At 73.3% G+C, this 56,988-nt stretch carries 50 protein-coding genes and 1 pseudogene (1 of these 51 only partly in view); 18 read left to right on the top strand and 33 right to left on the bottom strand.

Translation table 11 applies throughout. The annotated features are described in order from the left end of the window. The 5 genes from ABLM29_RS12455 to ABLM29_RS12435 all read right to left on the bottom strand — a co-directional run. Positions 1-1,799, bottom strand: the 5' portion of a protein-coding gene (locus tag ABLM29_RS12455) for an aerobic carbon-monoxide dehydrogenase large subunit (protein WP_349714433.1). It extends 613 nt beyond the left edge of the window; 1,799 of the gene's 2,412 nt are visible here — the first part of the coding sequence; its start codon is at positions 1,797-1,799; its stop codon lies off the left edge, out of view. Beyond that, positions 1,796-2,380, bottom strand: a complete 585-nt coding sequence (locus tag ABLM29_RS12450; RefSeq protein ID WP_349714432.1) for a (2Fe-2S)-binding protein — start codon at positions 2,378-2,380, stop codon at positions 1,796-1,798. Before ABLM29_RS12450 ends, ABLM29_RS12455 begins: the two co-directional genes overlap by 4 nt. Further along, the gene (locus ABLM29_RS12445) at positions 2,380-3,255 is read right to left on the bottom strand and encodes an FAD binding domain-containing protein (RefSeq protein WP_349714431.1); all 876 of its coding nucleotides are present in this window, start codon (positions 3,253-3,255) and stop codon (positions 2,380-2,382) included. Before ABLM29_RS12445 ends, ABLM29_RS12450 begins: the two co-directional genes overlap by 1 nt. 73 nt (positions 3,256-3,328) lie before the next feature. Continuing rightward, positions 3,329-3,646 (bottom strand): hypothetical protein, encoded by a 318-nt coding sequence (locus tag ABLM29_RS12440; RefSeq protein ID WP_349714430.1) that lies wholly within the window; start codon positions 3,644-3,646, stop codon positions 3,329-3,331. Between the two features lie 510 nt (positions 3,647-4,156). Further along, complete coding sequence (locus tag ABLM29_RS12435) at positions 4,157-5,113, bottom strand: LysR family transcriptional regulator (RefSeq protein ID WP_349714429.1); 957 nt, start codon at positions 5,111-5,113, stop codon at positions 4,157-4,159. Between the two features lie 44 nt (positions 5,114-5,157). Here ABLM29_RS12435 and ABLM29_RS12430 point away from each other — a divergent pair, with 44 nt between their 5' ends. Then, the gene (locus ABLM29_RS12430; protein ID WP_349714428.1) at positions 5,158-6,111 is read left to right on the top strand and encodes a LysR family transcriptional regulator; all 954 of its coding nucleotides are present in this window, start codon (positions 5,158-5,160) and stop codon (positions 6,109-6,111) included. 65 nt (positions 6,112-6,176) lie between these two features. On the opposite strand, the gene ABLM29_RS12425 is transcribed toward ABLM29_RS12430, so the two are convergent. From ABLM29_RS12425 to ABLM29_RS12410, 4 genes are read right to left on the bottom strand one after another with little or no spacing between them, the layout of a single operon-like run. Continuing rightward, positions 6,177-7,163: an XdhC family protein gene (locus ABLM29_RS12425; protein WP_349714427.1), complete on the bottom strand. Its 987-nt coding sequence runs from the start codon at positions 7,161-7,163 to the stop codon at positions 6,177-6,179. Continuing rightward, positions 7,160-9,544: an aerobic carbon-monoxide dehydrogenase large subunit gene (locus ABLM29_RS12420; RefSeq protein WP_349714447.1), complete on the bottom strand. Its 2,385-nt coding sequence runs from the start codon at positions 9,542-9,544 to the stop codon at positions 7,160-7,162. Before ABLM29_RS12420 ends, ABLM29_RS12425 begins: the two co-directional genes overlap by 4 nt. Positions 9,545-9,579: 35 nt before the next feature. Beyond that, positions 9,580-10,095: a (2Fe-2S)-binding protein gene (locus ABLM29_RS12415; RefSeq protein WP_349714426.1), complete on the bottom strand. Its 516-nt coding sequence runs from the start codon at positions 10,093-10,095 to the stop codon at positions 9,580-9,582. Next, positions 10,092-10,988 (bottom strand): FAD binding domain-containing protein, encoded by an 897-nt coding sequence (locus ABLM29_RS12410; protein ID WP_349714425.1) that lies wholly within the window; start codon positions 10,986-10,988, stop codon positions 10,092-10,094. The genes ABLM29_RS12415 and ABLM29_RS12410 overlap by 4 nt, the downstream gene beginning before the upstream one ends. 138 nt (positions 10,989-11,126) lie before the next feature. Here ABLM29_RS12410 and ABLM29_RS12405 point away from each other — a divergent pair, with 138 nt between their 5' ends. Beyond that, positions 11,127-12,368 carry a molybdopterin molybdotransferase MoeA gene (locus ABLM29_RS12405; RefSeq protein ID WP_349714424.1) on the top strand — a complete coding sequence of 414 codons (1,242 nt, stop codon included), beginning with the start codon at positions 11,127-11,129 and terminating at the stop codon, positions 12,366-12,368. Here ABLM29_RS12405 and ABLM29_RS12400 read toward each other — a convergent pair. Beyond that, positions 12,357-12,893, bottom strand: coding sequence for a DUF5134 domain-containing protein (locus ABLM29_RS12400; RefSeq protein WP_349714423.1), 537 nt, complete (start codon positions 12,891-12,893; stop codon positions 12,357-12,359). The genes ABLM29_RS12405 and ABLM29_RS12400 overlap by 12 nt on opposite strands. A 114-nt stretch (positions 12,894-13,007) precedes the next feature. Here ABLM29_RS12400 and ABLM29_RS12395 point away from each other — a divergent pair, with 114 nt between their 5' ends. The 6 genes from ABLM29_RS12395 (at position 13,008) to ABLM29_RS12370 (ending at position 24,347) form a co-directional block, all read left to right on the top strand. Beyond that, entirely contained in the window at positions 13,008-13,649 is a 642-nt protein-coding gene (locus tag ABLM29_RS12395; protein ID WP_349714422.1) for a DUF2238 domain-containing protein, read from the top strand. Positions 13,650-13,744: 95 nt separating this feature from the next. Further along, a complete protein-coding gene (locus tag ABLM29_RS12390; RefSeq protein WP_349714421.1) occupies positions 13,745-15,772 on the top strand; it encodes an alpha-1,4-glucan--maltose-1-phosphate maltosyltransferase in 2,028 nt (675 codons plus the stop codon). 5 nt (positions 15,773-15,777) lie between these two features. Further along, entirely contained in the window at positions 15,778-17,493 is a 1,716-nt protein-coding gene (gene treS, locus ABLM29_RS12385) for a maltose alpha-D-glucosyltransferase (protein WP_349714420.1), read from the top strand. After that, a complete protein-coding gene (locus ABLM29_RS12380) occupies positions 17,493-18,911 on the top strand; it encodes a maltokinase N-terminal cap-like domain-containing protein (RefSeq protein ID WP_349714419.1) in 1,419 nt (472 codons plus the stop codon). Before treS ends, ABLM29_RS12380 begins: the two co-directional genes overlap by 1 nt. Positions 18,912-19,091: 180 nt before the next feature. Beyond that, positions 19,092-23,810: a hypothetical protein gene (locus ABLM29_RS12375; RefSeq protein ID WP_349714418.1), complete on the top strand. Its 4,719-nt coding sequence runs from the start codon at positions 19,092-19,094 to the stop codon at positions 23,808-23,810. 21 nt (positions 23,811-23,831) lie between these two features. Next, positions 23,832-24,347, top strand: a complete 516-nt coding sequence (locus ABLM29_RS12370; protein ID WP_349714417.1) for a hypothetical protein — start codon at positions 23,832-23,834, stop codon at positions 24,345-24,347. Between the two features lie 35 nt (positions 24,348-24,382). Here the strand turns inward: ABLM29_RS12370 and ABLM29_RS12365 are convergent, their stop codons facing one another. From ABLM29_RS12365 to ABLM29_RS12355, 3 genes are all read right to left on the bottom strand, one after another. Beyond that, positions 24,383-24,970, bottom strand: a complete 588-nt coding sequence (locus tag ABLM29_RS12365) for an HdeD family acid-resistance protein (RefSeq protein ID WP_349714416.1) — start codon at positions 24,968-24,970, stop codon at positions 24,383-24,385. 505 nt (positions 24,971-25,475) lie between these two features. Then, on the bottom strand, positions 25,476-25,883 hold the full coding sequence (locus ABLM29_RS12360) for a type II toxin-antitoxin system VapC family toxin (protein WP_349714415.1): 408 nt from the start codon (positions 25,881-25,883) through the stop codon (positions 25,476-25,478). Further along, positions 25,880-26,146, bottom strand: a complete 267-nt coding sequence (locus tag ABLM29_RS12355; RefSeq protein ID WP_349714414.1) for a hypothetical protein — start codon at positions 26,144-26,146, stop codon at positions 25,880-25,882. The genes ABLM29_RS12360 and ABLM29_RS12355 overlap by 4 nt, the downstream gene beginning before the upstream one ends. 203 nt (positions 26,147-26,349) lie before the next feature. Between ABLM29_RS12355 and ABLM29_RS12350 the strand changes: the two genes are divergently transcribed. Beyond that, positions 26,350-26,637 (top strand): hypothetical protein, encoded by a 288-nt coding sequence (locus ABLM29_RS12350; protein WP_349714413.1) that lies wholly within the window; start codon positions 26,350-26,352, stop codon positions 26,635-26,637. A 179-nt stretch (positions 26,638-26,816) separates the two neighbouring features. Here ABLM29_RS12350 and ABLM29_RS12345 read toward each other — a convergent pair whose 3' ends face one another. Continuing rightward, on the bottom strand, positions 26,817-28,295 hold the full coding sequence (locus ABLM29_RS12345; protein ID WP_349714412.1) for a hypothetical protein: 1,479 nt from the start codon (positions 28,293-28,295) through the stop codon (positions 26,817-26,819). A gap of 139 nt (positions 28,296-28,434) precedes the next feature. On the opposite strand from ABLM29_RS12345, the gene ABLM29_RS12340 reads away from it, so the two are divergent. Then, positions 28,435-31,545 (top strand): M14 family metallopeptidase, encoded by a 3,111-nt coding sequence (locus ABLM29_RS12340; protein WP_349714411.1) that lies wholly within the window; start codon positions 28,435-28,437, stop codon positions 31,543-31,545. 18 nt (positions 31,546-31,563) lie between these two features. On the opposite strand, the gene ABLM29_RS12335 is transcribed toward ABLM29_RS12340, so the two are convergent. After that, positions 31,564-32,226, bottom strand: coding sequence for an NAD(P)-dependent oxidoreductase (locus tag ABLM29_RS12335; RefSeq protein WP_349714410.1), 663 nt, complete (start codon positions 32,224-32,226; stop codon positions 31,564-31,566). Between the two features lie 130 nt (positions 32,227-32,356). On the opposite strand from ABLM29_RS12335, the gene ABLM29_RS12330 reads away from it, so the two are divergent. Both ABLM29_RS12330 and ABLM29_RS12325 read left to right on the top strand, forming a co-directional pair. Next, positions 32,357-33,322 carry an AraC family transcriptional regulator gene (locus ABLM29_RS12330; RefSeq protein WP_349714409.1) on the top strand — a complete coding sequence of 322 codons (966 nt, stop codon included), beginning with the start codon at positions 32,357-32,359 and terminating at the stop codon, positions 33,320-33,322. A gap of 121 nt (positions 33,323-33,443) precedes the next feature. Then, positions 33,444-34,046 (top strand): hypothetical protein, encoded by a 603-nt coding sequence (locus ABLM29_RS12325; RefSeq protein WP_349714408.1) that lies wholly within the window; start codon positions 33,444-33,446, stop codon positions 34,044-34,046. A gap of 126 nt (positions 34,047-34,172) precedes the next feature. Here the strand turns inward: ABLM29_RS12325 and ABLM29_RS12320 are convergent, their stop codons facing one another. After that, positions 34,173-35,516 (bottom strand): cytochrome P450, encoded by a 1,344-nt coding sequence (locus tag ABLM29_RS12320; protein ID WP_349714407.1) that lies wholly within the window; start codon positions 35,514-35,516, stop codon positions 34,173-34,175. Between the two features lie 41 nt (positions 35,517-35,557). Here ABLM29_RS12320 and ABLM29_RS12315 point away from each other — a divergent pair, with 41 nt between their 5' ends. From ABLM29_RS12315 to ABLM29_RS12305, 3 genes are read left to right on the top strand one after another with little or no spacing between them, the layout of a single operon-like run. Then, complete coding sequence (locus tag ABLM29_RS12315; RefSeq protein WP_349714406.1) at positions 35,558-36,445, top strand: alpha/beta fold hydrolase; 888 nt, start codon at positions 35,558-35,560, stop codon at positions 36,443-36,445. Positions 36,446-36,495: 50 nt separating this feature from the next. Beyond that, complete coding sequence (gene glgB / locus ABLM29_RS12310; protein ID WP_349714405.1) at positions 36,496-38,436, top strand: 1,4-alpha-glucan branching protein GlgB; 1,941 nt, start codon at positions 36,496-36,498, stop codon at positions 38,434-38,436. A 23-nt stretch (positions 38,437-38,459) separates the two neighbouring features. Next, a complete protein-coding gene (locus ABLM29_RS12305) occupies positions 38,460-39,245 on the top strand; it encodes an NUDIX domain-containing protein (RefSeq protein ID WP_349714404.1) in 786 nt (261 codons plus the stop codon). A gap of 84 nt (positions 39,246-39,329) precedes the next feature. Here the strand turns inward: ABLM29_RS12305 and ABLM29_RS12300 are convergent. Then, positions 39,330-40,184, bottom strand: a pseudogene (locus tag ABLM29_RS12300) (EamA family transporter); the annotation flags it as partial. Between the two features lie 46 nt (positions 40,185-40,230). Between ABLM29_RS12300 and ABLM29_RS12295 the strand changes: the two are divergent. Beyond that, positions 40,231-41,130: a LysR family transcriptional regulator gene (locus ABLM29_RS12295; protein ID WP_349714403.1), complete on the top strand. Its 900-nt coding sequence runs from the start codon at positions 40,231-40,233 to the stop codon at positions 41,128-41,130. Between the two features lie 75 nt (positions 41,131-41,205). Here the strand turns inward: ABLM29_RS12295 and ABLM29_RS12290 are convergent, their stop codons facing one another. Genes ABLM29_RS12290 through ABLM29_RS12275 form a run of 4 tightly spaced genes read right to left on the bottom strand, consistent with a single transcriptional unit; the run spans position 41,206 to position 43,664 of the window. Next, the gene (locus ABLM29_RS12290) at positions 41,206-41,967 is read right to left on the bottom strand and encodes an EI24 domain-containing protein (RefSeq protein ID WP_349714402.1); all 762 of its coding nucleotides are present in this window, start codon (positions 41,965-41,967) and stop codon (positions 41,206-41,208) included. A gap of 7 nt (positions 41,968-41,974) precedes the next feature. After that, positions 41,975-42,916 carry a co-chaperone YbbN gene (locus ABLM29_RS12285; RefSeq protein WP_349714401.1) on the bottom strand — a complete coding sequence of 314 codons (942 nt, stop codon included), beginning with the start codon at positions 42,914-42,916 and terminating at the stop codon, positions 41,975-41,977. A 30-nt stretch (positions 42,917-42,946) separates the two neighbouring features. After that, positions 42,947-43,474, bottom strand: coding sequence for a PH domain-containing protein (locus tag ABLM29_RS12280; RefSeq protein WP_349714400.1), 528 nt, complete (start codon positions 43,472-43,474; stop codon positions 42,947-42,949). A gap of 19 nt (positions 43,475-43,493) precedes the next feature. Beyond that, on the bottom strand, positions 43,494-43,664 hold the full coding sequence (locus ABLM29_RS12275; RefSeq protein ID WP_349714399.1) for a hypothetical protein: 171 nt from the start codon (positions 43,662-43,664) through the stop codon (positions 43,494-43,496). A 247-nt stretch (positions 43,665-43,911) separates the two neighbouring features. Here ABLM29_RS12275 and ABLM29_RS12270 point away from each other — a divergent pair, with 247 nt between their 5' ends. Next, positions 43,912-44,841, top strand: a complete 930-nt coding sequence (locus ABLM29_RS12270; protein WP_349714398.1) for a serine protein kinase RIO — start codon at positions 43,912-43,914, stop codon at positions 44,839-44,841. Positions 44,842-44,925: 84 nt separating this feature from the next. Here ABLM29_RS12270 and ABLM29_RS12265 read toward each other — a convergent pair whose 3' ends face one another. From ABLM29_RS12265 to ABLM29_RS12210, 12 genes are all read right to left on the bottom strand, one after another. Beyond that, complete coding sequence (locus ABLM29_RS12265; protein WP_349714397.1) at positions 44,926-46,338, bottom strand: M1 family metallopeptidase; 1,413 nt, start codon at positions 46,336-46,338, stop codon at positions 44,926-44,928. Between the two features lie 127 nt (positions 46,339-46,465). After that, positions 46,466-47,677, bottom strand: a complete 1,212-nt coding sequence (locus tag ABLM29_RS12260) for a glycosyltransferase family 4 protein (protein ID WP_349714396.1) — start codon at positions 47,675-47,677, stop codon at positions 46,466-46,468. Between the two features lie 96 nt (positions 47,678-47,773). Continuing rightward, entirely contained in the window at positions 47,774-48,940 is a 1,167-nt protein-coding gene (gene rlmN, locus ABLM29_RS12255; RefSeq protein WP_349714395.1) for a dual-specificity RNA methyltransferase RlmN, read from the bottom strand. A gap of 51 nt (positions 48,941-48,991) precedes the next feature. Further along, on the bottom strand, positions 48,992-49,414 hold the full coding sequence (locus ABLM29_RS12250) for a hypothetical protein (RefSeq protein WP_349714394.1): 423 nt from the start codon (positions 49,412-49,414) through the stop codon (positions 48,992-48,994). Next, positions 49,411-50,292, bottom strand: coding sequence for a phosphatidate cytidylyltransferase (locus ABLM29_RS12245; RefSeq protein WP_349714393.1), 882 nt, complete (start codon positions 50,290-50,292; stop codon positions 49,411-49,413). The genes ABLM29_RS12250 and ABLM29_RS12245 overlap by 4 nt, the downstream gene beginning before the upstream one ends. A 20-nt stretch (positions 50,293-50,312) precedes the next feature. After that, a complete protein-coding gene (gene frr, locus ABLM29_RS12240; RefSeq protein ID WP_349714446.1) occupies positions 50,313-50,867 on the bottom strand; it encodes a ribosome recycling factor in 555 nt (184 codons plus the stop codon). A gap of 72 nt (positions 50,868-50,939) precedes the next feature. Continuing rightward, a complete protein-coding gene (gene pyrH, locus ABLM29_RS12235; RefSeq protein ID WP_349714392.1) occupies positions 50,940-51,653 on the bottom strand; it encodes a UMP kinase in 714 nt (237 codons plus the stop codon). 100 nt (positions 51,654-51,753) lie between these two features. Then, complete coding sequence (locus ABLM29_RS12230; RefSeq protein WP_349714391.1) at positions 51,754-52,989, bottom strand: TFIIB-type zinc ribbon-containing protein; 1,236 nt, start codon at positions 52,987-52,989, stop codon at positions 51,754-51,756. A gap of 10 nt (positions 52,990-52,999) precedes the next feature. After that, positions 53,000-54,127 carry an SPFH domain-containing protein gene (locus ABLM29_RS12225; protein ID WP_349714390.1) on the bottom strand — a complete coding sequence of 376 codons (1,128 nt, stop codon included), beginning with the start codon at positions 54,125-54,127 and terminating at the stop codon, positions 53,000-53,002. Between the two features lie 171 nt (positions 54,128-54,298). After that, positions 54,299-55,108, bottom strand: coding sequence for a translation elongation factor Ts (gene tsf / locus ABLM29_RS12220; protein WP_349714389.1), 810 nt, complete (start codon positions 55,106-55,108; stop codon positions 54,299-54,301). Positions 55,109-55,147: 39 nt separating this feature from the next. Continuing rightward, positions 55,148-56,023 (bottom strand): 30S ribosomal protein S2, encoded by an 876-nt coding sequence (rpsB, locus tag ABLM29_RS12215; protein ID WP_349714388.1) that lies wholly within the window; start codon positions 56,021-56,023, stop codon positions 55,148-55,150. A 415-nt stretch (positions 56,024-56,438) separates the two neighbouring features. Then, positions 56,439-56,597: a hypothetical protein gene (locus ABLM29_RS12210; protein WP_349714387.1), complete on the bottom strand. Its 159-nt coding sequence runs from the start codon at positions 56,595-56,597 to the stop codon at positions 56,439-56,441. Positions 56,598-56,792: 195 nt separating this feature from the next. On the opposite strand from ABLM29_RS12210, the gene ABLM29_RS12205 reads away from it, so the two are divergent. Further along, the gene (locus ABLM29_RS12205; protein WP_349714386.1) at positions 56,793-56,957 is read left to right on the top strand and encodes a hypothetical protein; all 165 of its coding nucleotides are present in this window, start codon (positions 56,793-56,795) and stop codon (positions 56,955-56,957) included. Positions 56,958-56,988: the final 31 nt, after the last annotated feature.

Below are 56,988 nucleotides of genomic sequence, written 5' to 3'. Positions count from 1 at the left end.
TAGAACCGCCCGAGCTCCCACTCGACGTCCTCCTCGGAGACCTCCAGCAGGTGCGCCGCGATCCGGCGGGCCTTGGCCTTGACCTTGCGGGCGGCCATCGAGATCGCGGCCCCGGCGACGGGCGTGCTCCGCGAGGCGTAGGTGCCCATGCCGAAGGGCGCGGTGTCGGTGTCCCCCTCCTCGACGACGATGTCGTCGGCGGGCAGCCCGAGCTCGTGGGCGACGATCTGGGCCCAGGTCGTCTCGTGCCCCTGCCCCTGGGTCTTGGCGCCGGTGCGCAGCAGCGCCTTGCCGGTCATGTGCACCCGCAGCTCGGCGGAGTCGAACATCTTGATCCCGAGGATGTCGTACTCGCGGCTGTTGCCGGCGCCGAGCGGCTCGGTCATCGTCGAGATGCCGATGCCGAGCAGGCGACCGCGCTCGCGGGCGGCCTTCTGCTCCTCCAGGAAGCCCTCGTAGTCGATCTCGGCGAGCGCGAGGTCCAGGCACTTGCGGTACTGGCCGGAGTCGGTGAGGAAGCCGTAGGGCGTGCGGTGCGGGAAGTCGTCGTCGCGGACGAAGTTGATCCGGCGGAACTCCGCCTGGTCCAGGCCGAGGTCGTCGGCGGCGGCCTGCATCATCCGCTCCTGGAAGAACATCGCCTCGGTGACCCGGAACGAGCACCGGTAGGCGACGCCTCCCGGCGCCTTGTTCGTGTAGACGCCGCGCGCGGCCAGGTAGGCGTAGGGGATGTCGTAGGCGGCGAACGCCGAGTGCATCAGCCCGATCTTGAACTTGCTCGGCTGGGCGTCGGCGAAGAACGCGCCGTGGTCGGAGACGGTGTCCATCCGGACCGCGAGCACCTTGCCGTCCTTGCGCAGCGCCACCTGGCCGTCGAGGTAGATGTCGCGGCCGAACCCGGTGGAGATGAGGTTGCCGCTGCGGTCCTCGATCCACTTGACCGGGCGCTCGCAGAGGATCGAGGCCAGGATCGCGACGACGTAGGACGGGTAGACCGGCACCTTGTTGCCGAAGCCGCCGCCGAGGTCCGGGGAGACGATCCGGATCTGGTGCTCGGGCAGCTCGGCGATCAGCGCCACCGCGGCGCGGACGATGTGCGGGGCCTGCGTGGTCAGGTAGACGGTCAGCTTGCCGGTGGCGCGGTCGAAGTCCGCGATCGCGCCGCAGGTCTCCAGCGGCGAGGGGTGCGAGCGCGGGTAGTGCAACGACAGCCGGGAGACGTGGTCGGCCTCCGCGAACGCCCGCTCGGTGCCCTCGCGGTCGCCGACCTCCCAGTCGAAGACGACGTTGTCGTCCTGCCCGAGCTTGTCGTCGCGGATGATCGGCGCGTCGGGGGCCAGCGCCTGCTCGGGGTTGACGATCGGCGGCAGGGGCTCGTACTCGACCTGGATCGCGGTCACCGCGTCCTTGGCGATGTAGGGGTCGTCGGCGACGACCGCCGCGACCTCCTGCCCCTGGAACCGGACCTTGTCGGTGGCCAGCACCGCCTGGGTGTCATAGCTCAGCGTCGGCATCCAGCCGAGGTTGCGGGTGGCGAGCGCCTCGCCCGTGAGGACCATCCGGACGCCGGGGATCGCCCACGCCTTCGAGGCGTCGATGGACTTGATCCGGGCGTGGGCCAGCGGGCTGCGCAGCACCTCCATGTGCAGCATCCCGGGCAGCGCGATGTCGTCGAGGTAGTTGCCGCGGCCGCGGATGAAGCGGTTGTCCTCGACCCGGCGGCGGCTGGCGCCGAGCCCGCCGATCTTGATCTCGTCGAGCGGCGGCGGGGTCGCCGGCGCGTCCGCGGTGTGGGTCATCGCTCCTCCCCCTCCGCGTCTGAGGCTCGGGCCGCGAATCCGGCGACGGCCTCGCGGGGGTCCTCGCCCCGCTCCTTCGCGGCCGCCCAGATCACCGCCTTCACGATGTTCTGGTAGCCGGTGCAGCGGCACAGGTTGCCCGACAGCGCGAACCGGATCTCGTCCTCCGTCGGGTCCGGGTTCTCGTCGAGGAGTGCCCGCGCGGCGAGCATCATCCCGGGGGTGCAGAAGCCGCACTGGAGCCCGTGCTCGTCCTTGAACCCCTCCTGGACCGGGTCGAGCTCGCTGCCGCCGGCCAGCCCCTCGACGGTGGTCACCGCGCGGCCGTCGGCCTGGACGGCGAGGACCGTGCAGCTCTTCACGGGCCGGCCGTCCAGCAGCACCGTGCAGGCGCCGCAGTTGGTCGTGTCGCAGCCGGTGTGGGTGCCGGTCAGTCGCAGCCCCTGGCGCAGGAAGTGCGCGAGCAGCAGCCGCGGCTCGATGTCGGCGGTGCGGCGCCGGCCGTTGACCGTCACCGACACCCGGTTGACCGGTACGTCGTCGGGCGCGGGCTCCGCGACCTCGTCGAACAGGCTCGTCATCAGGCCGCCCTCTCGTTCTGCTCGGCGATGCCGGCGAGGATCCGCCGGACGAAGGTGTGCACGACGTGGCGCTTGTAGTCGGCGCTGCCCCGGTGGTCCGACCGCGGGGTGGCGGCCTCGGCGGCGAGGTCCGCGGCGCGCCCGATCGTGTCGGCCCCGAGCGGCCGGTCGAGGAGGGCGCCCGCGGCGGCCGCCGCGTCGACGGTGGCCGGGCCGACCCCGGTGAGCGCGATGCCGGCGCGGACCACGCGGCCGCCGGCGTGCTGGACGCTGATCGCGGCGCCCGCGGTCGCGAAGTCCCCCACCCTGCGCTCCAGCTTGAGGAAGCCGCCGGTGATCGTGCCGGTCGGCGCCGGGATCTCGGCCTCGACCGCGATCTCGTCGTACGCGAGGACGTTCTGGAACGGGCCGGTGACGAAGTCGGCGACCGGGATCGAGCGGCGGCCGCCGGGGCCGTGGGCGACCACCGAGCCGCCGACGGCGATCATCACCGCGGCCCAGTCACCCTGCGGGTCGGCGTGGCAGACGGAGCCGACGAGGGTGCCTCGGTTGCGGACGATCGGGTCGGCGACGAGCGGGGCGGCGGCCGCGGCCGTCGGCTGGTACGCCGCGATGTCGGCGGAGCGCTCGAGCATCGCGTGCCGCGCCAGGGCGCCGATCCGGAACGAGCCGTCGGGCCGGCGCTCGACGTGGTCGAGGCCGGGCAGGTTGTTGATGTCGACCAGGATCGAGGGGCTCGCGAACCGCAGCTTGAGCAGCGGGATCAGGCTCTGGCCGCCGGCCAGGACCTTCCCCTCTCCCCCGGCCTCGTGCAGCAGCGCGACCGCCTCGTCCAGGCTGCGCGGGGACTCGTAGCGGAAGCGTCCTGGGTACATGCACCACTCCTCAGGTGTGGCGGGGCGGATCGGGTCTGGTCGGATCGGGCGGGCAGGGGCCTGGCGGCGCGGCTCAGGTCTCGGTCGGGGTCCCCGACGAGGACTCGTGCGGAGGCTCGTCGATCGAGAGACGCCGACGCGGCAGGTACTCCGACTGCGGGTCGGGTACGGCGACGGGGCCGGCCTCGACCTCCGTCGGGTCCGGGCGGGGCTGCTGGTGCGGGGGCCAGGGGCCCGGCACCGGCTGCCCGGCGACCTTGAAGAAGTCCACGAGCTGGGGGAACGCGAAGATCGTCGGCGAGACGCCGGTCCCTTCCCGAGGGGCGTTCTCAATCAGCTCGTAGACGCGTGGGTTGCCCCTGCTGTGGCCGTCGGACTCGACTCCCGGCATGGGCACCGCACCTCCCGCTTGGTCGCTGCTCGTCGCGCTCCGGCCCCATGCGCCGGAGCCGGTGACGCGTCCACCGTGACAGTGACGTACGTCACTCGTCCATGCGGCCTAAGCGATCACTGATCGGGCCGGCGCCGCTCTGGCGTGGGTCGTGTGCCTGAGCACCCGGCATTCCGATGTGTGGGGCACACGACCCTGACCGCGGTCGGGGCTCGGGCGGTGTCGTGTGCCTGAGAGCCCGCTATGCCGATGGCTCAGGCACACGACCCGCCCTCGGCCGATGTGGGATGCCGCCACGCCATGTAACACGCGGTCCACCGCACTGCCCGGCCGTCCGCGTCGCTTCCAGCCCGCCGCAACGGGCTCGCACCGACGCCGACGACCGACAAGAGCGGCGGATAGCGTGTTACATCCCCGACGACCGACAAGAGCGGCGGACAGCGTGTTACATCCCCGACGACCGACAAGAGCGGCGAACCGCGTGTTACATGCCCGACGCCCCGCCCGCGCTCACGACCAGAGCGTCACGTGCACCGCCGGCCGGAACCGCCCGACGCCGGCCCCGCGCCTGCGCAGCATCGCCTGGGTGGCCCGCGGGGTCGCCACGAACCGGCGCAGCTCGGACGCCGCGGCGGAGGCGCGCTCGCGCGGCAGCGAGGCGATGCTCCACTCGCCCCGCCCGCTCAGCAACGGCCCGTCGAGGGTCACCAGAACCCCGTCGAGGAGGTCGGCGCTGACGGCGAAGTCGACGATCAGCGAGACCCCGCGGCCGCGCTTGGTCTCCTCCAGCGCGGCGGCGTGGCTCTGGAAGATCCGCTGGCGCCGGTCGGGGATCCCGAGCCGCGTCAGCATCTCCGCGACGATGCCACCGTCCTCGGTCGCCGAGGGTCCGAGCAGCCAGGTCTGCTCGCGCAGCACGGCGGTGGACGCCGGACCGGCGGCCAGCGGGTGGCCCGGCGCGACGACCGCGATCACCTGGTACGTCAGGAAGTGGGTGGTCCACAGCTCGGGCCCCGACAGGTGGACCCGGGGGCCGATCGCGACGTCGATGCTGCGGGTGAGCAGCAGCGACTCGAACCGGTCGCTGCGGTCGGTGTGCACCTCGACCGCCAGGTCGTCGGCACGCTGGGTGAAGGCGGCGATCAGCCCCGGCGCGGCGTACTCGGCGAAGAGCCCGGAGACGCCCGCCCGCAGGAGGCGTCCCGCGCCGCCGGCCTGCCGCACCTCCTCGATCGTCCGGTCCTGCAGGCCGAGCAGCTGCACCGCCCGGCTGGCGAGGCGGAGGCCGCCCGGGGTGAACGCCAGCCCCGCGCCGGTGCGGGTGAAGAGCTGGTCGCCCAGCTCGCGGCGCAGCTGCCCGACGAGCAGCGAGACGGCCGCCTCGGTGACGCCCAGCTCGGCGGCCGCGGCCTTGACCGAGCCGAGGCGCGCGACGGCGGCGTAGGCGCGCAGCCGGGCCGGTGTCACCGGTCCGCCCTCCGGGCCGTCACGATCGGGCTACTGTCCGGACTGTGACCATCGCCCAGCTGCGCGCCTACGCCGCGGTGGTGCGCCACGGCTCGGTCCGCGCCGCCGCGGAGGCGCTGGGCCTGACCGAGTCGGCGGTCTCGATGCACGTGGCCGGGCTGCGCAAGGAGCTGGGCGACGAGCTGTTCAGCCGGTCCCGCTCCGGCCTGGCGTTCACCCCCGGCGGGCTGCGGCTGGCCAGCCGGGCCGTCGAGCTGCTCGGACTCCAGGACCGCACGGTGCTCGAGGTCAGCCAGGCCGGCCAGGGCCGGCGGCTGCTCCGGATCGGGGCGACCAGCCTGTTCACCGAGCTCGCCGCACCGGGACTCATCGAGGCGTTCACCGAGCGCGCGGACGACCTCGACGTGGAGCTCAGCGTGCACCGCGCCGAGGAGTTCGAGGGGCTGCTGCGCTCGCGCGCGATCGACCTCGCCATCGGCCCGCCGTGGCCCGAGCCGGTGCCGGGCGTGGTGCACCGCGCCTTCCTCGCCTACGACCTCGTGCTCGTCGCCGCGCCCGGCCACCCGCTCGCCGCGAAGCCGGTCACCGCCCAGTCGCTGGCCCGGGCCACCTGGCTGCTCGGGCCGGCCGCGATCGGCGACGCCGGCTCCGTCCCGGCGCTGCTGCGCCGCGTCGGCGTCCCCGAGGCGCACCAGCGCATCTTCCAGAGTGAGGCGGCGGCGTTGGAGGAGCTGCACCACACCGCCGGCGTCGCGCCCGCGGTCGCCTTCGCGGTCGCGCAGGACCTCGCCGCCGGGCGGCTGGTGCGGCTGGCCGGCCAGGACACCACGGAGCGCGGCATCTGGGTGGGCGCCGCGCTGGAGGACGACCACGGCTCGACCTCCGCGGAGCTGCTGCGGTTCCTGCACACGCCCCGGGCGACCCGGGCGATGGTCCGCGGGTCCGGCGTCCCGGCGCGGCGCTTCAGGCCGGCCGTGCACGTGACCCTCTGGAGCTGAGCCCCCTGGAGCTGAGCTGGCCGGAGCTGAGCTGGCCGGAGCCGGGCGCGCGCCACGCCACCCGCTCAACCGGTCACCTCCACGCCCCGCTGCGCGGCGAAGGCGTCCCGGCAGCCGGCGCAGCAAAAGTAGAACGCCTCTCCGTCGACCTCCAGCCTGATCGCGTCCGGCCCGGCGACGACCGACATGCCGCAGACCGGGTCGACCGCGACCGCGGGGGTCGGGGTGTCCGGTGCGGGACCGCGGCCGATGGTCAGCAGCTCGGGCTCCGCCGCGGGCGGCCCGGCGGCGGTGTCGGCGGCGGCCGGCGCGGCGGCGGCCGGCGCCCGCAGCCGCAGCACCTCGATCAGCTCGGCCAGGATCGAGACCGCGATCTCGCCCGGCGTCTCGGCGCCGATCCAGTGGCCGGCCGGCGAGAAGACCCGGCCGCGCTCGGCGTCGCCGACCCGCGCCTCGGCGATCACCGCCTCCGCCCGCCGGGGGCTCGCCACGAGTCCCACGTAGGAGGTGCCCGCGTCCAGCGCCGCCCGGATCTCGCTGGCCTCGGGCCCGCCATGGCGGGCGATCACGAGGGCGTCGGGGGCCGCCACGTCGCCGTCCCCCTCCCCGCGGGCGACGTCGTAGCCGAGCCGCGCGCACAGGTCGGCCACCGCCTCGGCGATCGGCGAGTCGCCGGCGACCCGCACCAGCGTGGCGGGCAGGACCGGCTCGAGGAAGATCTCCACAGCACCTCCGGACAGGCAGGGGTTGACGACGACGGACGCCCCGGGCACCTCGGGCCACCCGGCACCGCCGTCGGGCAGCACCCGCAGCAGCACCGGCGCGCGGTCGCGCAGCGTGCCGACGGCGGCCACGGCCACCGAGGTGACCGTGCACTGGCCGCCGACGAAGCCCTCCATCCGCCCGTCGGCGAGCACGACCGCCTGCTCGCCGGCGCGGGCCGACGTGGGCGGCTCGGTCCGGACGACGGTGGCCCTGACGTACGGCTGGCGGGCGCGGTCCAGCTCCGCGCAGCGGCGCGCGATCGCGCCCGGGTCCTCGGGAAGGTTCATCGGTCGGCTCCTGGCTCGTCTGTCTCGGCTGACGCGACGCGCTCGGCCCGATCCGGCGCGGACTGCATGGCCTCCCACACCCGCGACGGGGTGAGCGGCATGTCGGCGTGGCGGACGCCGTACGGCGCGAGGGCGTCGACGACCGCGTTGACGACCGCGGCCGGGGAGCCGACGGTCGCCGACTCGCCGACACCCTTGGCCCCGAGGGGGTGGTGCGGCGAGGGCGTGACCATCGCGGCGGTCTCCCAGTCGGGGACCTCCAGCGCGGTCGGGATCAGGTAGTCCATGAGGGACGCGTTCAGGCAGTTGCCGTGCTCGTCGAACCCGACGTACTCCATCAGCGCGATGCCGATGCCGTCGGTGAGGCCGCGGTGGATCTGCCCCTCCACGATCTCGTCGTTGATCCGGGTCCCGCAGTCGTCGACGGTGACGAAGCGGCGGACGGTCACCTTGCCGGTGCCGGGGTCCACGTCGACGACGCAGAGGTAGGCGCCGTAGGGGTACGTCAGCTCGGCCGGGTCGTAGCAGACGCTGGCCTCCAGCGCGGCCTCGCGATCGCCGACGGGCGGGGCGCCCCGCCCGTAGGCGAGGGCCGCCACCTCGGCGAGCGTCACGGTCCGGTCGGGGGCCCCGGCGGTCCGGAAGCCGCCGCGGACCCACTCGAGGTCCGCCGGGGCGGCGTCCAGGATCGTCGCGGCCAGCAGCCGGGCCCGATCCCGCACCCGGCGGGCCGCCAGCGCGGCCGCGGCCCCCGACACCGGGGTCGACCGGCTGCCGTAGGTGCCCAGGCCGAACGGCGTGACGTCGGTGTCGCCGTGCACCACGTCCACGTCGTCGGTCGGGATGCCCAGCTCCTCGGCGACGATCTGGGCGAACGTGGTCTCGTGCCCCTGGCCCTGCGTCTGGACCGCCAGCCGCACCACGACCTTGCCGGTCGGGTGCACCCGCACCTCGCAGGTGTCGGCCATGCCGAGGCCCGCCATGTCCATGTCCTTGCGGGGCCCGGCCCCGACGGCCTCGGTGAAGAACGAGAGCCCGATGCCCATCAGCCGCCCCTCGGCACGGCGCGCGGCCTGCTCGGCCCGCAGGTCGTCGTACCCGGCCAGCTCGAGCACGCGGGCCAGCGCGGTCGGGTAGTCGCCGGAGTCGTAGACCCATCCCGTCGGCGTCTTGTAGGGGAACTTCCCCGGCGGGACCAGGTTGCGCCGGCGCAGCTCGGCGGGGTCCATCGCCAGCTCCCGGGCCAGTACGTCGACCATCCGCTCCACCAGGTAGACCGCCTCCGCGATCCGGAAGGAGCAGGCGTAGGCCACGCCGCCGGGCGCCTTGTTGGTGTGCACCGCGGTGACGCTGCAGTGCGCCGCCTCGAGGTCGTAGGAGCCGGTGAAGACCCCGAAGAACCCCGCCGGGTAGCGGGTCGGGGTCGCCGCGGCGTTGAACGCCCCGTGGTCGGCGAGGACGCTGGTGCGCACCGCCAGGATGCGGCCGTCGGAGTCGGCCGCGATCTCGCCGCGCATCACGTAGTCGCGGGCGAACGTCGTGCTCACCAGGTTCTCCGTGCGGTCCTCGACCCACTTGACCGGCCGGCCGGTCAGCATCGAGCCGACGATGGCGCAGAGGTAGCCCGGGTAGAGCGGGACCTTGTTGCCGAAGCCGCCGCCGACGTCGGGCGAGACCACCCGGATCCGGTGCTCGGGGAGCCCCGAGATCACGGAGAAGAGCATCCGGTGCGCGTGCGGCGCCTGGCTGGTCACCCACACCGTCAGCCGGCCCTCGACCCGGTCGTAGTCGGCGACCGCCCCGCAGGTCTCCAGCGGCGCCGGGTGGACGCGCGGGAAGACCATCTCCTGGGCGACGGTCACATCGGCCCGCGCGAACGCGACCCGGGTGGCGTCGGCGTCGCCGGCCTCCCACTCGAACGCCAGGTTGTCCCCCTTCCCCGGGAGGTCGTCGCGGACCAGCGGCGCGTCCTCGGCAAGGGCGGCGCGCGCGTCGACGACCACCGGCAGGTGCTCGTACTCCACGTCGATCAGCTCGAGGGCGTCGCGGGCGGCGTACCGGTCCTCGGCGACGACGAAGGCGACCTCCTGGCCCTGGAAGCGCACCTTGTCCGTGGCGAGCACCGCCTGGTGGTCCTCGAGCAGGGTCGGCATCCAGGCCAGCCCGCGCTCGGCGAGGTCGGCGCCGGTCACCACCGCCCTCACCTTCGGGTGGGCGCGGGCGGCGAGGGTGTCGATCGAGAGGATCCGGCCGTGGGCCACCGGCGAGCGCAGCACCGCCAGGTGCAGCATCCCCGGCAGGGCGATGTCGTCGACGAAGCGCCCCCGGCCGCGCACGAACCGCGGCGCCTCCCTGCGGGGCCGCGGCCCGTGGCCGTGCATGCCCGCGGGCGCGCCGGCCCCGCCGCACCCGCCCATCACGCGCCTCCCGCCGGCGGACCCGGCCAGACCACCTCGGGCCCGGGCACCAGGTCGGGGTGCTCGGCCGCCCACTGCACCGAGCGGACGATGCTCCGGTAGCCGGTGCACCGGCAGATCTGGCCCGAGATCGCCTCCCGGACCTCGTCGTCGCTCGGCGTCGGGTTGGCGTCGAGGAGGGCGCGCGCGGACATCAGCATCCCCGGCGTGCAGAACCCGCACTGCAGGCCGTGGCACTCGATGAAGCCCTGCTGGACGGGGTCGAGGTACCCGTCGCGCTCCAGGCTCTCGACCGTCCGCACCTCGTGGCCGCCGGCCATCGCGGTCAGCACGGTGCACGACTTCACCGGCTCGCCGTCCATCAGCACCACGCACGCGCCGCAGTTGCTGGTGTCGCAGCCCCAGTGGGTGCCGGTGAGCCCCAGGTCGTCGCGCAGGAAGTGCACGAGCAGCTGTCGCGGCTCGACCTCGCGGGTGACCGGCTCGCCGTTGACCACCAGGCTGACCGGCATCATCGCGCGCCCCGATCCCGGTCCTGGCCGCGCAGGCGCTCGTACGCCGACCGCAGCGTCCGCCGGGTCAGCTCGCCGGCGAGGTGGCGCTTGTAGGCCTCGCTCCCCCGCCCGTCGGAGGTCGGCGCGCAGGTGGCGGCGGCGATCGCCCCGGCCTCCTCGAACGCCTGCTCGCTCGGCGGGCGCCCCCGCAGGGCGGCGGAGATCGCGGGGATCCCGGTGGTGCTCGGCCCGACCGCGGCGAGGCCGACCCGCGCGTCGAGGATCAGGCCGTCGGGGTCGAGCCACAGCGCGGCGCCCGCGGCGGCGACCGCCCAGTCCCCCGCGCGCCGGTCGACCTTGGCGTACGCGTTCGAGCCGCACGGACGGAGCGGGACGCGGACCTCGGTGAGCATCTCCGCCGGGCCGACCGCCGTCTCGTAGGGACCGCGGTAGAACTCCTCCATCGTCACCACCCGCTCCCCCGACGGCCCCCGGATGACGCAGCGGGCGTTGAGGGTGGTGCAGACCGAGGAGAGGTCCTCGGACGGGTCGGCCTGGCACAGGGCCCCGCCGAGCGTGCCCCGGTTGCGGACCGGCGGGTCGGCGATCACCCTCTCGGCGTCGCGGAAGATCGGGAGGTGCTCGGCCAGCACGTCGGACTCGAGCAGCTCGCGGTGCCGGGTCATCGCGCCGATCCGGACCTCGGTCGGCGTGCGCCGCACGTAGCCGAGCTCGGGGTGGAGGTCGTTGATGTCGACCAGGTACTCGGGGGTGGCCAGGCGCAGCTTCATCATCGGCAGCAGGCTGTGCCCGCCGGCGATGATCCGGGCGCCGTCGCCCAGCCGCTCCAGGAGCGCGATCGCGTCGGCCACGGTCGCGGCGCGGGTGTACTCCAGGGGCGCCGGGACCTGCATGCGGGACCTCCTCCGCGATGTGATGGGGGTCACGTTACGCCCGGAGCCCGAACGACTTCAGCGTTTGCTGAATCAGCCCCGCCGACGCCGCCGACCGATCCGCTGTGGCCCCCGCCGGCCGGCACTACTGTGGTCACGATGACCACGCCGCTGCTGCCGGTCGAGGACCACCGGGCACGGGTCCTCGCCCTCCTCACCGACGGCCCCGGGGCCGGTCCCGGTGCGGGGGCCGCCACCGAGACCGTGCCGACCGCCGAGGCGCGCGGACGGGTGCTCGCCGCCGCCGTGGTCGCGACCGAGCCGCTGCCCGCCTTCGACAACTCCGCGATGGACGGCTACGCGGTGCGCGCGGCCGAGGTCGCCGCCGCGGCGCCGGAGGCGCCCGTGACCCTGCCCGTGGCCGGGGACGTCCCGGCCGGAGCGGCTCCCGGCGTACTGGCCCCGGGGACGGCGCTGCGGATCATGACGGGCGCGCCGGTGCCCGACGGTGCCGACGCGATCGTGGAGGTCGAGCAGACCGACGGCGGCACGGAGACCGTCGCCGTGCGCGCCGCCCGCGAGGCCGGCTCGTTCGTCCGCCCGGCCGGGTCCGACCTCGCCGCCGGAGCCACGGCCCTGGCGCCCGGCGCGACCCTCGGGGCCGCGCAGATCGGGCTGCTCGCCGCGCTGGGCGTGACCGAGGTCGCCGTACGCCGGAGGCCGCGCGTGCTCGTCGTCTCGACCGGGTCGGAGCTCGCCGAGGACCCGCAGCCCGGCTCCGGCCAGATCCGCGACTCCAACGGCGTGATGCTGGCCGCGGCCGTCGAGGGCGCGGGCGCGGTCTCCGTCCGCAGGCTGTGGGTGGCCGACGACGTCCCCGCCTTCCTCGGCCTCCTCGACGACGAGCTCGCGGGCGGCGGGATCGACCTCGTGCTGACCACGGGCGGCGTGAGCGCCGGCGCCTACGAGGTGGTCAAGGAGGGGCTCGGCCCCCGCGGCGTGGAGTTCCTCAAGGTGGCGATGCAGCCGGGGATGCCGCAGGGAGCGGGCCGGTACGACGGCGTGCCCGTCGTCTGCCTGCCGGGCAACCCGGTCAGCGCGCTGGTCTCCTTCGAGGCGTTCGTGCGCCCCGCGCTGCGGGCCGCCGGCGGCCACGCCGTGACGCTGCGGCCGACGCTGGAGGCGCGGATCACCGCGGCGGTGGCGTCGATCCCCGGCAAGCGCCAGCTGCGCCGCGGCCGGCTGGACCGCGCGGCGGGCACCGTCGAGGTGTGGGGCCCGCCCGGGTCGGGCTTCCTCGGCTGGTTCGCCGGCGCGGACTGCCTGATCGACCTCCCGCCCGAGACGACCGGCGTGGCCGCGGGCGAGCGCGTCGCCGTCTGGGACCTGTCAGACGTGTAGCACCGTCATCGCGGCCGCGCCGAGCGCCATGCTCATGCTCGCGACCCCCTCGAGCCAGCGGTCCCGGTGGCGCGACTGCCACCACGCGACCGCGGCCGGCGCCAGCAGCAGCGCGCCGAGCAGCACCGCCTGGGCCGCCGGCCCGAGCGCGGCACCGTGCCCGGAGTGGCCATCCCCGGCGCCGTGGCCCGCCGCCATCGCGACCAGCATCAGCGCCATCACCCCGGCCATCAGCGCGTGGTGGGCCGATGCCAGCCGGGGCACCGGCCGCTCCTCGCGCCCCGCCTCGACCACGAACCACGCGGCCAGCGCGCCGAACAGCGCGGCCAGGGCGATCGCCGGCACCGCAGGGAGGGTGACCCAGACCATCGCCAGCATGGTCGCGGCCATCGCCACGTGGGCGGCGTACCGGCGCCGTGAGCACGGCCCCCGGGCGCCGCGCAGCCGCACGGCGGCGACGCCGCCGCACCACGCGAAGCAGACCGTGAGGCAGAGGGTGAGCGCGACCGCCAGCGGACCCGGCACCCCGCCATCCTCCCCCGCGACGACCGGCGGGGCGAGGCCTCTTCAGCGAAGCCTGAACCAGCCCGGGTCGCCGATCGCGCCCGGCGGCCTCCGGTCTGCGCGACGATGCCACCCGTGACCTCACCGGCCCCGACCGCTCCCGCCCGCGCCGACCGCGCCGTCACGCCCTGGTGGGTCCCCGCCGTGGTGCTCGCCGCCACCGTCGGCCAGCTGCTGCTGGCCACCCTGGCGCCGGACCTCCCGCAGTTCTCCGGCAAGGCGTTCGGCGCCCGCCTGGTCTCCTACCCGCTGATGATGCTCACCGCGCCCGCGCTGTGGTGGCTGGCCGCGGTGCGGCGCACCGGCGCCCGGCGCTGGCTCCCGCGCCAGCCTCCGTGGGGCGCCTTCACGCTGGTCATGCTGCCGTTCCTGATCGACGTCACCGGCAACACCCTCGACCTCTACGACTCGGTGGCCTGGTGGGACGATGCCAACCACCTCGTCAACTGGTTCCTGCTGTGCGCCGGCATCGGGCTGCTCACCTGCCGCGAGGTGCGGCCGGCCTGGGCGGTGGTGCTGCTGGTCGGCGGGATCGGCGCGCTGCTCGCGATCGGCTGGGAGGTCGGCGAGTGGTACACCTTCATCCGGCACGGCACCGAGCTGGACGACGCCTACGAGGACACCCTGGGCGACGAGGTGCTCGGCTCGCTCGGCGCCCTCCTCGCGGGCCTGGTCGTGGCGAGGACGTTCCGCAGGGCCGCGGCCTCGCGCGCCTGACCTGCCCATACAGGGGCGGATCAAGGGTTCAAGGGCGTCCCATTCCCACCCGTGTCGGCTTGCACGGACCGTGTCCGCACCGGTTGGCTGGGGGCATGGTCGGACGCATCCCGGTGATCGACGTGACCCCCGTGCTCGCGGGCGGATCGGCCCCTGCCAAGGCGTCGGTCGGCGAGCCCTTCCCGGTGTCGGCGACGGTGTTCCGCGAGGGACACGACCGGCTCGGCGCGGAGGTGGTGCTGGTCGCCCCGGACGGCTCGCGCCGCCCACCCGTGCGGATGGAGCCGGTGCCGACGGTCGACCGGCACACGGTCGACCGGTACCGGGCCTGGGTGACCCCCGACGAGCCCGGCGCGTGGTCGTTCGAGGTGCAGGCGTGGTCCGACCCGATCGGCACCTGGCAGCACGACGCCGGCATCAAGATCCGCGCGGACGTCGACACCGAGCTGATGTTCACCGAGGGCCGGCTGCTGCTGGAGCGGGTCTCGAAGAGCCTGCCGTCCCGGCCCCGGGGGCCGCGGACCGTCCTGGCCGGCGCGATCGCCGCCGCCGAGGACACCGAGCGGCCGGTCCCGGCCCGGCTGGCCGCGATGGAGTCGCCCGAGGTCACCGCGCTGCTGCGCGCCCACCCGCTGCGCGAGCTCGTCACCGTCGAGGGTCCGTTCCCGATCTTCGTCGACCGGCCGCGCGCCCTGTACGGCTCCTGGTACGAGTTCTTCCCGCGCTCGGAGGGGGCACGGATCAAGAAGAAGACCGGGAAGGTCGTCAGCGGCACCTTCGCCACCGCCGCCAAGCGCCTCCCCGCGGTGGCCGACATGGGCTTCGACGTGATCTACCTGCCGCCGATCCACCCGATCGGCGAGGTGAACCGCAAGGGGCCGAACAACACCGTCCAGACCGAGCCCGGTCCGCCGCCGGCCGACTGGTCGGGCTCGCCGTGGGCGATCGGCAGCAAGGACGGCGGCCACGACGCGATCCACCCCGACCTCGGCACGCTGAAGGACTTCGACGCCTTCGTCTCCCGCGCCCGCCGGCTGGGGCTCGAGGTCGCGCTCGACCTGGCGCTGCAGTGCGCCCCCGACCACCCGTGGGTCACCGAGCACCCGGAGTGGTTCACCACCCGCGCCGACGGCACCATCGCCTACGCGGAGAACCCGCCGAAGAAGTACCAGGACATCTACCCGCTGAACTTCGACAACGACTACGACGGGCTGGCCGCCGAGGTGCTCCGCGTGGTCCGGCACTGGATGGACCACGGCGTCCGGATCTTCCGCGTCGACAACCCGCACACCAAGCCGGTGGCGTTCTGGGAGTGGCTGCTGGGCGAGGTCCGCCGCACCGACCCCGACGTGCTCTTCCTCTCCGAGGCGTTCACCAGGCCGCCGATGCTGCAGACCCTCGGCGCGGTCGGGTTCCACCAGTCCTACACCTACTTCACCTGGCGCACCGCCAAGGACGAGATCGAGGACTACCTGCTCGAGGTGTCGAGCGAGTCCGCGCACCGGGTGCGTCCGAACTTCTTCGTCAACACCCCGGACATCCTCCACGAGTTCCTCCAGTACGGCGGGCCCGCGGCGTTCAAGATCCGCGCCGTGCTGGCCTCGATGTCCGCGCCCTCCTGGGGCGTGTACGCCGGCTACGAGCTGTACGAGCACGTCGCGGTGCGGCCGGGCAGCGAGGAGTACCTGGACTCGGAGAAGTACCAGATCCGGGTCCGCGACTGGGCGGGCGCCGACGAGGCCGGGACCAGCCTGGCGCCGTACCTGACCCGGTTGAACGAGCTGCGCCGCGCGCACCCGGCGCTGCAGCAGCTGCGCAACCTGCGGGTCCACGCCACCGAGGACGACCACGTGCTCTGCTTCAGCAAGGTCGACGCCCCGCCGGGCGAGATGCCCCCCGACGCCGACCGGGTGATCGTGGTGCTGAACCTCGACCCGCACGCCACCCGGACCACCCACGTCCACCTCGACCTGGCCGCCCTCGGCCTCCCCGAGGGCGCGACCTTCGCCGTCCACGAGGAGCTGACCGGGACGGACTGGACCTGGGGCGAGCACAACTTCGTCCAGCTCGACCCGCAGGTCGAGCCCGCGCACGTCCTCAGCGTCCGGTGGTCCCCGAGGTGAGCAGCATGAACCTGACCCCCCTCAACGACGAGCCGGACTGGTACCGGACCGCGGTCTTCTACGAGGTGCTCGTGCGCTCGTTCCGCGACGCCGACGCCGACGGGACCGGCGACTTCCGCGGTCTGGTCGAGAAGCTCGACTACCTCCAGTGGCTCGGCGTGGACTGCCTGTGGATCCCGCCGTTCTTCACCTCGCCGCTGCGCGACGGCGGCTACGACGTCGCCGACTACACGGGCATCCTCCCCGAGTGCGGCACGGTGGACGACTTCCACACCTTCCTCGACGAGGCGCACGCGCGCGGCATCCGCGTGATCATCGACTTCGTCATGAACCACACCAGCGACCAGCACCCGTGGTTCCAGGCGTCGCGCTCGGACCCGGACGGCCCCTACGGCGACTTCTACGTGTGGTCCGACACCGACGAGGAGTACGCCGAGGCGCGGATCATCTTCGTCGACACCGAGCCCTCCAACTGGTCCTGGGACACCGAGCGCGGGCAGTACTACTGGCACCGGTTCTTCCACCACCAGCCGGACCTCAACTTCGACAACCCGAAGGTGCACGACGCGATCCTCGACGCGATGGCGTTCTGGCTCGACATGGGCCTGGACGGGTTCCGCCTGGACGCCGTGCCCTACCTCTACGAGCGCCCCGGCACCAACGGCGAGAACCTGCCCGAGACCCACGCCTTCCTGAGGAAGGTGCGCCGGTTCGTCGACGACCACTACCCGGGCCGCGTGCTGCTCTGCGAGGCCAACCAGTGGCCCACCGACGTGGTGGAGTACTTCGGCGACCCGGAGGTCGGCGGCGACGAGTGCCACATGGCGTTCCACTTCCCGGTGATGCCGCGCATCTTCATGGCGGTGCGCCGCGAGTCCCGCATCCCGATCTCGGAGATCCTGGAGCAGACCCCGGAGATCCCCGACGGCTGCCAGTGGGGCATCTTCCTGCGCAACCACGACGAGCTGACCCTGGAGATGGTCACCGACGAGGACCGCGACTACATGTGGGAGGAGTACGCCAAGGACCCACGGATGAAGGCCAACATCGGCATCCGCCGCCGGCTGGCCTCCCTGCTCGACAACGACACCAACCAGATCGAGCTGTTCACCGCCCTGCTGCTCTCCCTGCCCGGCTCCCCCGTCCTGTACTACGGCGACGAGATCGGGATGGGCGACAACATCTGGCTCGGCGACCGCGACGGCGTGCGCACCCCGATGCAGTGGACGCCGGACCGCAACGCCGGCTTCTCCTCCGCCACGCCGGGCAAGCTCCACCTGCCGGTCATCCAGGACCCCGTCTACGGCTACCAGTCGGTGAGCGTCGAGGCGCAGCTGGAGAGCCCGTCCTCGCTGCTGCACTGGACGCGCCGGATGATCCACGCCCGCCGCCAGCACCCGGCGTTCGGGCTGGGCACCTTCACCGACCTCGGCGGCTCCAACCCGACCGTGCTCTCCTACGTGCGCGAGCTCGAGCCCGACCCGGAGCGCACCAGCGCCGGCGCCGGCGGCGACGTGATCCTCTGCGTCAACAACCTCTCGCGCTTCCCGCAGCCGGTGGAGCTCGACCTGCGCCGTTTCGAGGGCTGGGTGCCGGTGGAGCTGCTCGGCGGCGTACCGTTCCCCGCCATCGGGGAGCTGCCGTACCTGCTGACCCTCACCGGCTACGGGTTCTACTGGTTCCGTCTGACCGCACCGGACTCCGGAAGGCCCGTGCTCTGATGAGCGACCACATCCACGCCGACCTGCACACCTTCCTGGACCGCGCGCGGTGGTTCGGGGGCAAGGGCCGCGAGTTCGAGGTCGCCGACGTGCGCCGCCTCCTGGTCACCGACCCCGCGCCCGACCGGCCGCGGATCGCGGTCGACCTGGTCACGGTCGCCTACGAGAACGGCGACACCGAGCAGTACCAGGTGCCGCTGAGCCTGTACGACGCGCCGCAGGAGAACCTCGGCCACGCGACCGTCGGCGCGTGGGAGTCCGACGACGGCATCGTCTTCGCCTACGACGCCGTGCACGACCGCACCGCGATGGGCATCGTGCTGGCCGCGTTCGTGCCGGGCTCGGAGCCCGGCGACGACGCCGAGGGGCTGACCTTCGTCCGGCTCGCCGGCCACGAGCTCGACCTGTCCGCGCCGGCCAGCCTGTTCACCGGCGAGCAGTCGAACTCCTCGGTGCTGTTCGGCGAGGACTCGGTCCTCAAGCTGTTCCGCAAGGTCACACCGGGCGCCAACCCCGACATCGCCACCCACCGGGTGCTCACCGAGGTCGGCTCCACCCACGTGGCCGAGCTCTACGGCTGGGTCGAGTACCGCACCGCCGACGACCCCGAGGGGCCGCTGCAGCTCGGCATGCTCCAGCAGTTCCTGCGCACCGCGACCGACGGCTGGGACCTGGCGCTGGCCAGCGTCCGCAACCTGTTCGCCGAGGCCGACCTGCACGCCGACGAGGTGGGCGGCGACTTCTCCGCGGAGTCGGCCCGCCTCGGCGTCGCGCTGGCCGACATCCACACCGAGCTGAGGGAGGCCTTCGGGACCGGCACCGTGGCCGGCCCCGAGGTCGTGACGGGGATGCTGGGGCGCCTCGCCGAGGCGCTCCCGGTCGTGCCCGAGCTGGTCCCGTACGAGGCCGCCCTGCGCGCCGCGTTCGAGGCCGTCGGCGACCTCGGCGACCTGCAGGTCCAGCGGGTCCACGGCGACCTGCACCTGGGCCAGACCCTGCGCACCACGCGGGCCTGGAAGGTCGTCGACTTCGAGGGGGAGCCCGCCAAGCCGCTGGCCGAGCGGCTGCGCCCCGACTCCGCCTGGCGCGACGTCGCCGGCATGCTGCGCTCGTTCGACTACGCCGCGCACGCGCTGCTGGCCTCCAGCACCGAGGACGACCCCGACGTGCTGGGCCAGCTGCGCCGGCGCGCGCGGGAGTGGGCCTCGCGCAACCAGGAGGCGTTCCTCGCCGCGTACGTCGAGGCCGCCTCCCCCGGCCCCTCGCCCGACGGCGAGGTGCGGGACCTCACCGCCGCCGAGCACACCCTGCTGACGGCGTACGCGCTGGACAAGGCGGTCTACGAGTGCGCCTACGAGGCCCGCAACCGGCCGCTGTGGCTGCCGATCCCGCTGGGCGCCGTGGAGCGGATGACCTGAGCGGTGCGTGACCCGCTCCGCCCCGACCCTGGACAGGCTCGGGGTTCGGGGCGAGCATGGATGGACCACTTCGACTCGGGCAGCGACGCCGTGACAGTCGACGATCGGCCGGCACGGTTGCTCGGCCCTCAGCATCTCGGGGGTGCGCGGAGGGTCTTCTGAGCTTCGCCAGGGGAACTCATGAGCAGAGAGCATCGGGGATCACTGCGACGCGCGCTGGCGGTGCTGACCGCCGCGCTCATGCTCGGGGCCGCCGTGCCCGCCGCCGCGTCCGCGGCAGCGGCGGCGGACCCGTCCACCCCGCCTGATCCGGCGGACCCTGCCGTCTCCTTCACCTGCGCCCGGTCCGGCAGCCTCTACAAGTGCGTGCTGCCCTCCAGCACGTCCGTCTCGGTGCCGGTGACGCTGGCCCAGGTCGTCGCCGCGGTGAAGGCGGCCGGCGGGGACGTCACGGCCTCGGACCCGGCGATGTGGATCGCCGGGCGGGGCGGCTCCGGCTCCAACGGCACGCGGTGCGGCGGCTGCGACTACAACGGCGGCTCGGGCGGTTCCGGCGGGTACGCACGCGTCACGGTGAGCCCGGCGAGCTACGCCGACCGGTACGGCGTCGAGACCCTCTACTACGCGGTGGGCCGGGTCGGCCAGCCCGGACCGGGAGACCACAGCTGGGGCGGCTGGGGCGGCGGCAGCACCCTGGTGTCGGCGTCGGCTCCCCCGGTCTCCAGCCCGGGCCAGGCACCCCCGATCGACGAGGTCGTGCTGGTCGCCGGGGGCGGGGGCGGCGGTGGCGGCGGCGGGACCGAGCACACCGGCCGCACCGGCGGCGCCGGCGGCGTCGCCGTCTCGACGCCGACCGCCGCCGCCTCGGTGGCCGGCGCCCACGGCTCCGACGGCTCGGGCGGCAACGGCTCCGGCGGCAACCCGGACGGCCTGGGCACGGGCGGCGCCGGCGGCTGCTCCAGCCAGTGGTGCCAGGGGGCCGACGGCGTCGGCGGCTTCGGCGGCGCCGGGGGCACGCTCACGGAGTCCGACGGCGACGGCACCACGCGGGCGTCGACGAGCCTGTACCCGTCGGCGGTGATCCCGTCGCTGACGATCAACGACAACGGCGGCTACACCCAGGTGGCGGTGCAGAGCCCCGGCAGCGGCGGCATGTCCGCACCCAGCATGAACTCCTCCGGCACGGTGAACCTGAGCTGCTCCGGTGACGCCTTCTACTACTGGGCCTGCGGCGGGGGCGGCGGCGGTGGCTACGGCGGGGGCGGTGGCGGCGACTCGAAGCACACGCTGGGCGACGGCGGCCTCGCCGGCGGCGGAGGCGGGAGCTACGCGACGAAGTCGACCTGCGGGGCCAGCGGCGGGCCGTCCGAGGGTGATCTCTCGACCTCGGAGCTGGCGATCTTCGTCGCCCCCACCGTCACCTGCGAGTGGCAGCCCGACCAGGCGGCGGACGACCCCGCCGCGGACGACCCCGCCGCGCTGGCGCCGGTGCTGGCCGAGATCGGGCGACCGGCGGACGGCGCCGTCGGGTCCCGGCGAGTGTGGCGGGTCGGGGTGCGCACCGAGCCGGGCGCCACCGTGACGCTGGCCCGCCTCAACGGCACCGAGATGACCGCGCGCCTGCACCGCACCGGGCCACGGAGGTGGTCCGGCACCGTCCGGCCCTCCGACGGGCTGAGTCCCGGCGAGAACACCCTGGTGGTGACCGCCGAGCGGGGCACGGACAGCTGGCGAGCCTCGACCCACTTCATCCGGACGACGACGTGGGCGAAGCTGATGACCGCCACGCTCGACACGTCCGGGGACGCGACGTCGGTCGCGCTCGCGAGGATCGGCGAGGACCCCGTGTCGACCAAGGTGCGGCTGAACGGCGCCCCGGTGCCCGCGGGGCACCTCACCCGGGACGGCGACCTGCTGACCGTCCGCCTCTCGGCGTCCAGCGGCCTGACGCACGGCCGCAACCGGCTCCTGGTGACCGCCTACGACCGGACGGGGCGCTACCAGCGGCTGACCCGACGGGTGTGGATCCCGGCCGCCTCCCCGATCGCGGGGGCCGGGGCGGACCAGCGGGTCGCCGCCGGGGGTGAGCCGAGCCTCGACGGATCCACGTCGCTGGCGGGCGCGGGTCGCCGGAGCGCGCCGGGCGGGCTGACGTACCGGTGGGAGGTGGTCCGGTCCCCGGAGGGCAGCTCGGCGTCGCCGACGGGCGCCGGCTCCGCGACGCCACGACTGCGCACGGACCTGCCGGGGCGCTACCTGGTCCGGCTGACGACGACCTCGCCGGGCGGGGCGTCCAGCACCGACCTGGTCACCGTCACCGCCGACCCGGTGCCCAACGCCGAGATCCACACCCTGCCCTCCCCGGGCGGGACGCCCGGCATCGAGGTGGCCTCGTCGTGGGGCTGCGGCAGCACCACGGACACCTCGTGCCTGTTCCACTCGGGCGCGTCGGGCGAGGTGCAGCTGCTGGTCCTCGACCGGGAGACGCTGGAGCCCCTGTTCAACGACACCTACTCCCCGTCGGACCTGGAGCCGATGGCGGTGAAGGTGAGCGACTACTCCGGCGACGGCTACCTGGTCGTCATCACCCTCGACGCGACCGCCCAGGTGTCCGACGTCGACGACTTCTCCACCGCCGTGACGCAGATCGGCATGCCGGCGTACGGCTCCACGGTGGCCGAGGTGCCGGGCCCGTTCTCGATCATCGGGGTGCCGGGCATGGTCACCGGCAAGGCCTGGCACAACTTCGGCAGGCAGCTCGGCACCACGGACGGGGTCGCGAACCCGGCCGGCTCGCTCGACGGGTACCTGAAGGACTCCGCCTACATCGACTCCGGTGGGCTCACCCAGGGGAAGCGGACGTTCACCTTCCCCGACGTCGTCGGCTTCGAGACGCGGGAGCTCGTCGGGACCGACGTCGCCGTCAACTGGCGCGAGTACACCCCCGGCGACGGCACGCCCGGGACGACCGGCACCTACACCACCACGAAGGTGGCGACCTTCTCCACGGTCGGCGGCACCGGAGGCGGCCTGGGCGTGGTGACGTTCGACCCCTACACGCTGGAGGTCGTCTCCTCCCACAAGTGGACCCCCGACACCCCCGCGATCGACTGGGTCTCGGTGAACGACCAGCTGACCGGCGCCGTCAACGCGGGCGACGGCGTCGTGATCACGTCCCTCGGGCAGATGTCCGGCTACACCTCCGAGCCGACGGCCCCCGTCTTCGCGGACGTGCTGCACCGGATCGAGCAGCTCGGCGGCCAGCCGGACATCTTCGCCCGGGCCGTGAACGACAACCAGCCGTACTCGTTCCTCGGCGTCGGCGGGCAGGGCCTCGAGTCGAGCGGCGAGGCCATCTCCGCCTACGTCAACACCGCCGCCGACCCGGCCACGCTGCCGGCGGGCACCGGGAACCTGACCGGCGAGCTGCGACGCGGTTCCGACGGCCGGTTCGTGCCGAGCCAGGCGGACCCCACCGGCACCTACCAGACCGAGATGAACCCGGTCCTCTACCAGGGACCGGTCGAGTGGCCGCTGACCCCGGCCGCCGGCGCCACCGAGGCGACGGGCACGGAGCTCGCGCTGGCGTACCTCGCCCAGTGCGTGGCGACCCCGGGACCCGTGGTCGAGGGCGTCGCGCTGTGGGACGGACAGGACTGCGCGACGGACGCCGACAATCCGCCGACGTCGGGGACCACGGCGTCGGTCGGCGTGGTCCGCCAGGTGGCCCTCGCGCTGCGCACCGACTACTACGACGACCCCGCGCTGAGCCTCGACGACACCATCGGCGACCTCCAGTACGACCAGGTCTTCCCGGACCCCAACCCGCTGATCACCCCGTCGGACTTCGAGGCGGCGACGCAGCAGCTCAGCGCAGAGTTCACGGCCTGGAACGCCGTGAAGACCTTCTTCACCAGCGTGATCCAGGCGCCCATCGCCAACGACCAGGCCGCCGTCTGGCAGCAGATGAACAACGTGGCCAACACCGTCCAGCAGGACTACTTCGCACAGCAGCAGTCGATCACCGTCACGAACTACTCGGGGTGGACCTGGCAGATGTTCGGCGGCTACGCCGCGGCCGCGGCGGCGGCCCTGACCTTCTTCACCGCGACCGACGGGGCCGGTGCGGTGATCGCGTTCGCGGGACTGGTCAGCGACGCCGGCAACGCGTTCCAGACGACCGTCAACGGTCCGCAGACGTCGACGTTCACGGACATCGAGTCCTGGCTCGTGCTCGACGAGGAGGTGCAGAACGCCTCCGCCCAGGTCGACAACGCCGTCGAGAACTCGATCCGGCTCGCGCAGGCGGGCATGGACACCTCCCTGGCGACCATGCTGTCCGACTGGGGACGCATGGGCACGGTCGCCACCAACTCGGCCTCCTCCTCGCTGTGGGAGCCCTCGGACTCCGCCGTGGAGTACCTGTCGAACGCCTTCATCCTCTCCACACGACAGCAGATCTGGCAGGGCTACGCCCACCAGCTCTGGACGGCGGGCTACACACCCGGGCAGACGGCGAACGCCTTCCTCTGCACCCCCGGCGGGGCGCACCTCTTCCCGTTCATCACCGACGTGGACAGCGGCCTGCCGCTCGGGGTCGGCAACGGCGTGCAGTACTGGCCGGTCCAGTCGATCAGCACGGCCGCCGCGGACGGTCAGCGCAACTACCCGACCTGGAAGCCGTATGCCATGTGGCAGAAGGCGTCGAGCAGCGGGGCCGCGCCACCGTCGGCCGCGGTGGACACGATCTTCCAGCAGCCCTCGACCACCAAGTCGAGCGAGAGCGCCGCGGGCGCCTACGGGCCGTGGTTCTGGGCCTCCGTCTTCGACCTCACCACCGAGGTGGTCAGCTGCAACTCGAGCCGCAAGCCCGAGACGAAGGAGGGGACCTTCTACTGATCCCCTCCTTACGCTGGTCCCATGGCTGACGAGTGGGAGATCACCGACGAGGAGCTCGACGCCTGGTACGACGAGTGGAAGGCCACCGATCGCGCCGCCGCCGAGTACCTGGCCGACCGCATCCCCGGCGTCGCCGACGACGCGGGAGAGGACGACGCCCGCTGGCTCGACGCGGTCGCCGCCACCATCCGCGCCCCCGACGAACCCGAGGACCTGGACCCCGCCGACATCGAGTCACTGTCTGCGGTGTCGGCCCTCCAGCACGCCGACTGGCTCGGGCTCACCCTCGGCATCGTCCGTCGTGGCCCCGGCGCCGCGGTGGAGCCGGAGGAGGTGCTCACCGACGTCAACGGCCTCGACGACGTCGAGGGCGAGATCGAGGACCCCGAGGGCTTCGTGGAGGTGCTGACCGCCGCCCTCCGCGACCTCACGCCGCGCTGGCAGGCCCTCGGCGTGCTGGACCCCGGCGGACGCCTGACCGAGCGCGGCGTGCGGGGGCTGCCCCGGGCGCTGCACCGGATGTGGAGCGCCGACTGACCGACCGCTCCGGTCGGTCCGCCCGCGGGCGGTCCTCAGCCCTCGATCACGGAGCCGGCCACGACGTCGCTCGGGCCCTTGCGCGCGACGAAGGCCAACCAGACCAGCAGGGCGCCGCCGATCAGGATGAACAGCCCGAACAGCCAGGACAGCCCGGTGGCCGACTTGTCGGGGTGCGTCACGAACAGGATGCCCAGCACCAGGTCGACCGCGGCACTGACGAACGCGAGCCAGCGCGACATGCCCAGGGCGCCGCCGAAGGCGGCGAACAGCTCGAAGACGCCGCGGATCAGCAGCCAGACGCCGATCACCCAGATCACCGTGCTGGCCGCGACGCCCGGGCGGAAGATGCAGAAGAACGCCGCGACGAGTGCGAGCACACCCAGCACGCCGAACAAGCCCTTCGCGGCGCCGGAGGGCGCGCGGAACGCCGCGACCAGGAGCCCGATGCCGTCGATCAGGGCCCAGAGCCCGACCAGGATCACCAGGATCTTCAGAGTGATGTCGGGCCAGACCATGACGGCGACGCCGATCGCCGCAGCCGTGAGGCCGCGCACGAGCATCGCCTTCCAGTCCGGCTTGGTGAACGCCACGCCGAGAGTGGTCGTCGTTTCTCCCACCATTGCTGCTCCTCCCCTGTGGCGGAGCCGTGGAGGCCCTACCCCGAGGTCTGTTGCCGGACGACAGGTGCAACGTACTGCAGATGGAGCGCTCCGAGACCCACCGTCGGCGGGCATACCGGGTTCAGGCGAGGCCGCGCCCCGGTCGGGTGGAGCGCCCGCCGCGGACGAAGGAGCTCCCCGCCGCACCGCACGGCGCTCCCGTCCCGGGACGAGGGTCCGGACGGACCTCTCGGGACGCGCTCGGGCCAGCGGCCGGGTAGGTCGTGTGCCTGAGAACCCGCAATGCCGGTGTGTGGGGCACACGACTCGAGCCGGGGTCGGGGGTGGCGCCGGGCCCGCTGCAACACGCCGTCCGCCGCACTACGAGGCCGTTGGCGTTGCTTCCAGACCGTTGCAGCGGGCTCCTACAGACGTGGACGGCCGACCAGTCAGGCGGACGGCGTGTTACATGAGCCCGCACGGCGACCCGCAAGCCGATCGGTCAGTGATACGGGCGTCAGCCGATCTAGTCTGCAGGCGGTAGAGCGACCCGAACCTCGCATAGCAGACCGGGGACCCGCGTAAGGCGGGCATCGGCCGTCACCAGCGGGCTGTCGAACGACTCGGCCAGAGCCAGGTAGGCGGCGTCGTAGCCGGTGACGTTGTCGCGCAACTCCCACATGCGATCGAACAAAGGACGAGCACTCACGAGATCGATCGCCGCCGCCTTGATCGCCGCAAGCGCGTCGATCGCGCGGGCGTCGCTGACCTTCCGCCCCAGCCAGCGGCCGCGGATCGCGGAGAACGACTCGATCAACAGGTGCTCGGGCCCGGCCCAATGCGGGTCCCGAGCGAGCTCACCCCGCGCGGAGTCCCCGATCGGGCCGTCGTCAGTGAAGGCGTTCGCCAGGACTGATGCGTCGACGATGATCACCGTTCGCTCGCGGCCTCACCAGCACGGCTGTCGCGCTCGTCCCGCGCCACGTCGAGGACCGCGACGGCGTCTGCCGCGGACAGATGCGAGCCGTCCTGGCGTGCATCGAAGCGGCGCAGCAGCCCCAGGTTGGTCGATCGACGCGCCTCGTCGGTCACCAGCGTCAGGAGGTAGGACTGCAGCGACTGCCCCCGGGCGGCAGCGAGCTCAGCGAGTGACTGCCGGACGTCATCCGGGACGTCTCTGATCTGGAGCGCAACCATGCATGCATTTTACATGCGGTCACACCCGGTCGGACAGCATTCTTCCGGGGAAGGCGAACCAGAATCCGACGTACGACAAGTGTGGCCGCAACAGGATCGGCGACTGGGACGGTTCGACAAGAGTCCGGAGTCCACTCCTCCCGCCGGACCCGCGGTCGATGGATCGCTCGAAAGGCGCGCAGGTCTGATGCAAGGCTTGGCTCATGAATGACCGTTTCGCAGAGCACGGCGTCGAGCGAAATCTGAAGGCCTACGTCTGCATCGAGGTGTTCACTGGCGAACGTCCAGTTCTCTACGTCGCTCGACCCGAAGGCGATTGGTGTTTCCTCTGCGGCGGCGAGCACCCCGATGATGCCTCCGCGTACCGCGTCGTAGGCATCGCCCACCCGGTCGAAGCGGACCCGTCACTGTCCGACCTGCTGGACCTGCGCCCCAACGAAGAAGCCGAGCGCGTCACAGCGACGGGTAGCTGGGTGCGAAGTTCCTTCTGAGCGTGCTGACTGTGCTTGCTTCGCGTCCGCGCGCGGCGCGTCGTTGTGACGCAGACATCCCGGACCCCAAAGGGGATCGGCGAGCGGGACGCCGCCGAGGCGCCTGTGGCCAGCCCTGCGAACGGCTCAGCACCTGACCGTCCCGCCCGGAGAGGACCGACCGTCGGGGGTGCGGGCGGTCAGCCCCGGCTCGCGCCGTACCCCAGGAGGGCCGCCAGCCCGAGCGCGGAACGGGGCGCGTAGGCGGCTCGCCAGAGCCCGCCGTGACAGGCCTGGTCCGCCTCGGCCCACCACGGATGGCCGACGTCCGGCGGGCCGACGTACAGGTCGTGCACCAGCAGCGCCGCCATCAGCACCCGCGTGGTGGCCGGCTCGAACACCTCGATCCCGAACCGGTGCGCGCCGGCGTACGCCGCGGCGAGCGCCCGGTTCTTGACCACCGACCGGGTGCGGGTGGGCGGCGCGATGTTCATCGAGACCGGCCGTCCCTCGGCCGCCTCCACGACGGCGCGCCAACGGTGCAGGCGCTTCCCGAGTGCGTAGTTGGGGCCCTGCTGCGGCACCAGCGCGTCGCACAGGCCGGGCTCGGCGCCGGGCAGGTAGGCCCGACGCAGCAGCCGGCCACCGCTGAGCGCGCGCAGGCCGCGACCGGGGACCTTCGAGAGTCGCGAGCGGCCCTCGTACGCCGCGACCGACGCGGCCACGGCCTCCCCCGGCACCGCGAACACGTCGGTCGGGGTGGCGAGGTAGGCGAGGACGAGGTCCGCGTGGCGCTCCCGGACCCGGGACGCCACCTCGTCGGACGCGGCGGAGACGCGGACGTTGAGGCCGCCGTCGGCGTAGAGGTAGTTGCCGAGCACCAACGGCCCGTCGAGCGCGGAGATCCAGGCGGCGACCGAGGGCATCTCGGCGAGCAGGTCGATGCCCGCCCGCTCGGCCAGGGGCGCATCCCCGCGCCGCGCCGGCACCAGCAGGGTGCCGGCACCCTCGCTCGCGTCCGCCAGCACCCGCTGCCAGATGTCGGGGCGGGGAAGGTCGACTCCCGCGACCGTCGCGCCCCACCGGAGGAAGACCGACGCGGGGCCGACCTCCGAGCCCACGCCGAGCGCGACCAGGGTGCGACCGGGCAACCGCAGCCACTCCGGATGGGCCGCGACGTCCGCGACCGACGCCGCCACCGACGGCTCGACGACGCCCGCGGACACCCACGCGTCGAGCTGGGCCGTCAGGCGATCCCCGGACAGCAGCTCCCCGCGGTACGGCAGCTCGAGCCGGGCTGCCGGCGGGGAACCGCCGCTCACCTCGACCGTCTCGTGGGCGGCTCCAGTCGACTGCGGCGCGTCGGCCAGGGCCATCTCGCGGCCGTCCTCGACCCACCTCATCCCGCCGGCGATCGCGTCGGCGCCCTGGCGGGCGATCCTCACCGCGGCGTCCGGACCGACCAGGCCGGCCTCGACCAGGCGCCCGAAGTGCGCCAGGTAGCCGGAGCGCCAGGAGGTCTCGCGGGCCGCCGCGGCGGCGCCGACGGGGTCGACGCCGTCGAGCGCCGCCGCGACCACGGTCCGGCCGAACGTCGTCGTGCTCCGCCGCTGCGTGCCGGGCTCACCGGTCAACGGAAACTCGACGCCCTGCGTCGCAGCCATCTGGTCGGCGCTCATGCGCCCGAGGCTAGCGGGGCCAACTACCACGCGGGGCGCCAGAAGGACACTCCTTGGCACCGACCGCACGGGTGCCCTACGTTCGGCAGCAGTGCTCCCGCGCTTGGTCCGAATTACTCGCAACGTTGGGAGTCGATTCATGCACAGAGCCCTCGCGACCGCGGTGTCAGCCGCCGTCCTTCTCGCCACCGCCGCACTCGCGGCCCCACCACCGACGGCGTCCGCGGCACCGGGAGGCGATGACGGGGCGCTCGACGCGTACCACGCCAAGGTCTCGGCCGCTCAGCTGCAGGAGCTGAACGCCGCCGGCGTGGACGTCACCCAGGTACGCCAGAAGGGGAACGGCTTCGAGGTCGACCTGGTGCTCGACGCGGCGGGGCGGGACAAGCTGCGCGCCCAGGGAGTCCAGCCGAAGCTCACCAAGGTCAACGGCAAGACGGTCCGCGAGTACGCGGAGTCGCAGGCCGAGAGCGGCTACACCGTGTGGCGCGACTACGACGGCCCCGGCGGCTACGAGGAGATCCTGCGCGACGCTGCGAAGAAGTACCCCCAGATCACCAAGCTGGTGAAGCTCGGCACCACCGAGCAGGGGCGCGACCTCCTGGCGCTCAAGGTGACCCAGGGCGCCCGCGGCATCGCCGACGGCAGGCGCCCGGCGGTCATCTACAGCGCCACCCAGCACGCCCGCGAGTGGATCGCGCCGGAGATCGACCGGCGGCTGATGGTCCACTACCTCAACGGCTGGCTGAAGAACGACCAGTCGATCAAGCGGCTGCTGCGCTCCACCGAGCTGTGGTTCTTCCCGGTGATGAACCCCGACGGCTACCAGTACACGTTCACCGAGGGCCACCGGCTGTGGCGCAAGAACCTGCGCGACAACGACGGAGACGGCCAGGTCACGGGTGCCGACGGCGTCGACCCGAACCGCAACTACCCCGAGCACTGGGGCTACGACGAGGAGGGCTCCTCCTCGATCCCCTCGAGCCAGACCTACCGCGGTCCGTCGGCCGCCTCGGAGCCCGAGACCCAGGCGATGATGAAGCTGCTCGACCTGTCGAAGGCCGAGTTCCAGGTCAACTACCACTCCAACGGCGAGTGGCTGCTCTACCCCGAGGGCTGGCAGATCGGCTCCCCCACGATGGACGACCCGATCTACTACGCGCTCTCCGGCAACCTGGACACCCCGGCCATCGAGGGCTACCACCCCGGCCTCAGCTCGGACGTCCTCTACAGCACCAACGGTGAGGAGAACGACTACGGGCACGCCGAGGCGGGCGCGCTGACCTGGACACCGGAGCTGTCGCCCGGGTGCCCGACCTGCGGCTTCGTGTTCCCCGACGACCCGGCGCTGGTCGAGGCCGAGTTCCAGCGGAACCTGCCGTTCGCCCGCTCGGTCGCCGACTCGGCCGCCGACCCGGCCAACCCGAAGTCGGTGCTGGGCATCGAGACCAAGCCCTTCTACCTGAAGAGCGAGGACGCCTACAAGGACGGCCTGCCCGGCGCGAACTTCACCTTCCCCTACTCCTACGGCGACCCGCAGCCGGTCCAGGTGCTGGCCCAGCGGTCCCTGGGCCCGGTGACGCTGAAGTACTCGATCAACGGTGGTCCCGCCCAGAGCGCACCGACGAGCGAGTGGAAGAGCGCGGGCCGGTACCAGCCCCCGTCGGTCTACTACCACCAGCTGCGCGGCACGGTGACGGGCACCGACCCCGGCGACAGCGTCGAGGTCTGGTTCGAGGGTGGCGGCGAGACCAGCGACTCCTTCACCTACGACGCGGTCGCCGAGTCCGGCAGCAGCGTGCTGGTGGTCGCCTCGGAGGACTACTCCGGCGCCTCGCCCAACCAGGCGGCCGGCCCGCACTACCTCGACTACTACCTGGACGCGCTGGCGAACAACGGCATCACCGCCGACGTGTACGACGTCGACGCGATGGGCCGCGCCGCCCCGGACGACCTGGGCGTGCTCGGCCACTACGACGGCGTCATCTGGTACTCCGGCGACGACGTCGTGACCCGGAAGCCGGGCTGGACCGGCGGCAACGCCGACCGGCTGGCGCAGGACGAGATGCTCAACTTCCGCTCCTACCTCGACGAGGGCGGGCGGGCGTTCTTCACCGGCGACTGGGCCGGCGAGCAGTACACCGGCAACGTCGGGAGCCAGCTGTACGACCCGAAGGGCGAGGGCCCCTGCCGCGTCGGCGGGGTCCTGAACCCCGACTACGACCCGCGGCGCTGCGCGCCGTTGAACGGTGTGGGCGACGGGACGAACGACGTGCTGCAGTACTGGTTCGGCGGCTACCTCGCCGTACCGGGCGACGGCCTCGACGCGAACGGCGATGCCTACGGCGTCAACGGCATCGGTGACCCGTTCACGGCGCTCACCTGGGCCATCAACGGTGGTGACGGGGCGGCGAACCAGACCCTGACCTCCTCCTTCATCGCCACCAGCGGCGTGCTGCCGGTCAGCGACTACCCGCAGTTCGAGAGCGCGCCGGTGGCCCGCTACGACAAGCCGGGCGGGCCGTTCGACCCGCACACCGGCGACGGCTACGTCTACTCCCAGATCGCGGACGTGACGTACAAGCAGCTGAGCCGGTCGGTGGACGTGCCGGCGGCGGGCGGCGACCTGTCGTTCTGGACCTCCTACGACACGGAGGCCGACTGGGACTACCTGGCCGTGGAGGTGCAGCGTCCCGACGGGACCTGGACCACGCTGCCCGACGCCAACGGCCACACGTCGCAGGGCACAGGCCTGAGCTGCCCGTCCGGCTGGGCCGCGCAGCTGCACCCGCAGCTCGACGCCTACCAGACCGTCAACGGCGACGGGACCTGCTCGCCCACCGGCACCACGGGCGAGTGGAACGCGGCTAGCGGGAACTCCGGTGGCTGGCAGGAGTGGTCGATCGACCTGTCGGCGTTCGCCGGGGAGACGGTGCAGGTCGCCATCTCCTACATCAGCGACTGGGGCACCCAGAACCTGGGCGTCTTCGTCGACGACGTCACGCTGCCGGACGGCACCTCGACGTCGTTCGAGGGTGGTGACACCGGCGGCTGGGAGGCGAGCGGTCCTCCCGAGGGCAGTGCGCCGAACGCCAACAACTGGGTGGTCACGGACGCCTCCGGGTTCCCGGTGGGGGCGGTCATCTCGACACCGCACTCCCTGCTGGCCGGGTTCGGGTTCGAGGCGATCAGCACCCAGCCGGAGCGCGACACCGTGATGGCCCGGGTCCTGGAGCACCTGCTCCCGTGACCCCGGCCGGCCGGGTGCTCAGCCCGCCGCGACAGCGGAGAGGCTGAGCACCCGGCCGACGGCGTCGGTGCCCTCGAGGGCGTCGGCCGCGACCCGCGCGACCTGGTGGCGCGAGATGCTCATCGTCGCCACCCGGTCGTCGGTGCCGACCCACACCGGCGCGGTCGTCTCCTCGTCGTTCAGCACCACCGGGCGCAGGATCGTCCAGTCCAGCCCGCTCCCCCGCACCAGCCGCTCCTGCCGCTCGTGGTCGTCGACCTGCGGGCGGATCGCGAGGGTGAAGAACGCCTTGAGCGCGAGCGGGAGGTGTGCGTACGTCTCGCCGATCCCGTACGTCGACTGCACCACCAGGCGCCGTACCCCGTGCTCGGCCATCGCGTCGACCACCGCCCGGGTGCCCCGCGAGCGGACGTCCAGGGGCGAGGACGCCCGCCGGGTCAGCCGCACCCGGAACGGGTTGTCGGAGATGCCGAGCGCCACCACGACGGCGTCCTGGCCGACCATCGCCTTGCCGAGCGCGTCGGGGTCGAGCACGTCGCCCGCGACGGGGCGGACGCCCTCGGGCCGGTCGGCCTCGCCCGCGCCCCGCGAGTAGGCGGTCACCAGGTGTCCGCGTCGCGCGAGCTCGGCGACGATCCGGGCACCCGTGCCCCTGCTCGCTCCTACCACCAGAACCTTCATGTCTCCTCCTGGAGCCCGTGCCCGGAGCTGTTCCGGGCTGGTTCCAGCGTCCGCGGCGAGCCGTGGACGCTCAATGCCCGTGCGACCGCCCTTCTTGCTCGATCGTCCACACGGGCGCAGACTGGGGAGCATGGCGAGGGACGTCCTCAGCGAGACGCTGCACGGCTTCGGGATGAGCGGTGTCTTCTACGCCGTCTCCGAGCTGGCCGCCCCCTGGGGCATCGACATGCCACCGATGCCCGGCATCCTCGTCTTCCACCTGGTCACCCGGGGCGGCCTCGTCCTCGAGGTGGACGGCGAGACGACGCCGATGGCGGCCGGCGACGTCGTACTGGTCCCGCACGGCACGGGGCACACGATCCGCGACGCGGCCGGCAGCCACGCGACCCCGCTGTTCGACCTGCCCCGCGAGGAGCTCGGCGAGCGGTACGAGCGGATCCGGGTCCCGGGGCCCGGCCCCACGACCGAGCTGGTCTGCGGCGCGGTCGGCTTCTCCGGGCTCGGCGTGGCCCGGCTGGTGAGCGCCCTGCCGCCGGTGCTGGCCGCGGGCCGCGGCTCGGACGCGGCGTGGGTGCGGGCCGCGTTCGAGGTGATCGCGGAGGAGTCCCGCAGCGCCCGGGTCGGCAGCGACGTGGTCACCGCCCGGTTGGCCGACGTGCTCGTGGTCCGGGCCGTCCGCTCGTGGCTGGAGTCGGAGGCGCCGGACCGGGGCTGGGTCGCCGGCCTGCGCGACCCCCTGCTCGGGCGGGCGCTGGCCGCCTTCCACGCCGACCCCGGCGCACCCTGGACGCTGGCCTCGCTGGCCGCGGGGGCCGGGATGTCCCGATCCGCCTTCGCGGCCCGCTTCCGCGACCTGCTGGGCGAGCCGCCGATGGCGTACGTGACCGCCTGGCGGATGGACGTCGCCGCCCGCCTGGTGGCGGAGGAGGACCTCCCGCTGGCCCGCGTCGCCGAGCGGGTCGGCTACCGCTCCGAGGCGGCGTTCAACCGCGCGTTCCGCCGCGCGCACGGGGTCACGCCCGGGACCTTCGCCCGGCGCGGCCCCGCCTTCCGGGATCGGGTGGACCTGCCGGGCGCACCGCCGGTGCCGGCCTGATCCCCGCCGCGCGGGACCGGCGGCCGAACCGTTCGGACCCTGGCGCGCGGGGGCCGAGGCGAGTAGACAGGAAGGACCGGCGGTGCCTGCCGGGCACTGCCCCGTCCGAGAGGAGAGGGCCGTGTTCGCACGCTCCACGACGTTCCACGGCAGGCCCGGCAACATCGACGCGGGCATCAACTTCGTCAAGAACGAGGCGTGGCCGGCGCTCGAGAGGATCGAGGGCTGCCGCGGCCTGTCGATGCTGGTCGACCGGCAGTCCGGGCAGTGCATCGCCACGAGCTCCTGGGACTCCGAGGAGTCGATGCACGCCGGCGACGCGGCGCTGCGCCCCATCCGCGACCGCGGGCGCGACATCCTCGGCGCGACCATGGAGATGGACGAGTGGGAGATCGCGGTCATGCACCGCTCCCACCACGGCGCCTGCTGCCGGGTCACCTGGATGGAGGGCGACGCCGACGCGATGCTGGAGATGTTCCGGGTCGGCGTGCTGCCCGCGCTGGAGGAGTCCGACGGCTTCTGCAGCGTGAGCGTGCTGGTCAACCGGGCCGACTCCGTGGGCTGCGCGACGACGGTCTGGGAGTCGCACACCGCGATGGAGGCCAGCCGGGCGATGGCGGACCAGCTGCGCGCCGGCGTCGCCGCCGAGACCGGTGGCGGTGTGGCCGAGGTGCACGAGTACGACCTGGCCTACGCGCACCTGCACGTGCCCGAGATGGCCTGACGCGGCTGGGGTGCCGGCGCCCCGCCGCCGGGGCGGGGTCGTGTGCCTGAGAACCCTCCATGCCGGGGCGTGAGGCACACGACCCCACGCAGCCGAGCAGGGAGGGACCTCCCCGCGGCGGCCGCCTCAGCGCTGCGGCACCGGCAGCACCACGGGCAGCCGCTCGTACCCCCGGAGGATCCGCGTGTGCCGCCGCTCGGCGCCCGGCGCCACGGCGAGGTCCGGGAAGCGCTCGTGCAACGCCCTGAGCGCCACCTCGCCCTCCATCCTGGCCAGCGCGGCACCCAGGCAGTAGTGGCGGCCGCCGGAGAACGACAGGTGCTCCGCCGCGTTCTCCCGCGTCACGTCGAAGCGATGCGGGTCGGCGAAGACCTCGGGGTCGCGGTTGGCGGCGGCCAGCACCGTGGTCACCACGGCACCGCGACGCAGCCGCGTGCCGGCGATCTCCGTGTCCCGGGCGACCGTGCGGCCGGTCAGCAGCACCGGCGGGTCGTAGCGCAGCACCTCGTCGACCGCCCCACCCCAGGACGCCTCCCCCGCCACCAGCGCGCGACGCTGGTCGGGGTGCTCGGCGAGCAGCGCGATGCCGTTGCCGATCAGGTTGACGGTGGTCTCGAAGCCGGCCGCGAGCACGAGCCCGGCGGTGGCGATCAGCTCGTCGTCGGAGAGGGTCGCGCCGTCCTCGTCGCGCGCGGCGACGAGCTGGCTGAGCAGATCCTCGCCGGGCGAGCGGCGGACCGCCTCGACGTGGTCGCGCAGCCAGGCGTCGAACTCCCGCAGCGCACGCTCGACGCGGACGAACGTCGGCAGCGCCAGCCCCATGTCGAGGCTCGGCGCGGCCATCGTCCCGAAGTGCCGTACGACGCCGCGCTCGTGCGCCGGGACGCCGAGGACCTCGCAGATCACCGTCACCGGCAGCGCGGCCGCGTAGGCGTCGACCAGGTCGACCGGCCCGTCGGCCCCCGTCCCCAGCTCGCCCAGGTCGTCCAGCAGCTCGCCCGCGATCTCCTCGGTGCGCACCTGCAGCCGCTGCACGGCGCGCACCGTGAACACGCGCGTGACCAGCTTGCGCATCCGGGTGTGGTCGGGCGGCTCGGTGGCCAGCAGCGACGGCGGCACCAGCGGCCCCATCGGCGCCGAGGCGGCGGCCCACCGGAACAGGCGGGCCAGCGGCGCGTCCGTCGGCAGCCCGATCCCGACCTGGACGTCGGGACTGGTCAGCGTCTCGCGGACCACCGCGTGCCGGCCGGTGGTCCAGGCGAAGTGGCCGCGGTAGAACGGGCCGGCCGCGCGGATGTCGTCGAAGAGCGCCAGCGGCAGGTCCTGGGACGAGCGGCTGGCCTGCATCGCCATCGCCTGCAGGTCGCCGCGCCGGGCCCTGCCGGCCATCGCGGTGCGGGGCAGCGCGTGGCCCAGCCCCCACCGGGTGAACGACTGGGTCGGGGCGAGGATCCGGTCCGCGACGGTCACACCGCCGATCGTAGGCGCGATGCCATGGCACCATCGGGGACGTGACGTACACCACAGGAACCTTCGTCTCCCCCGTCGACCGGCTGCCGCTCGCCACCTACGCCTGGGACCACGTCGACGACCCGCGCGGGGTCGTCCAGATCGCCCACGGCCTGGCCGAGCACGCCCCCCGCTACGACCGGCTGGCCGGGGCCCTCAACGCGGCCGGCTACCTGGTCTTCGCCACCGACCACCGCGGCCACGGCCGGTCGATCGACGGCGCCCCCGGCGACTTCGGCGCGGCCGGTTTCGACGGGCTGATCGCCGACCTGGCGGCGTACGGCGCCGAGCTGGCCGCCACCCACCCCGGCCTGCCGCTGTTCCTGGTCGCCCACTCGATGGGCTCGTTCGCCGCCCAGGCCGCGCTGCTGGACCACTCGGCGCAGTACGCCGGCGTGGTGCTGACCGGGTCCACCGCCCTCGACGTGCTGGGCGCCGCCATGGCCGAGGCCCCCGAACCGGCCGGGCTGGAGGCGTTCAACGCCGGGTTCGAGCACCGCACCGGCTACGAGTGGCTCTCCCGGGACGAGGCCGAGGTGGACCTCTACGTCGCGGACCCGCTCTGCGGCTTCGACCTCCCGGCGGACACCGTGCCGGCGCTCTTCGCACCCGCCGCCCGCCTCGCCGACCCCGCGGCGCTGGCCGGGATCGACGGCGACCTGCCGATCCTGATCGCGTCCGGGTCGGCCGACCCGCTCTCGGGCGGCGGCCAGCTCGTGGAGCTGCTGGGCCAGCGGTACCGCGACGCCGGCCTGGCCGACGTCACCGTCACCGTCTATCCCGAGGCCCGTCACGAGGTCTTCAACGAGACCAACCGCGACGAGGTGACCACGGACGTGGTCGGCTGGATCGCGGCGCACACCCGCGCCGACGCCCCGGCGGCCGGGTAGCGCCCGCGAACACCCACCCGCTCGAACCCACGCTGGCTAGACTCGGCGGGATGCCACAACCAGAGAGCAGCGCCTTCGGTCCGGTCCTCGGCGAGATCGACCTGCACCTGGTCAGCGAGGGTCGCCACGAACAGCTGTGGCAGGTCCTCGGTGCCCGTGTCCGGACGGTCCCGCACCCCACCACCGGCGAGCCCGTGAGCGGCACCGCCTTCGCCGTCTGGGCGCCGAACGCGCAGGCGGTCAGCGTCGCCGGCGACTTCAACGGCTGGGACGGCAACGCCCACCCGCTGGCCGGCCCGCACGGCCCGGGCGTCTGGGAGACCTTCGTGCCGGGCGTCGGCTCCGGCACCGGCTACCAGTTCCTGGTCCACGGCGCGGACGGGGTGTGGCGCTACAAGGCCGACCCGTTCGCGGCGTGGGCCGAGGTGCCGCCGGCCCGCGCGTCGCGGGTGTTCGCCTCCGAGCACGTGTGGACCGACGACGAGTGGATCGCGGCCCGCGGGTCGAGGACCGCCGTGTTCGAGCCGATGTCGGTCTACGAGATGCACCTGGCGTCCTGGAAGCGGCACCCCGACGGCACCCTGTGGAGCTACGACGAGCTGGCCGCCGAGCTGCCGGGCTACCTGGCCGACCTGGGCTTCACCCACGTCGAGCTGATGCCGGTGATGCAGCATCCGTTCGGAGGCTCGTGGGGCTACCACGTCACCTCCTACTACGCGGCCGACTCGCGGTTCGGCGACCCGGACGGCCTGCGCCGGCTCATCGACGCCCTGCACCGCGCCGGGATCGGCGTGATCCTGGACTGGGTGCCCGGCCACTTCGCGACCGACGAGTGGGCGCTGGTCCGGTTCGACGGCACGGCGCTGTACGAGCACCCCGACCCGCAGCGCGGCTGGCACACCGAGTGGGGCTCCCACATCTTCGACTTCGGCCGCCCGGAGGTCCGCAACTTCCTGGTCGCCAACGCCCTGTACTGGGTCGAGGAGTTCCACGCCGACGGCCTGCGCGTGGACGGCGTCGCCTCGATGCTCTACCTGGACTACGCCCGCCCCGACGGCGAGTGGACGCCGAACGTCCACGGCGGCCGGGAGAACCTCGAGGCCGTGCAGTTCCTCCAGGAGCTCAACGCGACCGTCTACAAGCGCTCCCCCGGCGTGGTCACCATCGCCGAGGAGTCCACGGCCTGGCCCGGCGTCACCGCGCCGACGTCGGCCGGCGGTCTGGGCTTCGGCTTCAAGTGGAACATGGGCTGGATGCACGACACGCTCACCTACCTGCAGCGCGAGCCCGTGCACCGCTCCTACCACCACGGCGAGATGACCTTCACCCTCGTCTACGCGCACGCGGAGAACTACGTGCTCCCGCTCAGCCACGACGAGGTGGTGCACGGCAAGGGGTCGCTGCTGCGCAAGATGCCCGGCGACCGGTGGCAGCAGCACGCGAACCTGCGCGCCCACCTGGCCTGGATGTGGGCCCACCCGGGCAAGCAGCTGGTCTTCATGGGCACCGAGCTCGCGCAGTCGTCGGAGTGGGCCGAGGCCGGCGAGCTGGACTGGTGGCTGCTGCAGTACCCCGAGCACCGCGGCAACCGCGACCTGCTGCGCGACCTCAACCGCGCGTACGCCGACGCCCCGCCCCTGTGGCGCCGCGACAACGACCCGGGCGGCTTCGTCTGGATCGACGCCAACGACGCCGGCCACAACACCTTCTCCTTCATCCGGTACGACGACGCCGGGGAGCCGCTGGTCTGCGTGGCCAACTTCGCGGCCGTCCCGCACGAGGGCTACCGGCTCGGGCTGCCGCGCGCGGGCGCCTGGACGGAGGTGCTGAACACCGACGCCGCGGCCTACGGCGGCTCCGGGGTCGGCAACCTCGGCCGGGTGGAGGCGGTGGCGGCGGGGCCGATGGAGGCAGGAGCCCCGGGCGGCAGCCCGGCGTACGCGACCGTGGTGCTGCCGCCGCTCGCGGTGCTCTGGCTGCGACCCGCCTAGTGCCGTCTCCTAGGGTGGGAGCCGTGCCCGAGCAGCCCCACACCCACCTCAGCAAGGTCGAGGACGGGGTGGTCCGGATCGCCTGGACCTCGGACCTCACCGCCCGGGGGTGGCAGGCGGCGGTCGACGTGGTGCGCCGCGAGGTGGCCGCCGCGCTGGTCCACCACCACCGCGTCGAGGCGAAGGTCCGCGCCGGCGACGACACCGCGCAGCGGATCGCGACGTGGTCGGGCCTGCGCCGCGAGGGCGTCGAGCGGCGCCGCGACGGCGACCTCGTGGTCTACGCGCGGCTCTCCGACGACGCCGCGCTCAACGAGCCGGGCGGGTTCCGGGCGCTGCTCAACTCCTTCCTGCCCCGCAAGCGCGCGATCGCGCAGATGCTGATCCGCGACGACGCGGCCGGGCGGGACGCGGAGCCGCGGGTGCTGCTCTGCCGGCTCACCTACAAGGCCGACTGGGACCTGCCCGGCGGCGTGGTCGAGGTGAACGAGTCGCCGCAGCTGGCGGTGGGCCGCGAGGTCACCGAGGAGCTGGGGCTGACCGTCGAGCCGGGCCGGCTGCTGCTGACCGACTGGATGCCGCCGTGGGGCGGCTGGGACGACGCCGTCGGCCTGGTCTTCGACGGCGGCGCGCACCCGGAGTCGCTCATCGACGCGGTGGTGCCGCAGGAGCGGGAGATCCGGTCAGCGGCGTTCTGCACCCTCGACGAGGTCGACGAGCTCGCGGCCGACTTCACCGCCCGCCGGATCCGGGCCGCGCTCGCCTCCCTCGCCGGCACCGGCACCACCTACACCGAGTCCGGTCGCTGACGGCGCCGCTGTCGCCGCTGTCACTGCCGCCGCTGCCGACCCGGCCGTCGCCGCCGCGGCACGGGGCTGCCGCAGCGCGACCAGCACGCCCAGCACCAGCACGGCGCCGCCGAGCAGCTCCCCGACCGACGGCCGCTCGCCGAGCAGCAGCCACGCCGAGCCCATCGCCACCGGCGGCACCAGCAGCACCCACGGCACCACCGCGGCCGACGGGTGCCGCGACAGCAGGCCGTTGAAGATCCCGTAGCCGACCAGCGAGGCCAGCACCGCGGTGTAGAGCGTCGAGACCGCCGCGCGCCAGCCGAACGCCGCGACCGCGTCCCCGAACGCGCCCGGGCCGTCGAGGACCAGCGAGAGCAGCGCGAGCGGCACCGGCACGACGAGGGCCGACCAGACGGTGAGCGCCAGCCCGCCGGGCGCCCCCGAGGCGCGGGAGACGACGTTGCCGATCGCCCACATCAGGGCCGCGGTCAGGCACAGGCCGAGCGCGACCAGCGGCACGTGGCCGCCGCGTCCCAGCGCCACCACCAGCAGCCCGGCGGCGCCCAGCAGGACGCCGAGCGCCTGGCGGCGGGTGGGCCGCTCGCCGAGCGCGAACGCTGCGATCAGGATGGTCAGCACCACCTGGGCCTGCAGCACCAGCCCGGCCAGCCCGGCGGGCATGCCGGCGTGGATCGAGACGTAGAGGAAGCCGAACTGGCCCAGCGACATGAACGCGCCGACGGCGAGGATCGTGCGCCAGGCGACCGGCGGGCGCGGGACCAGGAAGATCGCGGGCACCAGCACGACGACGAACCGCACCGCAAGGAAGAGCAGCGGCGGCACGTCGCCCATCCCCCAGTCGATGACCACGAAGTTGAAGCCCCACACGGTGGCGACGAGGGCGGCCAGGAGGGTGTCGCGTCGGTTCACGCGACCACCCTCCCCCGGCCGATCCATGAAGCACCAGCGAATAGTTGTGTGCCGTTCCATGTAGCGTTGCTGCATGATCGATCTGGATGCGCTGGCCGCACTGCGCGCCGTCGCCGCCGAGGGCTCGGTGGTCGCCGCGGCCCGCGCCACCGGCTTCACCCCGAGCGCGGTCTCCCAGCAGGTCAAGCGGCTGGAGCGGCAGACCGGGGTACCGCTCCTCGAGCGGGTGGGCCGCGGCGTGATGCTGACCAGCCACGGCCAGCACCTCGTCGACGCGGGCGCCCGGCTGCTCGCCGACCTGGAGGAGGTCGAGGCCGGGCTGCAGCGCCGCACCGGCGCGGTCGCGGGACGGTTCCGGCTCGCGGCGTTCTCGACCGCCATCCGCGGCCTGGTCGCGCCCGTCGTCCGGGACCTCGCGGCGGCGTACCCCGATCTCGAGCTCGTGCTCGACGAGCGCGAGCCGTGGGACACCGTCGACCTCGTCGCCGCCGGGCAGGCCGAGCTCGGGATCGTGCACCGGTGGGGCGGCGTACCGCTGGCGGTGCCGGAGCACCTGGTCAGCACGCCCGTGGCCCGCGACGTCGCCGACCTGATCGTGCACCGCGAGCACCCGCTCGCCCGCGCCGGCACGGTGACCCCGCACGACCTCGTCGACGTCCCGTGGATCGCGACGCCCGAGGGCACCATCTGCCGCCAGTGGCTGCACCGGATGTACGACGGCACCGGACGCCCGCCGCGCGTCGCGCACGTCTCGGGCGAGTTCGAGTCCCACCTGGCCCTGGCCGCGGCCGGCCTCGGCGTCGCGCTCGTCCCCCGCCTCGGCCGCGCGCCGCTCGGCCCCGACCTGGTCGCGGTCGAGGTGCGCGACCCGGTGCCCACCCGCCTGGTGGACGCGCTGCACCGGCGCACCATGGGCGACTCCCCCGCGGTCGCCGCCGTGCTCGGTGCCTTCGCTGCCCTCGATCGCCCCTGACGCCGAGTCGGCACAAACTCGCCCCGCGGTCGCCGAGTCGGCAGAAAGTTTCTGCCGACTCGCGCTCGACGACGGTCAGTTTCTGCCGACTCGCGCGTCCAGCACGTCGCGCGCCAGCATCGTCGCCCCCGCCACGGCCGCCGGCATCACCAGGATGCCGCCGAGCGGCACCAGGAAGCAGGCCTGGACGGCGACCCCGAAGCCGACCAGCGCGCCGCCGTGCCCGCGCAGCAGTGCCGACTGCGCGGCCCGGTCCATCCCGCGCGCCTCGAGCGGCCGCGAGACGAGCTCGCGGGCGAGCAGCCGGCCGGCCACGACCAGGCCGGCCACCGACCCCGCGACCGTGCCGACCACGGGCAGCAGCCCGACCAGGAAGACGCCGACCGCGACCGCGACGCCGAGCGCCGCCAGCGTCAGGCCGTCGCGCGCGCCGCGCCACCACCCGACGCCGGCCGCCGGGACGTCGCCGCCCAGCATCCGCTCCACCTCGGCCCAGATCCGCTCGTAGAACGGGTCTCCGAGGGCCAGGGTGAGCCCGGTGAAGGCGATGACGCCGAGGTAGGCGGCGCCGACCAGGCCGACCAGGTAGAGGCCGATCCGCAGGCCCGACCGCAGCGCCGGGTCCCAGCCGTCGGCGAACGGCGTGGCCCAGGCGACCGCGTCGTCGAGCCACAGCAGCAGCCCGACCAGGACCAGCGCCATCGCCACCGCCACCACGACGGCGGGCACGACGCCGAGCAGCATCAGGCCCGGGCGACGGCCCCACAGGGCGAGCCCGCGGGCGAGGTAGCCGACGCCCCGCCCCACGCCGAGCGCGGGGGCCGCGGCAGGAGCCACGCGGGCCTCAGAAGAGCGCCGAGGCCAGCGCCTGACGGCCCTTCTGCACGCGCGGGTCCTCGCTGCCGACCGCGGCGAACAGGCCGATCAGGTGCTCGCGCGCCCGGTCGCGGTCCTTGTCGACGCTGCGCCGGACCAGCTCGACGAGGCGCGCGAAGGCGTCCTCGACGTGGCCGCCGAGCAGGTCGAGGTCGGCGACCATGATCTGCGCGTCGACGTCCGCCGCGTCGGCTGCCGCGGCCGCGCGGGCCGCATTGAGGTCCACGCCCTGGGTGCGCTGGAGCAACTTGGCCATGGCCAGGCCGGCGGCGGCCTCGGCGTCGGCGGGGTTGCCGGTGACCAGCTTCTGGTACTCCGCCACGGCGCCGTCGATGTCGCCGGCGGCCAGCGCGTCCTGGGCGGGCGCGTAGCGCGGGTCGACCGGGGGCTCCTCGCCCTCCTCCGGCGCACCGCCACCCGAGGCGAGGGGCTGGTGCCGGCCGCTGAAGCCCTGCGCGGTCAGCTGCTGGGCGAGCTGGTTGAAGAGGGCGCGGATGTCGTCGATCGGGGCGGCGCCGGGGATCGGCTGCGTGGCCGGGCGGCCGTCGAGGACCACCAGCATCAGCGGCACCTGCGGGATCTGCATCGCCTGGGCGATCTGCGGGGCGGCGTCCACGTCCACGATCGCCGCGAGGAAGCGGCCGTCGTACTCGTCCGCGACGGCGGCGACGTCGTCGCCGAACGCGACGCTCTCCGGCGCCTGCGACGGGGAGATGAAGACCAGGACCACCGGCGCCACGGTCGAGGACTCGATCACCGTCTGGAAGTTCTGCTCGTCCACCGACACGGCGTACGCCGACCCGCCACCGGCCTGCGCGGCGCCGCCGCCGGGCGGGGGCGGCGGGGTGGCGGGACGCTTCAGTGCGGAGAGGTCGATCGCACCCGGGCGGGAGAACGGCTGCTGCGTCATGGCGGCCATCCTAGGCAGAAGCGCGCGCGATCAGTTGGGCACCCGGGGACCGCGCAGGCCGGCGCGCTGGACCACCCGCTGGATCTCCTTGTTCAGCTCGTCGGGATGACCGACGTAGCGGATGTCGCGCAGCCCCTGGTCCTGGGCCGCGGACTCGAAGACGAAGTGGCCGAACCCGATGATCCGGCCGTGCAGCGGCTTGCGCATCGAGATGTCGAGGATCCGGGTCAGCGGCATCGTGGCGACGGTCTGGGCCAGCACCCCGTCGACCCGGAACACCCGCATGTTGGTGACCACGAACCGGTCCCGGTGCGAGTGCAGCGCCCGCCACCCGGCGTGCGCCAGCACCCCGAGGACCAGCAGCAGCACGAACCAGGCGGCGTCCATGCTGATCAGCAGCACGACGAGCGTGCCCAGCACCAGCGCGCCGACGGCCTCGAGGATCGGTATGACGTAGGCGAACCAGTGGCGGTGCACCTCCTGGACGATCACCTCGCCGTCGTCGCGCAGCAGGTGCTTGTGGACCTTCGGGTCGCTGATCCACGAGACGAACCCCATGTCGCTGCGCCCGCGCCGATCAGGTCAGTTCGCGGAGGAAGTCGATGATGCCGTTGAAGAGCTCCTGGGTGAGCTCCCAGCCGCCCTCCGCCGCCGTCTTGGTCAGGTCGGCGAGACCGCGGGGGTCGGTGAACATCCAGAAGCCGACGAAGGCGATCACCACGACAGCGATCAGCTTCTTGGCATCCATGCGGTCTCCATCTCCCGTGCGGACGGCGCCGCCCCGAGCGGGCAGTCGTCATCGACGTTTCTAGCAGGACCCTTCGCCGTCTGGGTGCAGACGCGCCCGAAGGGTAAAATCGATTGCGTCCCCGGGGCACCGTGCTGAAGCCTGGGACCGCCGCGACCCCGCGGCGTTCGAGAGGAGTGTGACATGTCGACGACTGTGAGCGGCCTGCCCGCCAACCACCCCTCCTCGAACACCCGGAGCACCCACCGTGAGCGAACGGCACACAGCCGCACCTGACACCCCGTACGACCACCTCCGCCCGACCGACACCACGGGCATCGACACCACGACCGTCGACTCCGCGGGCATCGACCCGCGGTTCGTCATCGACTACGTCGCCTACGACGAGCTCGACGACGGCCAGCGCTGGTCCACCTGGCTCGACGTCGAGCCGCTGTGCCGCGGCCCCGAGCCCCGGCCGGACTGGGTGGTGACCTCCCAGGGCGCCATCGACACCGAGCTGGGCATCCTCAAGACCGGCAAGGAGGCGGACGTCTTCCTGCTGGAGCGCACCGACCCCCACCGGCCGGACGCCTCGGCGGTGATGGCCGCCAAGCGGTACCGCGCGCCCGAGCACCGCGCCTTCCACCGCTCCGCCGCCTACACCGAGGGCCGCAGCATGAAGCGGTCGCGCGACCAGCGCGCCGTCAACCGCAAGAGCACCTTCGGCCGCCAGGTCGCGGCCGCGGAGTGGGCGGTCTCGGAGTGGGGCGCGCTGGTCCGCTGCTGGAACCTCGGCCTGCCGGTCCCCTACCCGGTCCAGATCGACGGCACCGAGCTGCTCCTGGAGTGGATCACCGTCGTCGAGGAGGGCGAGCGGCGCACCGCGCCGCGGCTCGCCCAGACCCGGCCGGAGCCCGACCTGCTGGCCTGGTACCTCGAGCAGCTGCGCGCGGCGATGACCACGCTGGCGACCGCGGGGCTGGCGCACGGCGACCTGTCGCCGTACAACATCCTGGCCGCCGGCGAGCGCCTGGTCATCATCGACCTGCCGCAGGTCGTCGACCTCGCCGGCAACCCGGCGGGCTTCGACTTCCTGCTCCGCGACTGCACCAACGTGGCCTCGTGGTTCACGCGGCGCGGCCTCGAGGTCGACCCGCAGGAGCTGTTCGGGGAGCTCGTGGCCGCGGCCTACTGAGGCGGTCGACCGCGAGTCGGCAGAAAGTTTCTGCCGGCTCGCGGGTCCGGGCGCCGAGTCGGCAGGAAGTTTCTGCCGACTCGGTCAGAAGCCGTTGGCCCTGGTCTGCTTCGGCGGCCGGGGGTCGCGCAGCCACGCCTTGAAGAAGCCGCCGAGGCGCTGGCCCGAGACCCGCTTCGCGAGGGCGGTGAACTCCGCCGTGCGCACCGTGCCGTCCGCGTTCCGGTCCGCCCACCGGCGCAGCACGGTCCGGAAGTCGGCCTTGCCGATCCGGTGCCGCAGCGCCGCCATCGCCATCCCACCGCGCAGGTAGACCGGCGCGGCGAAGATCCGCCCCTTGCCCGGGTCGTCGACCTGCAGACGCCAGAACGAGCGGTCGTCCCGCAGCCAGGAGTAGGTCGAGCGCAGCCACTGCTGCGTGCTCCGCCCGCCGTGCGCCTCGGCGTAGCGGGCCTCCAGGTAGGTGGCGAAGCCCTCGTTGAGCCAGATGTCGCGCCAGCGGTCGACGGCGACGCTGTCGCCGAACCACTGGTGGGCGATCTCGTGCACCTGGGTCGTCGCGTTGATCCACCCGCCGTACGTCGGGCGGGTCTGGTTCTCCAGCGCGAACCCCGTGTCGAGCTTGGTGACCACGCCACCGGTCGTCGCGAACGGGTACGGGCCCAGCTCCCCCTGGAGCCAGTCGGTGACCCGGCCGGCGCGCCGCAGCACCCGCCAGTGCCGCTTGCGGGCCGCCGCGCCGTAGCGCTCGGAGACGGCGCTGACGTAGCGGATGCCCTCCGGCGAGCGCCCGCGACGGACCTCGAAGTCACCGGCGGCGAAGAACGCCAGGTAGGTGGTCATCGGGTCGTCCATCCGCCACCGGGTGGTCGCGGTGCCGTCGCCGTTGAGCGTCCGCCCCTTCTGGACGCCGTTGCTGAGCACGTCCTTCTCGGCGTCGGTGGTGATCGCGATGTCGAAGGTGGCCTTGTCCCGCGGGTGGTCGTTGGCGGCGAACCACCACGCGGCCATGTGCGGCTCGTTCATGGTGACCACCTCGCGCGCGGTGGCCGTCCAGTTGGACTCCCCACCCCAGGTCAGGTCCGAGGGGTCGTCCTCGTAGCCGACGACGACCTCGAACTCCTCCCCGGCCGCGATCGGGGCGGGCGGGGTGATCGCCAGCTCGTGCCGGTTCGGGCGCTCCGGCTCGACCTCGACGCCGCCGACGGTCACCCCGGTGACGTCCAGCAGCAGGTCGAGGTTGAACCGGGCGAGGTCCTGGGTGGCGAGCACCGTCAGCGTGGTGGTGCCGGACAGCAGCGGCCCGCGCCCGGGCTCCTGGAAGCGGTAGGTGTCGTCGATGGCGTAGTGGAGGACATCGATGCCGCCGTTGCCGTCGAGCGGGAAGTAGCGATCGCCGATCCCGGAGGCGCCGGCCACGGGCGCCGCCGCGGGGGCGGTGGGCACGGCCGAGCACGCGAGGGTCCCGAGCAGGGCGATCGCCGTGCCCGCGGCCACCGCGGTCGCTCCCCGCCGGGCGCCCGATCGAAACCGGGGTCGCGTCCGGGACGACCCACCCACCACTCGACTCACTCCGGCCCCGCGCACCGGGCCAACCTACCGGGCACGACCGGCAGGCGGAGGCTCAACCCGCCAGGCGCACGCGGGCGTCGATCACCGCCCGGTAGTGGCCGAGCACCTGCTCGCCGATGGCGTGCCAGGAGCGCTGCTGCACGCTGCGCAGCGCCGCGTCGGCCGTCCGGGACCGCAGCCGGTCGTCGTCGACCAGCTGGTCGACGGCGGCGGTCAGCGCGCGGCCGTCGCCGGGGCGGTAGAGCAACCCCGTGACGCCGTCGGTCACCACGTCCATCGGGCCGCCGGCCGCGGGGGCCACCACCGGCACCCGCGAGGCGAGCGCCTCCTGGGCGGACTGGCAGAAGGTCTCGTGCCGGCCGGTGTGGACGAACACGTCGAGCGCCGCGTAGGCCCGGCTGAGCTCCTCGCCCTGCAGCAGCCCGAGGAACCGCGCGTCGCCCAGCAGCGACCGCAGCCGCTCCTCCTCCGGGCCGGCGCCGACCAGCACCAGCCGGAAACGGGGGTCGCCGGCGAGCCGCGTGAGCAGCTCCAGCTCCTTCTCCGCGGCCAGCCGCCCCACGTAGCCGACCAGCAGCCGGCGGCCGCCGGCCAGGTCCGCACGCAGCCGCGGGTCGCGGTGGCGCGGGTGGAACGCGTCGAGGTCGACGCCGCGGGCCCAGCGGTGGACCCCCGGCACGCCGAGCCGGCGCAGCTGCGCGATGCTCGCGGTCGACGGGGCCAGCGTGCGGTCGACCTGGGCGTGGATCTTGCGGGTCAGCACCGCCGCCGCGCGGGCGCCGCCGGGGACGTCGTACCGCTCGGCGAAGCCGACCAGGTCGGTCTGGTAGATCCCCACCGTGGGGACGCCGAGCTCGCCGGCGGCGCGCGCCGCCTGGTAGCCCAGCGTCGCCGGCGACGCGATGTGGACGACGTCCGGCTCGAACCGCTGCATCAGCGCCCGCAGCCGGCGCCGCGTCTCCAGGCCCAGCCGGAAGTCCGGGTAGAACGGCAGGTTCGCGCCCCGCGCCCGGATCACCGGGAAGCCGGCGTACGTCGGCGGGCCGGTCGGCGCGACCAGCGTCGCCGTGTGGCCGCCGGCGGCCAGGTGCTCCAGCACGCGCCGCACCGAGTTGGTGACGCCGTTGACCTGGGGCAGGAAGGACTCGGCGACGACCAGCACCCGGAGCGACTCGCCCGAGGGCAGCCGGCGGACGGACCGGCCTGCCGTGCGCCGGGCAAGGGCGGTGGACGGTGCACGCAGCGGAATCGCGGGACCGGGCATGCCCCGGACGCTAGGGGCGCACGCCGAACGCCGCGCCGCGCCGACACGAGGAGGGCGTGACCGCCCGGTGAACGGCCCCTAGCCGCGCGGCCCGGGTCAGGGCGCCGCGGCCAGCTGCCCGCAGGCCCCGTCGATCTCCTGGCCCCGGGTGTCGCGGACGGTGGTCGGGATGCCGTGGGACTCCAGGCGGCGGACGAACTCCCGCTCGTCCTCGGGGTCCGACGCGGTCCACTTCGAGCCCGGCGTCGGGTTGAGCGGGATCAGGTTGACGTGCACCCAGCCCCAGTCGCCGTAGGAGTTGAGCACCTCGGCGAGCAGGTCGGCGCGCCAGGCCTGGTCGTTGATGCCGCGCATCATCGCGTACTCGATCGAGACGCGGCGCTTGGTCTTCTCCGCGTACTGCCACGCGGCCTCGACCGTCTCGGCGACCGAGAACCGGGTGTTGATCGGCACCAGCTCGTTGCGCAGCTCGTCGTCGGGGGCGTGCAGGCTCAGCGCGAGCGTGACCGGGATGCTCTCCTCGGCCAGCTGCTTGATCCGCGGCACCAGGCCGACCGTGGAGACGGTGACGCCGCGGGCCGACATGCCGAGGCCGTCGGGCGCGGGGTCGGTGAGGCGGCGGACCGCGCCGATCACGGCCTTGTAGTTCGCGAGGGGTTCGCCCATGCCCATGAAGACGACGTTCGAGACGCGGCCGGGACCGCCGGCGATCTCACCGCGGTCCAGCGCGCGGGCGCCGGCCAGCACCTGCTCGACGATCTCGGCGGTGGACATGTTGCGCTGCAGGCCGCCCTGGCCGGTGGCGCAGAACGGGCACGCCATGCCGCAGCCGGCCTGGCTGGAGACGCACATCGTGACCCGGCCCGGGTAGCGCATCAGCACCGACTCGACCAGCGCGCCGTCGAAGAGCTTCCACAGCGTCTTGCGGGTGGTGCCCTTGTCGGCCTCGAGCGTGCGCAGCGGCGTCATCAGCTCGGGCAGCAGCGCCCCGACCAGCTCCTCGCGCTGGGCGGCCGGCAGGTCCGTCATCTGCTCCGGGTCGTCGACGAGCCGGGAGAAGTAGTGGGTCGAGAGCTGCTTGGCGCGGAAGCCCGGCAGCCCGAGCTCCACGGCGAGGTCCTTGCGCTCGGCCGCGGACAGGTCGGCCAGGTGGCGCGGCGGCTTCTTCCGTCCCCGCGGCTCGGCGAGGACCAGCGGGAGCGCGCGCGGCTGCTCCGTCGACTGGTCGGGCTGCTCGGTGGGCTGCTCAGTGGGCTCGGACATCACCCCCGATTGTCCCATCCCGGGCCCGGGAGCACTAACCCTCGCGGCGGGCTAGCTGTCGCGGGTGATGAGCAGGTAGAGCACCACCGCGGCGACACCGATCACCACGACCGCGGTCGCGAGGCAGCCGAACAGCATGTAGCGGCCGAAGCGACGGGTCCGCCGCGGAACCAGCAGGCCGATCGGCACCAGCAGCGTGAGCGCCACGAACGGGAACAGCTCCTCGGTCCGCTGGTAGCCGACCACGGACTTGAGCAGCGTGCCGTAGAGGCCCGGCACCACGATCACGAAGAGCATGCCGGTGTAGAAGCCGGCCAGCGGGCCGAAGACGGGATGGTCCTTGTGCCACCACTGCGGCAGCGAGAACCGTCCGCGCCGCTCCTTCTCGGGGGCCTTCTCGCCCGCCTTCTCGTTCGCCCCGCGGTCGTCCCCCGGGCCGGCGGGCGCGGTCGTGGGCTCGACGGTGTCGGTCACACGAACACCGCGTAGTGCAGCAGCAGCCAGATCGGCGCGATGGTGGCGAGCAGCGAGTCCAGGCGGTCCATCAGGCCGCCGTGGCCGGGGATCACCTGGCTCATGTCCTTGAGGCCGAGGTCGCGCTTCATCACGGACTCGACGAGGTCGCCGAGCGTCGCCATGCAGACGGCGATCAGGCCGAGCACCACGCCGATCCACCAGTCACCCTCGAGCAGGTAGACCACCAGCGCCCAGCCGACCACGACGCAGGCGATCGCCGAGCCGGCGAAGCCCTCCCAGGACTTCTTCGGCGAGATCACCGGCGCCATCGGGTGCTTGCCGAACAGTACGCCGGCGGCGTACCCGCCGATGTCGGAGGCGATCGTGACCAGGATGAACGTGAGCACCCCGGCCACGCCGTCGTCGTCGATGCCGCCGCCGCCGAGGCCGCCCTCGGCGAGCATCAGCGCGACGAACGACCCGAGGAACGGGACGTAGACGAGGATGAGCACCGCGCCCGAGGCGTTCTTGACGTAGCCGTCCACGCCGCGGCGCAGCAGCCACAGCATGACCACCAGGGCGGTGACCGCGGTCGCGGTGACCAGCGCCTCGGCGCCGAAGAGGTAGGCGACGATCACCATCGTCGCGCCACCGATCATCAGCGGCTGCTCGGGGAGGTCGATCCCCTTGGCGAGCATGCCGCGGTGCAGCTCCCAGACCGCGACGACCACCGCGGCGACGACGATCCCCATGAACGCCGGCTTCCAGAACATCAGGGAGCCGACGATGGCGGCCAGCAGCACCACGGCGGAGGCCACCGCGGCCTTCAGGTCACGGCCGGCGCGGCCGTGGTCCTTCTGCTGCGGTGCAGGCTCGCTCGTCAAGGGGTCGCTCATCGCGGGGCGTGCTCGGGTCCTCAGACCTCGAGCAGCTCGGCTTCCTTGCTCTTGAGCAGGTCGTCGATGGCCTCGGTGTGCTTCTTGGTGAGCCCGTCGAGCCGCTTCTCGGCGCCGGTGACGTCGTCCTTGCCGACCTCGCCGTCCTTCTCGAGCCTCTCCAGGTTCTGCTTGGCCTTCTGGCGCACCTGGCGGACCGCCACGCGGCCGGACTCGGCCTTCTCCTTGGCCAGCTTGATGAACTCCTTGCGGCGCTCCTCGGTCAGCTCGGGGAAGACGCAGCGCAGCACCTTGCCGTCGTTGGCCGGGTTGACGCCGAGGTCGGAGTCGCGGATCGCCTTCTCGACGTTGGCGATCGCGCCCATGTCGAAGGGCTGGACCAGGATGATCCGGGCCTCCGGAGCGGTGAAGGAGGCGAGCTGCTGGATCGGCGTCGGCGTGCCGTAGTAGTCGACCAGGATCTTGCTGAACATGCTCGGGTGGGCGCGGCCGGCCCGGATCGCGGCGAACTCCTCGCGCGTCGCGTCGACCGACTTGTCCATCTTGCCGTCGGCCTCGTTGAGGATGTCGTTGATCACCGGTGCTCCTTCGTCTCGTGCGGCGTCTTGTGCGTCGTCTGATGCGGGGTCGGCGACGGTTCGCCCGTCTCAGCCGGCGCTGACCAGCGTGCCGATCTTCTCACCCTGGACGACGCGGAGGATGTTGCCCTCCGGTTCCATGCCGAACACGACCATCGGCAGCTTGTTCTCGCCGCACAGGGCGAACGCCGTCTGGTCCATGATCCGCAGGCCCCTGGCGATCGCCTCGTCGTAGGTCAGCTCGTCGAACTTGGTGGCTGTGGGGTCCAGCTTGGGGTCGGCGCTGTAGACGCCGTCGACGCCGCTCTTGGCGACCAGGACGACGTCGCACTTGCTCTCCAGCGCCCGCTGGACGGCGACCGTGTCGGTGGAGAAGTACGGCATGCCCATGCCGGCGCCGAAGATCACCACGCGCCCCTTCTCCATGTGCCGGATCGCGCGCCGCGGGATGTAGGGCTCGGCCACCTGCCCCATCGTGATCGCCGTCTGCACGCGGGTGTCGACGCCGAGCTTCTCGAGGAAGTCCTGCAGCGCCAGGCAGTTCATCACGATGCCGAGCATGCCCATGTAGTCCGCACGCACCCGGTCCATGCCGCGCTGCTGCAGCTCGGCGCCGCGGAAGAAGTTGCCGCCGCCGGTCACGACCGCGATCTGGGTGCCCGAGTCGACGACCGCCGCGATCTCCTTGGCGATCGAGCCGACCACGTCGGGGTCGACGCCGAGCTTCCCACCGCCGAACACCTCTCCGGAGAGCTTGAGCAGCACACGCTTGTATCCGGGCACCAGGAACCTTCCAGTCGATCGACGTCCAGCGCCGAGACTACCGCCGCACCGACCCCGGGCAGCAACCGCGTGCGCACCCCGCTCCCCCGTGGGGGCCGCGTCAACCGCTCCGGGAGGCGCCGTAGATGACGAGGATCACCAGCAGGACCAGCAGCGCCGCGAGCACCGCGAAGGTGATCTTGACCCAGCTGTAGGGGCGCTTGCCGACCACCTCGCCGGTGTTGGCGTTGACCATCACCTGCCAGGTCTTCCCGGCGTACAGGTACGTCGCGATCCACAGCGGCATCAGCAGCAGCTTGAACGTCGCCTGGGTGTAGACCACGCTCAGCGAGCTGATCCGCTGCTCGTCGCCGCCGATGTCGCGGCGCACGTCGCCCTTGATCACGTCGACCATCTGCTCGCGAGCCCGCTCCGAGCCGACGGCCGGGTCGACGTCGTACCGGACCGCGGAGTAGCCCGTCAGGAACTCCGGCTGGTACGGCACCGCCCGGCCGAGCTCCCAGGGGCCGGCCTTGTCGACCAGGCCGGGGTCGAGCGCGTGCGTGCCGAGCACCACGACGTCGTCGAAGAACCGGGCCACCCGGCCCCAGGCGGGCCGCCAGGCCGTGTGCCGCTGCTGGTAGGTCTCGGTGCGGGTGCCGCCCTTGCCGTCGGAGACGGTCCGGGTCTCGGTGGTGTAGTAGTAGTCGCCGCGCTGCCCGGTGTAGTCGCTGTCGGTCTGCGCGTCGAAGGTCCAGTGCGGCAGGTAGGTGCCGCGCAGCGCCTCGGTGTCGCCGACCTTCTTGAGCATGTTCGGGGCGAACCAGCGGGACTTCACCCAGGACCGGAACTCCTCGCGCGCCTGCTTGCCGTCCACGCCGAACGGGATGACCGCCTCGGGGACCACCAGGCCGGCCGGGACGTCGTGCGCCAGCAGCGCGCCGCCGCAGAACTGGCAGGCCGACGCGAGGTCGGTGGTGATGCAGGAGGCGCCGCACTGCTGGCAGGTCAGCTCGTGGCCGGCGACGCCGGCGACGGTGGTCTGCTGGTTGCTGGCCAGCCACTCCTCGAAGTCGAGCTCGTCGATGGTGTCCGAGGTCGGTGCGATCTCGCGCTCGGAGCCGCAGCTGTCGCAGCGCAGCAGCATCGTGCCGGGCGCGTAGACCGACTGGGCGCCGCAGGTGGGGCAGACCGCCGACAGCGGCCCGGCCACCTCCTCGTGCGCGACCGTGTCGTTGGCGGCCAGCGTCTCGGTGAGCTCGACGACCGCGTCGGCGGCGGCAGCGGCGTCCGGCAGCGGCGGCGGGCCGCCCGGGTCCGGGCCGTCGGTCGGGACGGGCGGGGGCGTCGTCGACATCCCGGCCCGCTCAGGCCTGCGGCGGCAGCGGCGGCGGCGTCGCCGGGAACAGCGACCGCAGCTCCGCGACGTCGGAGGCCGGCGTCCACGCCGCCATGCCCTCCTGCCAGACCAGGGTGGCCGGCGCGAGGTCGCCGGAGGCGACCTTCGCGGGCAGCTCGGTGGCCTGGACCGGCCCGACCTGCTGGCCGCCGACGGCCAGGTACCAGGGGCGCGCGGCCGTGGGCAGCGGCGGCGGCGCCGCGGGCTGGGCGGCCGGCTGCTGGCCGGCCTGGGGCGCGTTCGGGTTGAGCGCGCCGGCCATCTGCTGGCCGACCGCCATGCCCATGCCGAGCCCGACGCCGGCGCCCGCTCCCCCGCCGGGGTTCTGCGCGGCGTCCTCCAGCGCCTCCGCGGCCTGGAACTTGGTGTACTGGTCCAGGTTGCCGAGCACGCCCATCGACGTGCGCTTGTCCAGCGCCTTCTCCACCTCGGGCGGCAGCGAGATGTTCTCGATCACGAACCGCGGGATGGCGATGCCCATGCTGCGCAGGTTCCCGGTCAGGGTCTCCGCGAGGTTCGACGCGATCACGTCCTGGTTCGCGGCGAGGTCGAGCATCGGGATGTCGGCGTTGCCGAGGGAGCTGGCGACCTGGCCGACGATGTTCTGGCGCAGGAACTCCGAGACCTCGTCGGTGCGGAACTGCGGGTCGGTCCCGACCAGCTCGCGCATCAGCGCGGGCGCGTCGACGACCTGCATCGCGTAGGTGCCGAACGCGCGCAGCCGGACCATCCCGAACTCGGCGTCACGCAGCGTGATCGGGTTCTTCGTGCCCCACTTCATGTCGGTGTAGAGGCGGGTGCCGACGAAGTAGACCTCGGCCTTGAACGGCGAGTTGAAGCCGTACTTCCAGCCCTTGAGGGTGGAGAGGATCGGCAGGTTCTGGGTCTCGAGGGTGTAGGTGCCGGGCGTGAACGCGTCGGCGATCTGACCCTCGTTGACGAAGACCGCGATCTGGCCCTCGCGCACGACGAGCTGGGCGCCCATCTTGATCTCGTTGCCCTGGCGCGGGAAGCGCCAGACGATCGTGTCGCGGCTGTCGTCGAGGAACTCGACGATGTCGACGAACTGGCCGCGGACCTTGTCCATGAAGCCCATCTGGCTTGCCTGCCCCTTCGGTGGCGAACTCGGGACCGCCCGGCCCCCCTGCTGCTCGAACCTACCCCGGCAGACCCACCGGCATCCGCGAGTTTCGCCCGGAAATGGCCGACGGCCGGTCGTCACGCTGCTGCGTGACGACCGGCCGTCGTACGACGAGAGGCGGGAGCCTCAGGCGCCGACCTCGAAGCGGGCGAACCGCGAGACCGAGGTGTTGGCGGCGTCGAGGACCTGCTTCACCGACTTCTTCGACTCGAAGACCGACTCCTGGTCGAGGAGGACGATCTCCTTGAAGAACGCGCCGATGCGACCCTCGACGATGCGGGCGACGGCAGCCTCCGGCTTGCCCTCCTCCAGCGTCTTCTTGGTCAGCACGTCCTTCTCCTTCTCGACGACGTCCGCGGGGACCTCGTCGGAGGTGAGGTACTGCGCCTTGAGCGCGGCGGCCTGCTGGGCAGCCTGCTTGGCGGCGGCCTCGTCACCCTCGAACTCGACGAGGACGCCGAGGGTCGGGGGCAGGTCGGAGGCCTTCTTGTGCAGGTAGACCGTGGTGGTGCCGCCGAAGTAGGCGACCTCACCGAGCTCGATCTTCTCGCCGATGGTGCGGGCGAGCTCCTCGACGGTCTCGCCGACGGTCTTGTCGCCGAGCGAGACGGCCTTGAGCGCCTCGGCGTCGCCGACCTTCGCCTCGTTGGCGGCGTCCGCGATCGCCTGGGCGGCGTTGATGAACGCCTCGTTCTTGGCCACGAAGTCGGTCTCGGCCTTGAGGCTGATCAGGGCGCTGCCCGAAGCGGCCACGAGACCGGCGGAGGCCTCGCGCTCGGCGGCGCGGGCGGCCGCCTTGGCGGCACCCTTGACGCGGAGCAGCTCGACGGCCTTGTCGAAGTCGCCGTCGACCTCGTCGAGGGCCTTCTTGCAGTCCATCATGCCGGCCTGCGTCAGCTCACGGAGCTTCTTGACGTCGGCTGCGGTGTAAGCCATGTGTCTTCCTCTTCAGGTACGTCGGTGTACGGGAGTGGATCAGGCCTCGGCCGGAGCCTCGGTCTCGGCGGCCGGCGCCTCGGTGGCCTCGGCGGCCTCGGCGGCGGGCGCCTCGGTGGCCTCGGCGGCGGGGGCCTCGGTGGCCTCGCCCTGGGCCAGGAGCTCGCGCTCCCACTCGGCCAGCGGCTCCTCGGCGGCGGTGGCCGCACCCTCGCCCTTGCCGCCGGAGCGGGCGATGAGGCCCTCGGCGACGGCGTCGGCGATCACGCGGGTCAGCAGGCCGACGGCGCGGATGGCGTCGTCGTTGCCCGGGATCGGGAAGTCGACCACGTCGGGGTCGCAGTTGGAGTCGAGGATCGCGATGATCGGGATCCGCAGCTTGCGGGCCTCCTCGACCGCGAGGTGCTCCTTGTTGGTGTCGACGATCCACACCGCGGACGGGGTGCGGCCCATCTCGCGGATGCCGCCGAGGGTGCGGTCCAGCTTGTCGCGCTCGCGCTTGAGCTGGAGCAGCTCCTTCTTGGTGCGACCGGAGCCGGCGACGTCGTCGAAGTTGAGCTCGTCGAGCTCCTTCAGACGGTTGATCCGCTGGTGCACGGTCTGGAAGTTGGTGAGCATGCCGCCCAGCCAGCGCTGGTTCACGTAGGGCATGCCGACGCGGGTCGCCTGCTCGGCGATGGCCTCCTGGGCCTGCTTCTTGGTGCCCACGAACATGATCGTGCCGCCCTTGGCCACGGTGTCCTTGATGAACGCGTAGCTGCGGTCGATGTAGGCCAGCGACTGCTGCAGGTCGATGATGTAGATGCCGTTGCGCTCGGTCATGATGAAGCGCTTCATCTTCGGGTTCCAGCGACGGGTCTGGTGTCCGAAGTGCACGCCGCTCTCGAGCAGCTGGCGCATGGTGACGACTGCCATGGTTCTTCTCCTGGTGATGGAGCCCGCGCACCGTTGTCGCCCGACCTTGAGACAGGCCGGACCGGGGCGGACTCGCTGTTGTTTTCAGTTGCTGCCTCGGGCGGTTGCCCTCGGCCCTGACGCCTGCGCGCGATCCCACCGCCCGGCTGGTGCCGGACGGACCGAGGATCGACGCCCACGGGTGGTCGGACCCCCGGAGGTGCAGGGCCCGCCGCGGTCTGCGGACGTGCGAAGTCAATCCCTGAGGATTGCGTCCGCCACTCTACGCCGGGGCGGGGCGCCGCCACCAATCCACGGAGCCTCCCGGACACCGACCCGCGGGGGTACGCCGGACGCACGACGCCCGCGCCACCGGATGGGGGCGCGGGCGTCGTGTCGGGGCCCGTCGTGGTGCGACGGACGCGGGTCGGGCGGGTCAGCCGCCGACCCGCCGGTCGCCCCGGCCGACCGTCACCAGGACGACGCCGACCACGGCGCCGATCAGGCCGAGATAGATGAAGAACTGACCGAGGCCGGCGAGGCCCAGGATCAGGACGACGAGGCCGGCGATGATGAGGACGAGCCAGAGGGGCAACGTGTTTCCTTCCGTCGACGGGCCGCCCGTCCGGCGGCCCTGCGGCGCGGACCGTACCCACTTCCGTCCACAGGTATGCCCGGGCGCTCCCCGGCCTCCCCAACCGCGCGGCACCGCCGCCCTCCCGAGGCCCTGGTCGGGCACGCTCACCGCGTGACCCCTCGATGCCGCGCCCGGCGCAGGCTCCGGCTGTCCGTGGCTGCCCTCGCGCTGGCGTGGGCGGCCACGGCGGCGCACTCCCCCGCCGCGGCGGCGCCGGGCGCCGCGGACCCGGTCGGGGTCTGGACCGCGGTCGGCGGCTCGATCATCATCAGCATCACCACCTGGTTCCTGGACGCCTTCATCGGAGTGGAGCGATGATCGGCTGATGGACGTTCCGGTCCCCCGAGCA

Origin of the sequence: Nocardioides sp. YIM 152588, assembly GCF_040191335.1 — a bacterium.
In the GTDB taxonomy this organism is placed as follows: domain Bacteria; phylum Actinomycetota; class Actinomycetes; order Propionibacteriales; family Nocardioidaceae; genus Nocardioides.
This window is presented reverse-complemented; position numbering and strand designations above follow the sequence as displayed.

Excerpts from the sequence above, each read along its gene's own strand:
- ABLM29_RS12450 (WP_349714432.1), bottom strand. The coding sequence starts at position 2,380 with ATGACGAGCCTGTTCGACGAGGTCGCGGAGCCCGCGCCCGACGACGTA.
- ABLM29_RS12445 (WP_349714431.1), bottom strand. The coding sequence starts at position 3,255 with ATGTACCCAGGACGCTTCCGCTACGAGTCCCCGCGCAGCCTGGACGAG.
- ABLM29_RS12440 (WP_349714430.1), bottom strand. The coding sequence starts at position 3,646 with ATGCCGGGAGTCGAGTCCGACGGCCACAGCAGGGGCAACCCACGCGTC.
- ABLM29_RS12425 (WP_349714427.1), bottom strand. The coding sequence starts at position 7,163 with ATGAACCTTCCCGAGGACCCGGGCGCGATCGCGCGCCGCTGCGCGGAG.
- ABLM29_RS12420 (WP_349714447.1), bottom strand. The coding sequence starts at position 9,544 with ATGCACGGCCACGGGCCGCGGCCCCGCAGGGAGGCGCCGCGGTTCGTG.
- ABLM29_RS12415 (WP_349714426.1), bottom strand. The coding sequence starts at position 10,095 with ATGATGCCGGTCAGCCTGGTGGTCAACGGCGAGCCGGTCACCCGCGAG.
- ABLM29_RS12410 (WP_349714425.1), bottom strand. The coding sequence starts at position 10,988 with ATGCAGGTCCCGGCGCCCCTGGAGTACACCCGCGCCGCGACCGTGGCC.
- ABLM29_RS12405 (WP_349714424.1), top strand. The coding sequence starts at position 11,127 with ATGACCACGCCGCTGCTGCCGGTCGAGGACCACCGGGCACGGGTCCTC.
- ABLM29_RS12390 (WP_349714421.1), top strand. The coding sequence starts at position 13,745 with ATGGTCGGACGCATCCCGGTGATCGACGTGACCCCCGTGCTCGCGGGC.
- treS (WP_349714420.1), top strand. The coding sequence starts at position 15,778 with ATGAACCTGACCCCCCTCAACGACGAGCCGGACTGGTACCGGACCGCG.
- ABLM29_RS12380 (WP_349714419.1), top strand. The coding sequence starts at position 17,493 with ATGAGCGACCACATCCACGCCGACCTGCACACCTTCCTGGACCGCGCG.
- ABLM29_RS12375 (WP_349714418.1), top strand. The coding sequence starts at position 19,092 with ATGAGCAGAGAGCATCGGGGATCACTGCGACGCGCGCTGGCGGTGCTG.
- ABLM29_RS12370 (WP_349714417.1), top strand. The coding sequence starts at position 23,832 with ATGGCTGACGAGTGGGAGATCACCGACGAGGAGCTCGACGCCTGGTAC.
- ABLM29_RS12365 (WP_349714416.1), bottom strand. The coding sequence starts at position 24,970 with ATGGTGGGAGAAACGACGACCACTCTCGGCGTGGCGTTCACCAAGCCG.
- ABLM29_RS12355 (WP_349714414.1), bottom strand. The coding sequence starts at position 26,146 with ATGGTTGCGCTCCAGATCAGAGACGTCCCGGATGACGTCCGGCAGTCA.
- ABLM29_RS12350 (WP_349714413.1), top strand. The coding sequence starts at position 26,350 with ATGAATGACCGTTTCGCAGAGCACGGCGTCGAGCGAAATCTGAAGGCC.
- ABLM29_RS12345 (WP_349714412.1), bottom strand. The coding sequence starts at position 28,295 with ATGAGCGCCGACCAGATGGCTGCGACGCAGGGCGTCGAGTTTCCGTTG.
- ABLM29_RS12340 (WP_349714411.1), top strand. The coding sequence starts at position 28,435 with ATGCACAGAGCCCTCGCGACCGCGGTGTCAGCCGCCGTCCTTCTCGCC.
- ABLM29_RS12335 (WP_349714410.1), bottom strand. The coding sequence starts at position 32,226 with ATGAAGGTTCTGGTGGTAGGAGCGAGCAGGGGCACGGGTGCCCGGATC.
- ABLM29_RS12330 (WP_349714409.1), top strand. The coding sequence starts at position 32,357 with ATGGCGAGGGACGTCCTCAGCGAGACGCTGCACGGCTTCGGGATGAGC.
- glgB (WP_349714405.1), top strand. The coding sequence starts at position 36,496 with ATGCCACAACCAGAGAGCAGCGCCTTCGGTCCGGTCCTCGGCGAGATC.
- ABLM29_RS12295 (WP_349714403.1), top strand. The coding sequence starts at position 40,231 with ATGATCGATCTGGATGCGCTGGCCGCACTGCGCGCCGTCGCCGCCGAG.
- ABLM29_RS12285 (WP_349714401.1), bottom strand. The coding sequence starts at position 42,916 with ATGACGCAGCAGCCGTTCTCCCGCCCGGGTGCGATCGACCTCTCCGCA.
- ABLM29_RS12280 (WP_349714400.1), bottom strand. The coding sequence starts at position 43,474 with ATGGGGTTCGTCTCGTGGATCAGCGACCCGAAGGTCCACAAGCACCTG.
- ABLM29_RS12275 (WP_349714399.1), bottom strand. The coding sequence starts at position 43,664 with ATGGATGCCAAGAAGCTGATCGCTGTCGTGGTGATCGCCTTCGTCGGC.
- ABLM29_RS12260 (WP_349714396.1), bottom strand. The coding sequence starts at position 47,677 with ATGCCCGGTCCCGCGATTCCGCTGCGTGCACCGTCCACCGCCCTTGCC.
- rlmN (WP_349714395.1), bottom strand. The coding sequence starts at position 48,940 with ATGTCCGAGCCCACTGAGCAGCCCACCGAGCAGCCCGACCAGTCGACG.
- ABLM29_RS12245 (WP_349714393.1), bottom strand. The coding sequence starts at position 50,292 with ATGAGCGACCCCTTGACGAGCGAGCCTGCACCGCAGCAGAAGGACCAC.
- ABLM29_RS12230 (WP_349714391.1), bottom strand. The coding sequence starts at position 52,989 with ATGTCGACGACGCCCCCGCCCGTCCCGACCGACGGCCCGGACCCGGGC.
- ABLM29_RS12225 (WP_349714390.1), bottom strand. The coding sequence starts at position 54,127 with ATGGGCTTCATGGACAAGGTCCGCGGCCAGTTCGTCGACATCGTCGAG.
- tsf (WP_349714389.1), bottom strand. The coding sequence starts at position 55,108 with ATGGCTTACACCGCAGCCGACGTCAAGAAGCTCCGTGAGCTGACGCAG.
- rpsB (WP_349714388.1), bottom strand. The coding sequence starts at position 56,023 with ATGGCAGTCGTCACCATGCGCCAGCTGCTCGAGAGCGGCGTGCACTTC.